Origin of the sequence: Caballeronia zhejiangensis (genome assembly GCF_022879815.1) — a bacterium.
In the GTDB taxonomy this organism is placed as follows: Bacteria; Pseudomonadota; Gammaproteobacteria; order Burkholderiales; family Burkholderiaceae; genus Caballeronia; species Caballeronia zhejiangensis.
Genome location: NZ_CP084286.1, coordinates 630924 through 687068 on the forward strand (window position 1 = coordinate 630924; position 56145 = coordinate 687068).

55 protein-coding genes (2 of these 55 running past the window's edge) are annotated in these 56145 nt (G+C 63.0%); 25 read left to right on the plus strand and 30 right to left on the minus strand.

Features of this window, described 5'->3' with window-relative positions; translation table 11 throughout:
- Both LDZ23_RS29020 and LDZ23_RS29025 read right to left on the minus strand, forming a co-directional pair.
- Positions 1–1449 carry the 5' portion of a bifunctional diguanylate cyclase/phosphodiesterase gene (locus tag LDZ23_RS29020; RefSeq protein WP_008346336.1) on the minus strand. It extends 480 nt beyond the left edge of the window, so only the first 1449 of its 1929 coding nucleotides appear in the window; it begins with the start codon at positions 1447–1449; the stop codon falls past the left edge of the window.
- Between the two features lie 147 nt (positions 1450–1596).
- Positions 1597–2439, minus strand: a complete 843-nt coding sequence (locus LDZ23_RS29025; RefSeq protein WP_008346337.1) for an EamA family transporter — start codon at positions 2437–2439, stop codon at positions 1597–1599.
- Positions 2440–2544: 105 nt separating this feature from the next.
- Here LDZ23_RS29025 and gcvA point away from each other — a divergent pair, with 105 nt between their 5' ends.
- From gcvA to LDZ23_RS29040, 3 genes are all read left to right on the plus strand, one after another.
- Positions 2545–3453, plus strand: coding sequence for a transcriptional regulator GcvA (gene gcvA, locus LDZ23_RS29030; RefSeq protein WP_033536017.1), 909 nt, complete (start codon positions 2545–2547; stop codon positions 3451–3453).
- A gap of 273 nt (positions 3454–3726) precedes the next feature.
- Entirely contained in the window at positions 3727–6159 is a 2433-nt protein-coding gene (locus tag LDZ23_RS29035) for a glucose/quinate/shikimate family membrane-bound PQQ-dependent dehydrogenase (protein ID WP_008346343.1), read from the plus strand.
- Positions 6160–6221: 62 nt separating this feature from the next.
- Positions 6222–7205: a porin gene (locus LDZ23_RS29040; RefSeq protein ID WP_235366192.1), complete on the plus strand. Its 984-nt coding sequence runs from the start codon at positions 6222–6224 to the stop codon at positions 7203–7205.
- Between the two features lie 3 nt (positions 7206–7208).
- Here the strand turns inward: LDZ23_RS29040 and LDZ23_RS29045 are convergent, their stop codons facing one another.
- Positions 7209–7565, minus strand: a complete 357-nt coding sequence (locus LDZ23_RS29045; RefSeq protein ID WP_033536044.1) for a MarR family transcriptional regulator — start codon at positions 7563–7565, stop codon at positions 7209–7211.
- Positions 7566–7780: 215 nt separating this feature from the next.
- On the opposite strand from LDZ23_RS29045, the gene LDZ23_RS29050 reads away from it, so the two are divergent.
- A complete protein-coding gene (locus LDZ23_RS29050; RefSeq protein WP_008346348.1) occupies positions 7781–8074 on the plus strand; it encodes a hypothetical protein in 294 nt (97 codons plus the stop codon).
- A 59-nt stretch (positions 8075–8133) separates the two neighbouring features.
- Positions 8134–8688 (plus strand): hypothetical protein, encoded by a 555-nt coding sequence (locus LDZ23_RS29055; RefSeq protein ID WP_008346350.1) that lies wholly within the window; start codon positions 8134–8136, stop codon positions 8686–8688.
- Positions 8689–8715: 27 nt separating this feature from the next.
- On the opposite strand, the gene LDZ23_RS29060 is transcribed toward LDZ23_RS29055, so the two are convergent.
- The 3 genes from LDZ23_RS29060 to leuC are packed head-to-tail and all read right to left on the minus strand — an operon-like array spanning position 8716 to position 12130.
- Positions 8716–10038 carry a 2-hydroxycarboxylate transporter family protein gene (locus LDZ23_RS29060; protein WP_034470131.1) on the minus strand — a complete coding sequence of 441 codons (1323 nt, stop codon included), beginning with the start codon at positions 10036–10038 and terminating at the stop codon, positions 8716–8718.
- Between the two features lie 60 nt (positions 10039–10098).
- Positions 10099–10743 carry a 3-isopropylmalate dehydratase small subunit gene (leuD, locus tag LDZ23_RS29065; RefSeq protein ID WP_008346354.1) on the minus strand — a complete coding sequence of 215 codons (645 nt, stop codon included), beginning with the start codon at positions 10741–10743 and terminating at the stop codon, positions 10099–10101.
- On the minus strand, positions 10736–12130 hold the full coding sequence (leuC, locus tag LDZ23_RS29070) for a 3-isopropylmalate dehydratase large subunit (RefSeq protein WP_008346356.1): 1395 nt from the start codon (positions 12128–12130) through the stop codon (positions 10736–10738). Before leuC ends, leuD begins: the two co-directional genes overlap by 8 nt.
- Positions 12131–12235: 105 nt before the next feature.
- Here leuC and LDZ23_RS29075 point away from each other — a divergent pair, with 105 nt between their 5' ends.
- The 3 genes from LDZ23_RS29075 to LDZ23_RS29085 all read left to right on the plus strand — a co-directional run bounded on the left by LDZ23_RS29075 (position 12236) and on the right by LDZ23_RS29085 (position 14743).
- Positions 12236–13126: a LysR family transcriptional regulator gene (locus LDZ23_RS29075; protein WP_008346358.1), complete on the plus strand. Its 891-nt coding sequence runs from the start codon at positions 12236–12238 to the stop codon at positions 13124–13126.
- A gap of 47 nt (positions 13127–13173) precedes the next feature.
- Positions 13174–13512 (plus strand): DUF3140 domain-containing protein, encoded by a 339-nt coding sequence (locus LDZ23_RS29080; protein ID WP_008346360.1) that lies wholly within the window; start codon positions 13174–13176, stop codon positions 13510–13512.
- A 67-nt stretch (positions 13513–13579) separates the two neighbouring features.
- Positions 13580–14743 (plus strand): phytanoyl-CoA dioxygenase family protein, encoded by a 1164-nt coding sequence (locus LDZ23_RS29085; protein ID WP_008346361.1) that lies wholly within the window; start codon positions 13580–13582, stop codon positions 14741–14743.
- A 4-nt stretch (positions 14744–14747) separates the two neighbouring features.
- Here LDZ23_RS29085 and LDZ23_RS29090 read toward each other — a convergent pair whose 3' ends face one another.
- The 5 genes from LDZ23_RS29090 to LDZ23_RS29110 are packed head-to-tail and all read right to left on the minus strand — an operon-like array spanning position 14748 to position 20049.
- Positions 14748–15470, minus strand: coding sequence for a FadR/GntR family transcriptional regulator (locus tag LDZ23_RS29090; protein ID WP_033536016.1), 723 nt, complete (start codon positions 15468–15470; stop codon positions 14748–14750).
- A 7-nt stretch (positions 15471–15477) separates the two neighbouring features.
- Complete coding sequence (yjfF, locus tag LDZ23_RS29095; protein ID WP_008346364.1) at positions 15478–16515, minus strand: galactofuranose ABC transporter, permease protein YjfF; 1038 nt, start codon at positions 16513–16515, stop codon at positions 15478–15480.
- A complete protein-coding gene (locus tag LDZ23_RS29100) occupies positions 16512–17570 on the minus strand; it encodes an ABC transporter permease (RefSeq protein ID WP_008346365.1) in 1059 nt (352 codons plus the stop codon). Before LDZ23_RS29100 ends, yjfF begins: the two co-directional genes overlap by 4 nt.
- Positions 17563–19083, minus strand: coding sequence for a sugar ABC transporter ATP-binding protein (locus tag LDZ23_RS29105; RefSeq protein WP_034470137.1), 1521 nt, complete (start codon positions 19081–19083; stop codon positions 17563–17565). The genes LDZ23_RS29100 and LDZ23_RS29105 overlap by 8 nt, the downstream gene beginning before the upstream one ends.
- 6 nt (positions 19084–19089) lie before the next feature.
- Complete coding sequence (locus LDZ23_RS29110; protein WP_008346369.1) at positions 19090–20049, minus strand: ABC transporter substrate-binding protein; 960 nt, start codon at positions 20047–20049, stop codon at positions 19090–19092.
- A 412-nt stretch (positions 20050–20461) separates the two neighbouring features.
- Between LDZ23_RS29110 and LDZ23_RS29115 the strand changes: the two genes are divergently transcribed.
- From LDZ23_RS29115 to LDZ23_RS29130, 4 genes are read left to right on the plus strand one after another with little or no spacing between them, the layout of a single operon-like run.
- Complete coding sequence (locus LDZ23_RS29115; RefSeq protein ID WP_160172871.1) at positions 20462–20629, plus strand: hypothetical protein; 168 nt, start codon at positions 20462–20464, stop codon at positions 20627–20629.
- A 3-nt stretch (positions 20630–20632) separates the two neighbouring features.
- Positions 20633–20815, plus strand: coding sequence for a DUF6726 family protein (locus LDZ23_RS29120; protein ID WP_033536015.1), 183 nt, complete (start codon positions 20633–20635; stop codon positions 20813–20815).
- Positions 20816–20861: 46 nt separating this feature from the next.
- Complete coding sequence (locus tag LDZ23_RS29125) at positions 20862–21437, plus strand: hypothetical protein (RefSeq protein WP_235366186.1); 576 nt, start codon at positions 20862–20864, stop codon at positions 21435–21437.
- 20 nt (positions 21438–21457) lie between these two features.
- A complete protein-coding gene (locus LDZ23_RS29130; RefSeq protein ID WP_008346373.1) occupies positions 21458–22126 on the plus strand; it encodes a flagellar basal body L-ring protein FlgH in 669 nt (222 codons plus the stop codon).
- A gap of 17 nt (positions 22127–22143) precedes the next feature.
- Here the strand turns inward: LDZ23_RS29130 and LDZ23_RS29135 are convergent, their stop codons facing one another.
- Positions 22144–22893, minus strand: a complete 750-nt coding sequence (locus LDZ23_RS29135; RefSeq protein WP_033536014.1) for a response regulator — start codon at positions 22891–22893, stop codon at positions 22144–22146.
- 244 nt (positions 22894–23137) lie between these two features.
- Between LDZ23_RS29135 and LDZ23_RS29140 the strand changes: the two genes are divergently transcribed.
- From LDZ23_RS29140 to LDZ23_RS29155, 4 genes are all read left to right on the plus strand, one after another.
- Positions 23138–23866 (plus strand): response regulator, encoded by a 729-nt coding sequence (locus tag LDZ23_RS29140; protein ID WP_008346377.1) that lies wholly within the window; start codon positions 23138–23140, stop codon positions 23864–23866.
- Between the two features lie 38 nt (positions 23867–23904).
- Positions 23905–25179, plus strand: coding sequence for an ATP-binding protein (locus LDZ23_RS29145; protein ID WP_033536043.1), 1275 nt, complete (start codon positions 23905–23907; stop codon positions 25177–25179).
- Positions 25176–26069 (plus strand): tyrosine-protein phosphatase, encoded by an 894-nt coding sequence (locus LDZ23_RS29150; RefSeq protein WP_034470139.1) that lies wholly within the window; start codon positions 25176–25178, stop codon positions 26067–26069. Before LDZ23_RS29145 ends, LDZ23_RS29150 begins: the two co-directional genes overlap by 4 nt.
- A gap of 317 nt (positions 26070–26386) precedes the next feature.
- The gene (locus tag LDZ23_RS29155) at positions 26387–27736 is read left to right on the plus strand and encodes an ATP-binding protein (protein ID WP_033536013.1); all 1350 of its coding nucleotides are present in this window, start codon (positions 26387–26389) and stop codon (positions 27734–27736) included.
- Between the two features lie 134 nt (positions 27737–27870).
- On the opposite strand, the gene LDZ23_RS29160 is transcribed toward LDZ23_RS29155, so the two are convergent.
- The 7 genes from LDZ23_RS29160 to LDZ23_RS29190 form a co-directional block, all read right to left on the minus strand.
- Entirely contained in the window at positions 27871–28428 is a 558-nt protein-coding gene (locus tag LDZ23_RS29160) for a hypothetical protein (protein ID WP_008346383.1), read from the minus strand.
- Positions 28429–28571: 143 nt separating this feature from the next.
- Positions 28572–28862: a hypothetical protein gene (locus LDZ23_RS29165; RefSeq protein WP_008346386.1), complete on the minus strand. Its 291-nt coding sequence runs from the start codon at positions 28860–28862 to the stop codon at positions 28572–28574.
- A 100-nt stretch (positions 28863–28962) separates the two neighbouring features.
- Complete coding sequence (locus LDZ23_RS29170) at positions 28963–29973, minus strand: hypothetical protein (RefSeq protein WP_008346388.1); 1011 nt, start codon at positions 29971–29973, stop codon at positions 28963–28965.
- A 134-nt stretch (positions 29974–30107) separates the two neighbouring features.
- The gene (locus tag LDZ23_RS29175) at positions 30108–30338 is read right to left on the minus strand and encodes a hypothetical protein (protein ID WP_033536011.1); all 231 of its coding nucleotides are present in this window, start codon (positions 30336–30338) and stop codon (positions 30108–30110) included.
- A gap of 404 nt (positions 30339–30742) precedes the next feature.
- Positions 30743–32488, minus strand: a complete 1746-nt coding sequence (locus tag LDZ23_RS29180) for a tannase/feruloyl esterase family alpha/beta hydrolase (RefSeq protein WP_144403633.1) — start codon at positions 32486–32488, stop codon at positions 30743–30745.
- A 102-nt stretch (positions 32489–32590) separates the two neighbouring features.
- Positions 32591–33844, minus strand: coding sequence for a porin (locus tag LDZ23_RS29185; RefSeq protein ID WP_051996387.1), 1254 nt, complete (start codon positions 33842–33844; stop codon positions 32591–32593).
- A 255-nt stretch (positions 33845–34099) separates the two neighbouring features.
- Positions 34100–35047, minus strand: a complete 948-nt coding sequence (locus LDZ23_RS29190) for a LysR family transcriptional regulator (protein ID WP_008346397.1) — start codon at positions 35045–35047, stop codon at positions 34100–34102.
- A gap of 100 nt (positions 35048–35147) precedes the next feature.
- Here LDZ23_RS29190 and LDZ23_RS29195 point away from each other — a divergent pair, with 100 nt between their 5' ends.
- Positions 35148–36605, plus strand: a complete 1458-nt coding sequence (locus LDZ23_RS29195; RefSeq protein ID WP_008346399.1) for an aldehyde dehydrogenase family protein — start codon at positions 35148–35150, stop codon at positions 36603–36605.
- Here LDZ23_RS29195 and LDZ23_RS29200 read toward each other — a convergent pair.
- Together LDZ23_RS29200 and yghU are read right to left on the minus strand one after the other, a co-directional pair.
- The gene (locus tag LDZ23_RS29200) at positions 36566–37861 is read right to left on the minus strand and encodes a glycosyltransferase family 87 protein (protein ID WP_033536010.1); all 1296 of its coding nucleotides are present in this window, start codon (positions 37859–37861) and stop codon (positions 36566–36568) included. The two genes, LDZ23_RS29195 and LDZ23_RS29200, sit on opposite strands and share 40 nt — an antisense overlap.
- 279 nt (positions 37862–38140) lie before the next feature.
- Entirely contained in the window at positions 38141–39016 is an 876-nt protein-coding gene (gene yghU / locus LDZ23_RS29205; protein WP_008346404.1) for a glutathione-dependent disulfide-bond oxidoreductase, read from the minus strand.
- Between the two features lie 108 nt (positions 39017–39124).
- Here yghU and LDZ23_RS29210 point away from each other — a divergent pair, with 108 nt between their 5' ends.
- Together LDZ23_RS29210 and LDZ23_RS29215 are read left to right on the plus strand one after the other, a co-directional pair.
- Positions 39125–39736: a TetR/AcrR family transcriptional regulator gene (locus LDZ23_RS29210; RefSeq protein ID WP_008346406.1), complete on the plus strand. Its 612-nt coding sequence runs from the start codon at positions 39125–39127 to the stop codon at positions 39734–39736.
- A gap of 141 nt (positions 39737–39877) precedes the next feature.
- A complete protein-coding gene (locus tag LDZ23_RS29215; protein ID WP_008346408.1) occupies positions 39878–40264 on the plus strand; it encodes a VOC family protein in 387 nt (128 codons plus the stop codon).
- An 18-nt stretch (positions 40265–40282) separates the two neighbouring features.
- Here LDZ23_RS29215 and LDZ23_RS29220 read toward each other — a convergent pair whose 3' ends face one another.
- Positions 40283–41086 (minus strand): family 1 encapsulin nanocompartment shell protein, encoded by an 804-nt coding sequence (locus tag LDZ23_RS29220; protein ID WP_244808285.1) that lies wholly within the window; start codon positions 41084–41086, stop codon positions 40283–40285.
- On the minus strand, positions 41079–42122 hold the full coding sequence (locus tag LDZ23_RS29225) for a Dyp-type peroxidase (RefSeq protein WP_033536009.1): 1044 nt from the start codon (positions 42120–42122) through the stop codon (positions 41079–41081). The genes LDZ23_RS29220 and LDZ23_RS29225 overlap by 8 nt, the downstream gene beginning before the upstream one ends.
- A 169-nt stretch (positions 42123–42291) precedes the next feature.
- Here LDZ23_RS29225 and LDZ23_RS29230 point away from each other — a divergent pair, with 169 nt between their 5' ends.
- Complete coding sequence (locus LDZ23_RS29230) at positions 42292–43008, plus strand: haloacid dehalogenase type II (RefSeq protein ID WP_008346414.1); 717 nt, start codon at positions 42292–42294, stop codon at positions 43006–43008.
- Here LDZ23_RS29230 and LDZ23_RS29235 read toward each other — a convergent pair.
- Positions 43005–43622 (minus strand): NUDIX hydrolase, encoded by a 618-nt coding sequence (locus LDZ23_RS29235; RefSeq protein WP_193788591.1) that lies wholly within the window; start codon positions 43620–43622, stop codon positions 43005–43007. The two genes, LDZ23_RS29230 and LDZ23_RS29235, sit on opposite strands and share 4 nt — an antisense overlap.
- Before the next feature lie 372 nt (positions 43623–43994).
- Here LDZ23_RS29235 and LDZ23_RS29240 point away from each other — a divergent pair, with 372 nt between their 5' ends.
- The 3 genes from LDZ23_RS29240 (at position 43995) to LDZ23_RS29250 (ending at position 46477) form a co-directional block, all read left to right on the plus strand.
- Positions 43995–44630 carry a TetR/AcrR family transcriptional regulator gene (locus LDZ23_RS29240; RefSeq protein ID WP_008346417.1) on the plus strand — a complete coding sequence of 212 codons (636 nt, stop codon included), beginning with the start codon at positions 43995–43997 and terminating at the stop codon, positions 44628–44630.
- 197 nt (positions 44631–44827) lie between these two features.
- Positions 44828–46246, plus strand: a complete 1419-nt coding sequence (aspA, locus tag LDZ23_RS29245) for an aspartate ammonia-lyase (protein WP_033536040.1) — start codon at positions 44828–44830, stop codon at positions 46244–46246.
- Positions 46247–46312: 66 nt separating this feature from the next.
- Positions 46313–46477, plus strand: coding sequence for a hypothetical protein (locus LDZ23_RS29250; RefSeq protein WP_008346421.1), 165 nt, complete (start codon positions 46313–46315; stop codon positions 46475–46477).
- Between the two features lie 54 nt (positions 46478–46531).
- Here LDZ23_RS29250 and LDZ23_RS29255 read toward each other — a convergent pair whose 3' ends face one another.
- The gene (locus tag LDZ23_RS29255; protein ID WP_008346423.1) at positions 46532–47728 is read right to left on the minus strand and encodes a T6SS phospholipase effector Tle1-like catalytic domain-containing protein; all 1197 of its coding nucleotides are present in this window, start codon (positions 47726–47728) and stop codon (positions 46532–46534) included.
- 195 nt (positions 47729–47923) lie between these two features.
- On the opposite strand from LDZ23_RS29255, the gene LDZ23_RS29260 reads away from it, so the two are divergent.
- Entirely contained in the window at positions 47924–48838 is a 915-nt protein-coding gene (locus LDZ23_RS29260; protein ID WP_008346425.1) for a LysR family transcriptional regulator, read from the plus strand.
- Positions 48839–48841: 3 nt separating this feature from the next.
- On the opposite strand, the gene LDZ23_RS29265 is transcribed toward LDZ23_RS29260, so the two are convergent.
- The gene (locus LDZ23_RS29265) at positions 48842–49594 is read right to left on the minus strand and encodes a hypothetical protein (RefSeq protein ID WP_008346426.1); all 753 of its coding nucleotides are present in this window, start codon (positions 49592–49594) and stop codon (positions 48842–48844) included.
- A gap of 153 nt (positions 49595–49747) precedes the next feature.
- Between LDZ23_RS29265 and LDZ23_RS29270 the strand changes: the two genes are divergently transcribed.
- Entirely contained in the window at positions 49748–51523 is a 1776-nt protein-coding gene (locus LDZ23_RS29270) for an ATP-binding response regulator (protein ID WP_034470142.1), read from the plus strand.
- A gap of 14 nt (positions 51524–51537) precedes the next feature.
- Here LDZ23_RS29270 and LDZ23_RS29275 read toward each other — a convergent pair whose 3' ends face one another.
- The 4 genes in view from LDZ23_RS29275 to tagF are tightly spaced (at most 49 nt apart) and all read right to left on the minus strand, a layout consistent with a single transcriptional unit that may run on beyond the window.
- Positions 51538–52245 carry a response regulator transcription factor gene (locus tag LDZ23_RS29275; RefSeq protein ID WP_008346429.1) on the minus strand — a complete coding sequence of 236 codons (708 nt, stop codon included), beginning with the start codon at positions 52243–52245 and terminating at the stop codon, positions 51538–51540.
- 21 nt (positions 52246–52266) lie between these two features.
- On the minus strand, positions 52267–54093 hold the full coding sequence (locus LDZ23_RS29280; RefSeq protein ID WP_008346431.1) for an MltA domain-containing protein: 1827 nt from the start codon (positions 54091–54093) through the stop codon (positions 52267–52269).
- A 49-nt stretch (positions 54094–54142) separates the two neighbouring features.
- Positions 54143–55966 carry a serine/threonine protein kinase gene (locus tag LDZ23_RS29285; RefSeq protein ID WP_008346433.1) on the minus strand — a complete coding sequence of 608 codons (1824 nt, stop codon included), beginning with the start codon at positions 55964–55966 and terminating at the stop codon, positions 54143–54145.
- On the minus strand, positions 55963–56145 hold the 3' portion of the coding sequence (gene tagF / locus LDZ23_RS29290) for a type VI secretion system-associated protein TagF (RefSeq protein WP_008346435.1). The gene runs 579 nt beyond the window's last position; only the last 183 of its 762 coding nucleotides appear in the window; its start codon lies off the right edge, out of view; the stop codon is at positions 55963–55965. The genes LDZ23_RS29285 and tagF overlap by 4 nt, the downstream gene beginning before the upstream one ends.

The following is a 56145-nucleotide window of genomic DNA, read 5'->3' on the forward strand; positions in this document are numbered from 1 at the left end:
ATCGCGGGCGGCATCGACGGAAAGCGCGAGTTGCTCGGCGAGCGCGCGCCGGTTCGGCAGGCCCGTGAGCGCGTCCAGCATGACTTCGGAGCGCATCTGATTTTCGCGCCGCTTGGTCTCGGTGATGTCCTGCGACATGATGTAGAAACCGGCAATTTCCTCGCGCTGAAACTCGGGAATATACGTCGCGTTCCAGACGCGGCTCGGCGCGCCTTCATAGACGATGTCCTCGTGCGTCACGCGTTCGCCGGCGAGCACGCGGCGAAAGTAAGGCAGACAGCGCTCGAAGGTCGACGCGCCGATCGTGTCGCGCACAGTCTTGCCACGCAACGCCGAAGGCTCGACGCCGAACACCTCGCGATACACCTGATTGTTGAAGCGATAGCGCAGGTCAGCATCGACGTGTGCGATGAGAACGGGCAGATTGTCCGTGATCGTCTGCAGCGCGGCGCGATTGCTGGTGAGCTCGCGCGTGCGTTCGAGCACGCGGCGCTCCAGTTCCTGCCGATAATCGCGCAACACCTGTTCGCTGTATTTGCGGCTCGAGATGTCGTGCGCGACGCTCACGAAATGCAGCGGCTCGCCGCGTTCGTCCCGAATCAGCGCGACGGAAAGCTCGACCCAAACCGGCTCGCCGTTACGGCGGCGATATCGTTTTTCCAGCGTATACGTCTTGCTCGTGCCGTCGAGCAGTTCCGCGACGAGTTGCAGATCGGCCGACAGATCCGCTTCGTCGGTGATCTGCTGAAAGGTCATCGTGACGAGTTCATCGGCGCTATAACCGGTGATTTCGCACAGCTTCGGATTCACTTCGACGAAGCGGCCCTCCAGATCGACGATAGCCTTGCCCGTCGGCGTCTGTTCGAAGATCGTATGAAAGCGCGTCTCGGACAGGCGCAGCTTGCGGCGGTCGGCTTCCTGAATCTCACGCGTTTCGCGCGCGGCTTCGCGCTGCACGATCTCGCGCTCGACGGTCGCCGCGAGATCGCACAGCGCGGCCTGCGAGCTTGCCGTGAGTTTGCGCGGCTTCGTGTCGATCGCGCAAAGCGTGCCGAGCACGAGACCTCTGGACGAGCGCAACGGCACGCCCGCATAGAAGCGGATGTGTGGCGCGCCCCTGACGAGCGGATTGCCGGCGAAGCGCGCATCCGCGTGAGCGTCCTCGACGAGCAGCAGACGTTCGGAGTGAAGCGCGTGCGCGCAGAACGACACGTCGCGCGCGGTTTCGCATACATCGAGTCCGACACGCGACTTGAACCATTGCCGATGTTCATCGACGAGCGATACCAGCGCGATCGGCACCTGCAACAGCTCGGCGACGACGCGCGTTACGCGGTCGAACACTTCTTCCTGTGGCGTGTCGAGCAGGTCGAGACTGTGCAGCAACTGGAGCCGCTTCGCTTCGTCGGCGGGCAGAGGCGCCGTGTGCCATTCGTGTACGGGTTGCAAGGTTCTTCTCGATTCGGTATTCGCCATCGGGCCCAATGCCACGATGAGCAATTTATCGAACCTTCCGCAATCCCGATTCGCCGATCAAAGGCCGGCTTTTCCCTCAGTTCGCGAGATGTGCCTTACGGACGAAATGACGCAGAGCGGTCAGAGCCCCAGGCAAACCGCCCCGACCGCGACCACCACGCAGGCGAGCCAGCGCCTCGCGCTGACGGCTTCCTGAAGGAACACGCGCCCGATGAGCGCCGCGAACACGACGCTCGTTTCGCGCAACGCGGAGACCGTGCCCATCGCGCCGGATTGCATCGCCCAGATCACGATGCCGTAAGCCGCGATCGACACGAGGCCGCCCGCGAGCGACGAACCCACGGCCATCGGCGCTCGCTTCACGGGCGTCCATAGCGCCGCGGGCCCGCGTTTCGCGACGAAAATCATCGGCATGAACCAATAGAACATGAACATCCACGCGGTGTAGGTGAGCGCTTCGCCATCGGACAGACGCACGCCGATGCCGTCGATCACCGTGTAGATCGCGATGGTCACGCCCGTCGTCAACGCGGCGAGCACCCCCGCGCGCGATACGCGGCCGCCCTGCAATGCAAGCGCGATGATGCCGCCCGAGATCAGCACGATCCCGAGCGCATGCAGCGGGCCGATCGCCTCGTGCGCGAAGATGGCCGCGCCGAGCGTGACGAGCATTGGCGACGATCCGCGCGCGATCGGATAAGCCTGGGCGAGATCGCCGCGCCGATACGAGCGCACGAGGCTCACGTTGTAGACGATATGCACGAGCCCCGACGCGACGATGTAGGGCCACGCGGCTTTCGCGGGCATCGGCAGATAGAAGACGACGATCGCGGACACGGCGCCGATCGCGATGCTCATCCACGTCATCGAGAGGAACCGGTCGCGGTTGCCATGGAGCATCGCGTTCCAGCTTGCGTGGAGCACGGCTGCCAAGAGAACGACACCGCCGGTGTAGGTGAACATGCTTTCTTATGTCGGTTATATGACGGATAGTTACTAGAATAACTATCTTGTGAGCCGCCCACAAACCATATAAATTGCATCGTCGCGTTAGAAAAGCTCTTGCGAATGAGACCGGCATTGCCTTCACTCAATGCGTTGCGCGCTTTCGAAGCCGCTGGGCGACTCGGTAGCTTCAAGGAAGCCGCCGCCGAGCTGCATGTCACGCACGGGGCGATCAGCCAGCAAGTGCGTTTGCTCGAAGCGTGGCTCGGCGCACCCCTGTTCGAGCGTCATAACCGGCGTGTGGTGTTGACCCCGGCGGCGCGCGTTTATCTCGCGCAAATCGGTCCGCTCTTCGATCGGCTCTCGCAGGCCACGGCGCGCTATGGCGTGTCCGAGGCCGTGTCGCGCACGCTCACCGTGAATGCGCCCGCTACCTTCACGTTGCGCTGGCTCGTGCCGAGGCTCGAACAATTTCGCGCGCGTCATCCCGATGTGGAAGTCAGGATAGAGACATCGAACGAACCGGTAGAAAGCCTGAAGGACACTTACGACATCGTGATTCGCGGCGGCCCCGACACGTTTTACGGTTACGTGATGCGGCGCTTTCTCGAAGAGGAACGTCTGCCGGTGTGCAGCCCCACGCTGTCCAAACGTCTTCCTTTGCAGACGCCTGAAGACTTGCGGCGGCACACGCTGCTGCACACGTCGAGCTTGCCGCGCGTCTGGCCGGATTGGCTCGCGCAGGCGGGCATCGCGGCGCTCACGCCAGCGGCGGTGCTCACCTTCGATCACTTCTATCTGACCTTGCAGGCCGCTGTCGATGGCATGGGCATCGCGATGGGCCCGACCGCGCTCGTCGCCGACGATCTCGCGTCAGGCCGTCTCATTGCGCCATTCGACGGGCCGCGTTTGCCGTCGCGAAGCTATTGCACGTATGTCGCCGATGAGAAAGCGGGGCACGATCTGATCGTGCTGTTTCGCGCATGGCTCGAACAAGAAGGACAAGCGTTCGCGACCGAGCACGACGTGTGAGCCTGCGCCGCGCTGCATTCGTGCGAACTATGCAGAAATTTAACTATCTGGTTAGAATGCACGGGTTTACGCTAATGCCCCGGCCGGTCTGACTGATCGCGCGGGACATGCGATCCAGCCGCGCACATCGGCGCACGCGTTCATGCGTCGCCGCTTCTCGCGTGTCGCGGTATCGACTTTACGGAACGCTTTCATCGCGCGGTGCGATACGGCCGCGGCATTCCTATCGTCGCCGAAGCCGGATCGCATGGCAGATTCCTGGAGAAGATTTCGATGTCTACGAGTAAAGCCCGTCTTTCAGCCGCGCTGAGAGCAGGGTGTGTTGTGCTGGGCCTCGCGCTGCTGGCCACTGGTCTGATTTTCGTCGTCGGCGGCGCAAAGCTCGCGCTTCTGCACGGCAGCGCGTATTTCGTGATCGCGGGAGCGGTTATCGCCGTATCCGCGGTGCAGTTCATGCGGGCGAAGTCGTCGGCTGTGCTCGCCTTCGGCGCGGTATTTATCGGCACGCTCGTGTGGGCGCCCATCGACGGCGGTTTCGATTTCTGGCCGCTCGTGTCGCGGCTGATGCTGCCGGCCGGCTTCATGATGCTCGCGCTGCTTACATGGCCATCGTTGCGCACGCATGAGACGGGCAAGCCCGCGCCGAAGCGCGCGTATGCGTTCGCTGGCGTCATCGCGCTTTGCATGCTCGTTACCTTCGTGCAGATGTTCGAGCCGCATCCGACCGTCGCATCCGATGGCAATGAAACGCCGCTCGTGCCCGTCGCGAAGGAGCACGCGCAGAAGGACTGGAGCAACTACGGCAACACGGCCGGCGGCAGCCGCTTCGTGGCGCTCGATCAGATCACGCGCGATAACGTGAAGGATCTGCGTGTCGCGTGGACCTTCCATACGGGCGATGTCCCCGAAAGCCCGACCGGCAACGGCGCGGAAGATCAGGAGACGCCACTGCAGATCGGCGACCGCATCTACCTGTGCACGCCGCACAACAACGTGATCGCCGTCGATGCCGACAGCGGCAAGCAGATCTGGAAGCGCGAGATCAACGCGCGGGCGCAGGTCTGGAACCGCTGTCGCGGCCTCGCGTATTTCGATGCGACGAAACCTGTGGCGCAACCGACCATAAACGGTTCGACGCCTGTGACCCCCGTTTCCATCGCGGCGGGCGCAAGCTGCCAGCGCCGCTTGCTGATGAACACGATCGATGCGCGTCTCGTCGCCATCGATGCCAACACCGGCGCGCTGTGCGAAGGCTTCGGCGAACACGGCTTCGTGAACCTGAAAGCGGGTCTCGGCGCGGCCGACGATCCGAAGTATCAGCTCACGTCGGCGCCGACGCTCGCGGGCACGACGGTCGTGGTGGGCGGACGCGTGGCCGACAACGTGCAGACCGACATGCCGGGCGGCGTATTGCGCGGCTTCGACGTCATTACCGGCGAGATGCGCTGGGCTTTCGATCCGGGCCACGACGACCCCAACGCGCGCCTGCAACCGGGTCAGAGTTACGCGCGCAGCACGCCGAATTCGTGGGCGCCGATGTCCTACGACGCCGCGATGAACACTGTCTTCATCCCGATGGGCAGCTCGTCGGTGGACTTGTGGGGCGGCAATCGCACGCCGCTGGATCACAAGTACGCGACGTCGATCCTCGCGCTCGATGCGACCACCGGCAAGGAAAAGTGGGTGTACCAGACGGTCCACAACGATCTGTGGGACTTCGACGTTCCGATGCAGCCGAGCCTCGTCGACTTTCCCGAGAAGGATGGATCGACGAAGCCCGCGGTCGTGTTCGGCACGAAATCCGGTCAGATCTTCGTGCTCGACCGCATGACGGGCAAGCCGCTTACGCGCGTCGAAGAACGCAAGGTGAAGACGGGCACGATCGCGCAGGAACAGTACTCGTCGACGCAGCCGTTCTCGGCCGGCATGCCGACGATCGGCGCGGACACGCTGAAGGAATCCGACATGTGGGGCGCGACGCCGTTCGATCAGTTGATGTGCCGCATCAGTTTCAAGTCGATGCGCTATGACGGCCTCTTCACCGCCCCCGACACCGATGTCTCGCTGAGCTTCCCGGGATCGCTCGGCGGCATGAACTGGGGCAGCCTGTCGACGGATCCGAATCATCACGTCGTCTTCGTGAACGACATGCGCCTCGGTCTCTGGGTGCAGATGATTCCGCAAAAGACCGACAGCGCGCCCGCGAGCAACGGCGGCGAAGCCGTGAACACGGGCATGGGCGCGGTGCCGCTGAAGGGCACGCCGTATGCCGTGAACAAGAACCGCTTCATGTCGCCGCTCGGCATTCCGTGCCAGAAGCCGCCGTTCGGCACGCTCTCGGCGGTCGATCTGAAGACGCAAAAGATCGTGTGGCAAGTGCCCGTCGGCACCGTGCAGGACACGGGTCCGTTCGGCATCAAGATGCGCGTGAAGATGCCCATCGGCATGCCGACGCTCGGCGGCACGCTCGCGACGCAAGGCGGCCTCGTGTTCATCGCGGGCACGCAGGACTATTATCTGCGTGCGTTCGACAGCGCCACCGGCAAGGAAGTGTGGAAGGCGCGCTTGCCGGTCGGAAGCCAGGGCGGTCCGATGAGCTATGTGTCGCCGAAGACGGGCAAGCAATACGTGCTGATTTCGGCGGGCGGCGCGCGGCAATCGCCGGATCGTGGCGATTACGTCATCGCGTATGCATTGAACCACTGATCGTACGAACCGAAGATTTCATGCGTCTGACCAACACTTTCATTTGCCTGCTGGCTGTATCGATGCTGTGCGGCATCGGTGCAACGTCCGCGCATGCGCAGAGCGCCGTGACCTTGTACGGCAGCATCGATACGAGCATCGAAGTGACGAACCCGGGCTCGTCGTGGACGCCGCGCATGGATTCGGGCGCGTATCGCGGCTCGCGCTTCGGCTTGCGCGGCTACGAGCAATTGAGCGGCGATACGCGTCTGCTCTTCGATCTGGAAAGCGGCTTCAGTTCCGCCGACGGCACCTTCGCGACGGCCAACACGATCTTCAATCGACAGGCGTGGATCGGGCTCGGCGCGCCGTGGGGCGAGTTGCGCTTCGGCCGGCAGTATTCGCCGATCTACATTCCGTTCAAGGGCGGACTCGATGCATTCGGTGCGGGCACGATCGCGTCGGGGCTCAACAATCTGTCGAAGATCACGCCTTACACGAATAACGGCATCACGTATCTGTCGCCCGATTTTCACGGCTTCACGACGACGCTCATGGTCGCATTGCGCGATAGCGGCAACGGCAACGGGCTATCGGGGAACTACGAGACGTTCGCGTATCACAGCGGGCCGTTTCGCATTTCGTACGCGCATCAGGACACGCAAGGCGACACCGGCTTGCGTGCGAATCTCGGCGGCGTGTCGTATCGCTTCGGCAAGACGACGGCCTTCCTCTCGCACTTCAACGGCGATGGCGGGTCGCCGCGCTATCACAACGACGGTCTTTCGGTCTCGATGCGCTACGCGGTGACGCCGCGCCTGCGCGCATCGCTCGGCTATGCGTATGCACGCGATCGCTCGGGCAGCGATAACGACGCTGACCAGTTCAGCGTTGCGTGCGAATACGATCTCTCGCCGAAGGTGCTGCTTTACGCGAGCGGCGCGATGCTGCGCAATCATGGCGACGCGACCTTCACGCTGCGCGGCGTGAACGTAGTCGGGATTCCGGCGGCTTATCCCGGCGCGCCGGTGCGCGGCGTGCAGGTTGGCATGATCGACCGGTTCTGATTCTCAGCGTCTCTTCTTCGCCTCATCGAGGCACGCCGCGAGCTTCTCGAAGTAATCCAGTGCTTTTCGCGTCGGCACGACGGTCTTGATGCGCAGATCGTCGCTGCTTTCATCGACGGATACGAGGCCTTGCTTTCTGAGGTTCGTCAGCTTGCGATGCACCGTCGCCGGCGCGCCCGCGATAGACAGCGCCATCGTCTCCGTGACCGTCAGCGCATGGCCCGCGTGCCACGACGCCGTGAGCGCTTCGAGCAAGCGTTCTTCGGCAGCATCGAGCTTCGGCACCGAAGGCAATGCCTGCACTGCCTGAGCCAGATTCAGGAAGCGGAAATAGGCATCGAACACGCTCTTTTTGGCCATGAAGAAATCGCTTTTAGGGAACGAACCGATCATAGCATTCGCGATATACGGCAAACCACAATCGACGATCTATTTATCAAGTTGATAAGTAAGTGCTAAGATAGTGCGTCGAGCAAGGGCGCAATACAAGGTCGCAATACAAGGTCGCAATACGAAGAGCGGACGAGTGAGCGCGTTTCGCTATCGCCCGAGCGATTTCCCGGGAGGGCAGGGGCGTGGTTCAGGAACGCGATAACAACTACATCACGGCGCATTTCATCGAGCAGGAGATCGAACATCTCGCGAGGATGATCCGCTCGCGCCACTGGCATCGCAGCGCGGCGTGGCCCGTTTCGTACTGGCGCGAGCGCATCGAGGAATTGCAGCATGCGCCCGCCATCGCGCCGCTTCAGCGCATGGAGCTCGAATCGCTTCTGAACGAACTGGAGCGCATCGCGGCCAAACTCGAATCGTCGGCGAATTACGGCGGAAGAGCGCAAGGCCAGACGCGCACGATGCGCGACGCATGAATTCGCGCGGTGCTGCGATAAGATGTGCGTCCTTACCGCCGCTCACTGGCACGCCGCCAATGTCTTCCCTTCAACTTCGCTTATGTTCCGTCGTCGGAACGGCGCTCGTCTTTATCACCTCGCTCTGGGCCAATCAGGAAATCTTTACTCATTCCGAGTTCGTGCGAGGCGTGAACTGGATTTATCTTCCGGCCGGCATTCGGCTGCTCAGCACGCTGTTGTTGGGCGCGGACGGCGCACTCGGGCTGCTTTTCGCAAGCTGGCTCGTCGATTTCTTTTATTTCTTTCCGAATGATCCGGTGAGATCTTTCGTCGGCGGCATCATTGCGACCGTCGCGCCTTATGCCGTGTATCGACTCGCGCGCGAGGTCTATGGACTCGACGCGTCGCTATCGAATCTGACGGCGGGCAGATTGATGATGCTCACCGTCGCTTATGCGCTTGCCGGTCCGCTGCTGCATAACATCTGGTTTTATCTTCAGGGCGATACGGAGCATATCGTCGCGCGATTCTTCGCGATGTTCATCGGCGATCTTGCCGGGACCATGATCGTCATCTATACGCTCAAGGCCTTGCTGCATTTCCTGCCCGTTCCGCGCGCGCCGAACCGCTAATCGTGCGACGCGCGCGCCGCATGCACGTCAGCCGAACCACTTCATCATCAGCGTGGCGAACACGACCATGCCCGCGCCGCCGATGCGCGTCGAAATCTGCGCGAAGGGCATGAGTCCCATGCGATTCGACGACGACAGAATCGCGACATCGCCCGTGCCGCCGAGACCGCTATGGCAAGCGGTGATGATCGCCGCTTCGACTGGATACATCTTCAGCCACGCGCCGACGAAGAATCCCGATACGACCATCGCCGCGACCGTCGACGCGCAGATCACGAAGTACGCGGGCGAGAATGCGCCGACGAGCTTGTCCCACGACACGAAGAGCGTGCCCAGTCCGACGAGGATCGCGAAGGTGAGATTCGTCGACATGAACTTGTAGATCTGATACGCGCCGATCTCCATGCGTTCGGGAATCGCGCGCACGACCTTCAGCACGGCGGCTGCGACGATCATCAGCACGGGTCCGGGAATGCCGGTGACGGGCGCGAGCAGCATGCCGAGAATGAACAGCGTGCAGCCGAGCAGCAGCCCGAAACCCATCAGGCGCAGATCGAGCGCGGCCTCGGCTTTCTGTTCCTTCAGCAGCGCCTGATCGTCGCCGCTCTTCACGAGCATGCCGTCGCCGCTATATGCGCGATGTTTCTCACCGAAGCGCTTGAGCAAGCCGCTCGCGAGAATCGCGACGACGTTGCCGATGAGCGCGGCGGGCACCATCATCGCGATCAGATGACCTTGCGCCGCGCCGGTGATTTCCGCATAACCGATCGACAAGGGCAGAATGCCTTCGCCGATGCCCCCGCCCAGAATCGGCATGACGATATAGAAGAACGTGTGCTTCGGGTCATAGCCGAACATCAGTCCGACTAGCACGCCCGCCGCGATCGCCGTCACCGTGCCGACCAGCAATGGCACGAACATCTTCAGAAAGCCTTGAATCAGGATCTTGCGATTCATGCCGAGAATGCTGCCCGCGACGAGACACGCGATATAGAGGTATTGCAGGTTCGCGGTCTTCATCGTCGTGGTGATGGCCTTGAGCGCGGCATCGTCCATCAGCTTGTAGCCGAGCAGCGCCGAAGGCACGAAGAGACAGAGAATCGCGGGCCCGCCGATATGCCTGAACACCGGAATGCGTTTGCCGACTTCGCCGAGCAACAGGCCCGATAACATCAGCACGGCGAAGCCGCCGATCATGTCGTTCGGCAATTTGCCGGTGATGGCGGCGAGTATCGTCACCAGTGCGAGCGCGACGAACATCGCGACCGGCATGCCGCCGATGGTCATCAACGAGAAGCGCGCGCGCAGTCCGAGCGGCGTCGCGCCCGTGCGCAACGAAGGGCTTTCCATATCGTGTCTCCTGATTGAGAAGTGATGCGGCGATGGACGCTCGTGCGTCTCTTTTTCGCCTTACGCTGCTTGCTTGTTGCGTAGCGCGGGCAAATCGATCTTCATCCACGGATGCAGCGCCTCGTGCTTCGCTTCGAATGCGCGGATCGCGTCGCTGTCGGCGAGCGTCATGCCGATCATGTCCAGTCCTTCGATGAACATGCGCTTCGGTCGCTGCGGAAGATCGAACGCGTAGTGCGTGCCGTCGCTCGTGCTCACGCGTTGATTCGCGACGTCGATGGTCAACTGATTCGTCTTTGCATCGCTCGCGAGCGCGCTCAATGCAGCGACGACGGCTTCATCGAGCGCGATCAGCAGCAAGCGATTGTTCTGCGCGTTGAAGTAGAAGATTTCGCCGAAGCTCGGCGCGATAACGGCATCGATTCCCGCTTGCTGCAAGCCCCATACGGCGTGCTCGCGGCTCGATCCGCAGCCGAAGTTCGCGCCCGCGATGAGAATGCGCGCGCCCGCATAGTCGGGCCTGTTCAGCACGAAGTCTTTGCGTGCGTTGCCCGATGCATCGAAGCGCAAGTCATACAGAACGCCGCGCGCGAGACCGGACTTGTCGATGCCGAACAGAAACTGCTTCGGCATGATCTGGTCGGTGTCGAGATTGTTCAGCGGCAACGGCGCGGCGATGCCGGTCAATGTTGCGTGTTCAGACATGCTCCAGCTCCTTGCGTACGTCGACGATACGGCCCGCGAGCGCGGCGGCGGCAGCCATCGCGGGACTCATCAGATGGGTGCGGGCGCCGCGTCCCTGGCGGCCCTCGAAATTGCGGTTGGTCGTGGACGCGCAGCGCTGGCCGGGTTGCAGGATGTCGTCGTTCATCGCGAGGCACATCGAGCAGCCAGGCTGACGCCATTCGAAGCCCGCCTCGATCAGCGCGCTGGCGATGCCTTCGCGTTCCGCCTGCTCGCGGACCATGCCGGAACCGGGCACGACCATCGCACGCACGGAAGGCGCGACCTTGCGGCCGCGCACGATATCGGCGACGGCGCGCAAGTCTTCGATGCGCGCGTTCGTGCATGAACCGATGAATACGTGATCGATCGCGAGGCCGTCGATCGCCTGATTGGCATCGAGTCCCATGTAGTCCAGCGCCTTCGATGCATTGCGTTGCGCGACCGGTTCATCGGCGAGGCGGGGAATGCGCGCATCGATCGCGATGGCCTGATCCGGGCTCGTGCCCCATGTGACGAACGGCGCGACATCGCGCGCGTCGAAGCGATGCGTGATGTCGAACGATGCGTCGGCGTCGGACGCGAACTGCTTCCATTGCGCGACGAATGCATCGGTTGCGATGCGCTCGGCGACATAGCGAATCGTCGTCTCGTCGGGGGCGATCAACGCACCGCGCGCACCTGCTTCGACGGTCATGTTGCACAAGGTCATGCGCGCCTCGGCGGAGAGCGCATCGATCGCGCTGCCCGCATACTCGACGACGTAACCGCGCGCGCCCTGCGCACCGATCTTCGCGATGATGTAGAGCACGAGATCCTTCGATGTCGTGCCGCGAGGCAGCGCGCCATCCACGACGATGCGCATGTCCTTCGCGACGCGATAGACGAGCGTCTGCGTCGCGAGCACATGTTCCACTTCCGATGTGCCGATGCCGAAGCCCAGCGCACCGAGTGCGCCATACGTCGTGGTGTGACTGTCGCCGCACAGCACGACCATGCCGGGGCGAATCAGGCCGATCTCCGGCGCGACCACATGCTCGATGCCTTGCGCATGGTCGCGCACATCGAACAGATGGATGCCGTGCTCCGCGCAGTTGCGCGTGAAGTTCGCGGCCTGCTGCGCGGCGGCGCCGATCATGATCGTGCGCTTGTCGACCGCGACGGGATGCGTCGGAATCACATGATCGACGACACCCATCTGCTTTTCCGGGCAACGCACCGGCAGGTTTTTTTGCGCGAGTCCCGCGAATGCTTGCGGGCTCGTGTACTCGTTCATGATGTGCAGGTCGGCGTAAAGCGCGACGTGTTCATCGTCGACGTGAAAAACCGTGTGGCTGTCCACGATCTTCCGATAAAGCGTCTGTCCCATGCTGTCTCCGTTCTTGCTTCTCCGATAAGTCGAAGCCAGTGTAATTCGATAACGGAGACCGTAAAATGCAGCTTGTCTTAACCCATTGTTAAGCTAAATTTAAAAATGGACTCGATCGCCGACCTGGAGTTTTTCGCGCGGCTCGTCACGCAAGGCAGCTTGTCGGCGCTCGCGCGCGAGCTCGGCGTGACGCCGCCCGCCGTGAGCGCGCGCCTCAGCCAGCTCGAACGGCGTCTCGGCGTGAAGCTGCTGAACCGCACGACGCGGCGGCTCGCGATGACGCAGGAAGGCGAGCTCTATTTCGGCACCGGCTCGCGCCTGCTCGAACAGGTGCAGGAACTGGAGCGCATGGTGTCGAGCAGCCGCGATCTGCCGCGCGGCCTGTTGAAAGTGAACGCGACCTTCGGCTTCGGGCGGCGTCATATCGCGCCGGCGCTGTCGGAGTTTCGTCGGCAATATCCGGATGTCGAAGTGCAGCTCGATCTCACCGATCGTCCGATGAATCTCGCCGAATTCGCGTTCGATGTCGGCATTCGCTTCGGTGAATTGCCGGACATGCGCGTGGTCGGCAGAAAGATCGCGGCGAACCGGCGCTTCGTATGCGCAGCGCCGGCGTATCTGAAAGCGCATGGCACGCCGAAGGAGCCGGACGATCTGCGCGGTCATCGCTGCATCGTGCTGCGCGAGAACGACACGGCGTACGGCACCTGGCATTTCACGAAGGGCAAGCGGCACGAAACGGTGAAAGTCCACGGCACGATGAGCAGCAACGATGGCGAAGCGACGCTGCGCTGGGCGCTCGACGGTCACGGCGTGCTGACGCGTTCCGAATGGGACGCGCAGTCGTTTATCGATTCCGGCGCGCTCGAACGCGTGCTCACCGACTGGTCGATGCCGCCCGCCGATATCTATGCGATCTATCCCGAGCGGCTGAATTTGTCGGCGAAAGTGCGCGTATTCATCGAGTTCCTTGAGCGGTATCTGAAGCGGGTGTGATGCTTGCTGAATCGCGGGCATGACATCGCCGACGACGGAGGCAACTCATGACCGCGCAGCACCACGATGACGACGCCGCGACTTACGGCACCTTCAAGGATCTCGTCAACATGACGCCCGCTCAACTCGAAAAGTGGCTCGCGACCGACGAGTCGCGCGAAGTCGGCCAGAAGAACGGCGGCGGCGAATCGGTGGGGCACAAGTCGGGTCGGCATATCATCGACATTCTCGGCAAGAAGAAGGCCGATCTCGGCGAAGACGACTACGCGCACATGCGCAAGGTCGTCGGTTACATCAAGCGGCACCTCGCGCAGCGCCCGCACGAAGTCGAGCATTCGCACTGGCGATACTCGCTGATGAACTGGGGCCACGATCCGCTGAAGTAGGCTGCCGTCATTCGTGCCGCGCATTCGGCAGCATCAGCCGCTATGCTCGTCGAAAACGGAGCGAGACATGAATCAGACGAACCGGTACACCGAAAGCGATTGCTCACTCGATGAATTCGCGAGCCTGCTCGAGCGCGACGCGCGACCGAAGCTGACATTCGCGTCGCACATTCAGCGCGGCATTCCGTTATATGACTGCGGCGCGCTCGCCCCCGCGCTGGACGATTCATCGACATGCATGGCGTTGCAGGCGGAATGGGCCACGGTCCTGCGCGATGGCGCAGGCGTGTTCGTGCTCAAGCATGCGTATGCGGATGTCGATCCTATCGACGAGGCCGCCGCGATCTTCGAATCGATCATCCGGCAAGAGCGGGAACGCGGTGCGAGTGCCGCCGATCACTTCGCGAAGGCGGGCGCGAACGATCGTATCTGGAATGCGCAGGAAAAGCTCTGTCTGCACGCGCCGCGCGTGTTCGCGCGTTACTTTGCGAACCGGTTCATCGAATGCGCGGCGCTTGCATGGCTCGGCCCCGGTTTTCAGATGACATCGCAAGTCAATGTCGTGCGTCCGGGCGGCGACGCGCAGCAGGCGCATCGCGACTATCATCTCGGTTTCCAGACTGCCGATGAAGTGCGGCGCTATCCGGCGCATGTTCACGCGATCTCGCCGTATCTCACGCTGCAAGGCGCGGTCGCACATAGCGACATGCCTGTGGAAAGCGGTCCGACGAAGCTGCTGCCGTTTTCGCAGCGCTATGCGCAAGGGTATCTCGCGTGGCGGCGCGCGGACTTCCGCGAATATTTCGAAGCGCATCACGTTCAATTGCCGCTCGAAAAGGGCGATGCACTTTTCTTCAGCCCCGCGCTCTTTCATGCCGCGGGCGCGAACCGCACGCGCGACGTGCAGCGCATGGCGAATCTGCTGCAGGTGTCATCGGCATATGGACGCGCGATGGAAACGCTCGATCGCGCGCGCATGTGCGAATCCGTCTATCCGGTACTGCTCGATTTCAAGTCGACGGAAAGCATGAGCGATGCGGAGATCGATGCGGTCATCGCTGCGTGCGCGGAAGGCTACGCGTTCCCGACGAACCTCGATCGCGATCCGCCCATCGGCGGTCTTGCGCCGAAGAGTCAGCAGGCGCTATTGCGTCAGGCGCTCGATGAAACATGGTCTGTCGATGCGCTCGCGAACGCGCTGAAGGACAACGCGTGGCGGCGCAATACTTGAAGCCTTACTCCTGATAAACCGCCGTCAACACGCTTTGGGCATCGGCGAGCGCATTGTCGAGTTGCACGAGACTCGCGTGACGCGCGCCGAGCGGATCGCGATTCGCGATCGCGGTGAGTATTGCCTTGTGGCGCGGCAAGGACAGCGCGTGCGTATCCGGATGACGGCTCGTCAGCTTGATCGACTCCGACAGCGCGAGCGATAACATGTGCCCGATATACATCAGCATGTCGTTGTGCGTCGCCGTCATGATCGCGCGATGAAACTCCAGATCGGGCGTAAGCAGTGCCTCGGGCGTCGGCGCATGCGACATGCGCTCGTACGCATCGCGGATGCGCGTGACATCTTCCTCTGTCGCATTCGATGCGGCGAGCGCGGCCGCCGCCGGTTCGACGATCCTGCGCACCACGAGCAGCGACTGAAAGAACGCGCCTTCATGCACGCTGGTGATCGTCCAGAAGAGGACATCGGGATCGAGCGTGTGCCATTCATCGCGCGGACGCACGACGCTGCCAAGACGCGGCTTCGACAGCACGAGCCCTTTCGCGACCAGCACGCGCGTCGCTTCGCGCAGCACGGGCCGGCTCACGCCGTAGGCTTCGCACAGCTTCGCTTCGGCGGGCAGGCGATCGCCGGGACTGAGCTTGCCGCTCACGATGTCGATGCCGAGCTCCTGCACGATGCGCGCGTGCATGCTCTTGCGAGGTTGTGGATGACGATAGTCCATGGCGTCGTCAGCGCTTCGCCGCGGAGCGATCGCCGAACGCGCGCTGCGACAGACAGAACACGAGCAGCAATGCGCCGACCGCGATCTTCGTCCACCATGAACTGAGCGAGCCGTCGAACGAGATCAGCGTCTGAATGATGCCGAGAAGAAGCACGCCGAACAGCGTGCCGATCACATAGCCGACGCCGCCCGTCAAGAGCGTTCCGCCGATGACGACCGAGGCGATCGCATCGAGTTCGAGACCCATCGCGTGCAGGCCGTATCCCGAGAGCATGTAGAACGTGAACAGCACGCCGCCGAGCGCGGAGCAGAAGCCCGATAGCGCGTACGCACCGATGGTCGCGGCGTTCACCGGCAAGCCCATCAGAAGCGCCGAATGCGGATTGCCGCCGACCGCATAAATGGTGCGGCCGAACGGCGTGTAATGCGCGATGAACACGGCGGCCGCGAGCACGACTAGCGCGATCACCGCACCGAGCGAGAGCGACGCGCCGCTCATGACCGGTATGCGAATCTGCGATACGGCCGCATACCACGGATCGGTGATGCTGATCGAATCGATGCTGATGAGATAGCACAGCCCGCGCGCGAGGAACATGCCCGCCAGCGTGACGATGAACGGCTGCAGGCGAAAGCGCGCGATGAGCCAGCCCATGAGCGTGCCGAATGCGGTGCCCATCGCGAGCACGAGCGGGATCACGACGAGCGGATGCCAGCCCGCTTTTTCGACGAGCGCGGCGGATACCATCGTCGTCAGCGCAATCACCGATCCCACCGAAAGGTCGATGCCGCCCGACAGAATCACAAAGGTCTCGCCTACCGCGACGACGATCAGAAACGCATTGTCGATCAGCAGATTGAGAAAGACCTGCGGCGAGAAGAAGCCGGTGTACATCACCGAGCCGAGTACCGAGATCGCGATGAACAGCGTGATTGTCGCGGCGAGCGGCAGATAGCGGCTCGTCGAGAAGCTGCGCTTCGGTGCAGCGGCGTCGCGAGGATGCGCAAGCGTGACGCCCGGCGGCTTGGGCAAGGGCGAACTCATCGGCGCACCTCGCTGCGGCCAATAGCAGGGCGGCGCGCGAACTTCACGACCGTCGCGCGGAACTCGCCCGATTGCAGCATCATCACCGCGAACACGACGATGGCTTTCACCACGAGATTCACCTCCGGAGGCACGCCGAGCGAATAGATCAGATACGTGAGCGTCTGGATGATGAGCGCGCCGATCACGCTGCCCGCGAGCGTAAAGCGACCGCCCGTGAGCGCGGTGCCGCCGAGCGTGACGGCGAGGATCGCATCGAGTTCGAGCAAGAGGCCCGCGTTGTTGCCGTCGGCGCTCTTGACGTTCGAGCTGATGAGAATGCCCGCCACGCCCGCGCACAAACCGCTGAATGCATACGCGCCGAGCGTGAGCCGTTTCGCCTGCACGCCCGCGACGCGCGCGGCGGTCGGATTGATGCCGATCGCCTGCAGGAAGAGGCCGAGCGCCGTGCGCGTGATCGCAAGATACAGCAGCACGAACACGAGCGCGACGATCCATATCGATGTCGGCAATCCGAGCAGATAGCCGCCGCCGAAGAAGAAGTAGGGCGTGTAGTAGATCGTGATGATCTGACCGTTCGTGATGAGCTGCGCGATGCCGCGTCCCGCGACCATCAGGATGAGCGTCGCGATGATCGGCTGCATGCCCGCGCGCGCGACGAGCAGGCCGTTCCACAAGCCGCACAGCAACGCGACGCCGAGCGCCGCCACGATCACGACAGGCAACGGGAAGCGCGTGACGTTGCCCGCGATCGATCCGCCGATCGCCCACGCGGCGACCGCTCCCGCGATGGCGACGACCGCGCCGACGGAGATATCGATGCCGCGCGTGGCGATCACGATAGTCATGCCGAGCGCGACGACCGCGAGCGGCGCGGCGCGATTGAGGATATCGACGAGACTGCCGTAGACGTGACCGTTGCGCCACTCGACATGCAGAAAGCCCGGATTGAACGCAGCGTTCAGCGCGAGCAGCAGCACGAGCGTGACGATCGGCCAGCCGAGCCGATGTTCCATCATCGAACGAAGCGTCATGCGGCGCGCGGTGTCATCCATGTTCGGCTCCGATCATTTCGCATACCGTATCTTCGCTGGTTCCGGCGGGCAACTCGCCGACCTTGCGCCGGTCGCGCAACACGACGATGCGATTCGCGATACGCACCACCTCCGATATCTCCGAAGAAATGAACAGCACGGCCATGCCCGTCGATGCGAGCCGGAGTATTTCGTCCATGATTTCCTGCTTCGCGGCGACGTCGATGCCGCGCGTCGGCTCGTCGAGAATCAGAAGGCGCGGCTCGGTCGCGAGCCACCGCGCGATGAGCGCCTTCTGCTGATTGCCGCCGGACAAGAGACCGATAGGCATGTCGAGCGTCGCGGCCTTGATGCCGAGCGCGCGCACGAAGCGTTCGGCGAGCGCGTTCTGTTCGGCGCGCGTGAGGCAGCGCCGCGCGCCCATGCGTGCCTGCAACGCCAGCGCGATGTTCTCGCGCAGCGACAGCTCCGCGACGATGCCGTCCGCTTTGCGCTCTTCCGGACAGAACGCGATGCCGTGACGGATCGCCTGCGCGGGCGTCGTGAAGGAGACCGGCATGCCATCGATGCGCAGTTCGCCTTCGTCGGGCTTTTCGAGGCCGAAGAGCAGCTTCGCGAGTTCGGTGCGCCCCGAACCGAGCAGGCCCGCGACGCCCACCACTTCGCCCGCGCGCACGCGCAGATCGAGCGGTTGAAGCTGGCCTTTCTGGCCGAGTCGCGTGGCATCGAGCAACGCCGTTTCCTGCGTGGCCGTTTCGATGTCGTCGGGCGGCGACTGACGCGCCTGCGCGGCGGCAAGCTCACGGCCGAGCATCGCCGCGATGAGCGCCTGCGCGCCCAGTTCGCTCGTCGGCCATTCACCGACGCGCCGGCTGTTGCGCAATACCGTGATGCGATCCGAGATCGCATAGACCTGATTCAGAAAGTGCGTGACGAAGAGAATCGCGAGCCCTTGTTCGCGCAAGCGGCGCAGTACATCGAAGAGGCGGCGCACTTCGTCGTCGTCGAGGCTGGAGGTCGGCTCGTCGAGAATCAGCACTTTGGACGATAGCTTGAGCGCGCGCGCGATCGCGACCATCTGCTGCACGGCGACCGAATAGCTCGTCAGCACACGCGTCACGTCGATATCGAGACCGATGCGCGCAAGCAGCTCACGCGCTTGCCCGTGCGTCTTATCCCAGTCGATGCGATAGCCATGCAGCGCGCCGCGCCGCGGAAAATAGCCTGCGAAGATGTTCTCCGCCACCGACAGGTTCGGGCACAGATTCACTTCCTGATAGACCGTGCTGATGCCGAGCTTCTGCGCGTCAAGCGGCGAATCGGGATGGATCGCGCGGCCCTCGAGCAGAATCTCGCCGGCGTCGAGACTCACGACGCCGGTCAGCACTTTTATGAGCGTCGACTTGCCCGCGCCGTTCTGCCCCATGAGCGCGTGAACCTCGCCCGGATAGAGCGCAAGGTTCACGTCCTGCAGCGCATGAACGCCGGCGAAGCGCTTGTCGATGCCGCGCAACTCCAGTACTGGCGATGTCATCGGCGGTCAGTATTTGCGGTTGGGGAATTCCTTCGCCGCGACCTCCATCGGGAAGATGCTTTCCTGCGTAACGATCCGCTTGGGCACCGACTTGCCCGCCTTGATGTCCTTCACCACGGACATCAGCTGCGGCCCGAGCAGCGGGCTGCATTCCACGGATACGTTGAGCTTGCCCGCCATCATCGCTTCGAACGCGCCCTTCACGCCATCGACGGAAATGATGATGATGTCCTTGCCCGGCTTCATGCCCGCTTCCTCGATCGCCTGAATCGCGCCGATCGCCATGTCGTCGTTGTGTGCGTAAAGCACGTTGATCTTCTTGCCTTCGGCCTTGAGAAATGCCTCCATCACTTCCTTGCCCTTCGCGCGCGTGAAGTCGCCGGTCTGCGAGCGAATGATCTTGAACTTCGGATCGGATTTGATGATTTCCTCGAAGCCCTTCTTGCGATCGATCGCGGGCGCGGAGCCCACCGTTCCCTGCAATTCGACGATATTGATCGGCCCCGGATTGCCTTTCTCCTTCTCGACGAGCCAGCGGCCCGCCTTGCGGCCTTCCTCGGTGAAGTCCGAGCCGATGAACGTGACATAGAGCGAGTCGTCCTTGCTGCTGATCGCGCGGTCCGTTAGCACGACGGGAATCTTCGCGTTCTTTGCTTCGACGAGCACGGTCTCCCAGCCAGTCTCCACGACGGGCGAGAACGCGATCACATCGACCTTTTGCGCGATGTACGAGCGGATTGCCTTGATCTGATTCTCCTGCTTCTGCTGCGCGTCGGAGAACTTCAGGTCGATGCCGGCTTCCTTCGCGCTCGACTTGATCGACTCGGTGTTGGCGGTGCGCCATTCGCTTTCGGCGCCCACCTGCGCGAACCCGAGGACGATGGGCTTCTGCGCGAACGCGGAAAGCGGGAGCATTGCGCCGAGTGGCGCGGCGGCCATCGCAACTAACACGGTGCGGCGTTTCATGTCAGTGGTTCCTCCATCCGTTGGCTATGTATCCGTGCTTGTTCGAATGATTATGGAATAACCTGTTAATTCGTTGTTCTATTCATCCCGATGCCATTCCGGTATTTGGGTTTTGAGACGAGCGAGGCAACGGCGCCGAGATAGATTGACTATATGAAGGTATTCGGCCAGTTTTAATTCACGTTAACCCGCTTTTACTACCGAAACAGTCATACCATCTCGCACCGCGCGCTGCGCCGCAACATGCAGATTCGCACGCGAGGAAAGAACTGGTAACGCCTGCGTAATCGCTGCTAATGGCTCGTAAGCACTCGGGGAAACGACGTTTTGCTTGTGTGATCGTGGCATCGCGCGCTCGACGAAGATTGCTCCCGTTGCAATCCGCAACGTCCCTTATCCGAAAAGGAGCAGCATGAACGTCACCAGCCCTGCCACTCAACATACGACGCAAGCGACGTCGCACACGCTGCCGATCAAGCGCGGCACCGAAACGCCGACCGTCGAAACCGGCACGCCCGCGGCGAAGACGCCCGCGAGCAATCCGGCGCATCTCGGCAATCACGTCGATACGACTGCGTAAATCATGCGGAGGTCTTTTCGTCTTGCCCTTGCGTGCGCGGCGCTTGCGGCGTGCCCGTTCGTGCTCGACGGCTGCGCGCTCGCCGCGTTGCCGTGCCGCGCGACATCGGCGTTGCTGAAGGTCGTGCCGGTCGTGGGTCATGCCGCGTCCACGCCTTTCGACGCCTGCGCTACTGCCATCGACTGATATGAAGCGAACGATTCTTCGTTGCGCGTTTTTCGTTTGCATGGCGATGCCGGCATTCGCCGCGGCGCAGAAGCCTTTCGACTTCCGCGGCCTGCAGCTCGGCATCGCGCTCGATGCATTCCGGCGCGACGAGCCCGCGCGCGCGACGCCGCCCGGCAGCGTCGCCGTATGCGACACGGATATCGACGCGGCATCGCTCGGCATGGTGCTGCGCGATACGCACAGCCTGTCGATCGCCTGCAAGTGGGCGCATCGCACGCAAGGCGGCTGGAGGGAATCGGCGGCCGTCGTCGATGGCACGCTCGCCCGCGATCACGTATTGCGCTTCCTGGCGATGCCGGGCGATCCGTCGCCGCGGCTGTATCGCATGTCGTTCGTGATCGATGCGCGCGTCGCCGACGACTTCGCCGAAGGTCTGTCGTCGAAGTTCGGCCGAAGCCGCGTCGAGCGCGCGAACGGTTATCAGACGCGCACCTGGGAGAACGCGACCAGCTCGATCACGCTGGAAGCGAACGGCGCGGCGGCCTCGGCGCGCGTGATTTATCGGCTGAAGGCGTACGAAGCGTGGCTGCGCGATACGACCGACCGGTGGCGTCTTGCCGCGGTGCACGACGCGCCCTGAATCAAAGGAGAGGATTGTTCATGAAATTCGCGACATTGCCCTGCTCGGCGTTCGCACTCGCACTGGCGGCGTGCTCGTCGTCGGGCTCGCACTCGATCGTCGAGATGCCCACTTATGCGCCGGCCGTCGCGCAACCGGTCAACGTCAACACGCTGGGCGCGATCTATCAGGCGGGATCGTCGGTGTCGCTGTACGAGACTTCGCGCGCGCAGAAGGTCGGCGACGTGCTGACGATCCGTCTTGCGGAGTCGTATCAGGGCAGCAATTCCGCCGATGCCAAGGCGAGCCGCGCGAGCAGCATCAGCGCCGAGGCCGCCGACAAGTCCAGCAGCGCGGCGGCGCGGCTTGCGCGTCTTTTCAACGTCGGTTCGGCGGATACGTCGTTCAAGGGCAATGGCAGCACGAGCAATCTGTCGGCGATGAGCGGCACGCTCGCGGTGTCGGTCATCGGCACGTTGCCGGGCGGCAATCTCGTGGTCGCGGGCGACAAGATCATCGCGATGAGCGGCAATCAGGACCGGCTGCGTTTCTCGGGCATCGTCAATCCGAAGGACATCGAGGCAGGCAATTACGTCGCGTCGAACAAGGTGGCGAATGCGCGCATCGAGCAGGCGGGCGTCGGCATGCTCGCGGATTCAACGACGATGGGCTGGCTGCAACGTCTGTTCATGAGCGTGCTGACTTTCTGACGATGAAGCCGCGCGCGCTACAGGGTCGCGCGCGCCGCGATGCGCCCGGCCGCGGTCGGATCGCCGTGCGGCACGAAGATATAGCCTTGGCCCCACACCGTCTGCACGTAACGCGGTTCGGACGGATCGATTTCGAGCAGACGGCGCAGACGCCAGATCGCGACATCGAGACTGCGATCGCGATGCGCGCCGTTGCCGCGCATTTTTTCGTTGAGCTGCGCGCGCGTGAGCACGACCATCGCGTTCTTCACGAGTGTCTTGAGCAGCGCGAATTCGCCGGAGCGCAGCGCGATGCGTTCGCCGTCGCGGCGCAACTCGCGCGCGCCGAAGTCCATTTCGAACGGGCCGAAACGATAGGCCGGGCGAATTTCGGGCGCGCTCGCCGTGTCGGACGACACGGGCTCGCGGCGTCGCAGGATCGAGCGGATGCGCGCCAGAAGCTCGCGCGGATCGAAGGGCTTGCCGAGATAATCGTCTGCGCCGAGCTCCAGCCCGATGACGCGATCGAGCACGTCGGAGCGGGCCGTCAGCAGAATCACGGGGATATCGTCGCGCGCATTGCGCAGTTCGCGCAGCGCGCTGATGCCGTCCTTGCCGGGCATCATCACGTCGAGCACGACCATCGAAGGGCGCTCGGCCTGCACGCGACGGCGCAACTCCGTCCCGTCGTCGAGAACGGAGACGTCGAAGCCGTGCTGCTCCAGATAATCGCGGACGTGATCGCGCACGACGGGGTCGTCGTCGACCATCAGTACATGTGGTGTCATGCCCAAATTCTAAGCGCGACGCCGAGGCCCCCGCGACGCTTGCGAACTTTCCATTTCTTTCCGTTACGGCCTGTTTCGGCGCGCGTTTCGACGGCGCTTTACCGACGCGCGGGGCTTGTCGCGGGAATGGAACGCGTGTGCTGCGAGGCTTCATCGCGCGAAAGACGCGTCCGGTAAGAATCCGTAACGTTGCGCGACGCGCGAGACGCGCTGTAAGGCATTTGTGTACGAATAGAATTTTGGGATGGCTACATCGGTTCTTATCGTCGACGACGATCCCGCGGTGCGCGACCTGCTGCGCCGCTTCTTTCAAGAGCAAGGCATCGACGTTTCCGTGCTGCACGATGGCGCCGGTTTGCGTCGGCGTCTGGAGCTCGAACGTCCGTCCATCGTCGTGCTCGACATCATGATGCCGGTCACGGACGGCTTGCGCGCGCTGCGCGATCTGCGCGCGGCGGGCGAAGACATTCCGGTGATCTTCGTGACCGGTTGCGACAGCGTTCCGCAAAAAATCGCCGGCCTGCAATCGGGTGCGGACGACTATCTCGCCAAGCCGTTCGATCCGCATGAATTGCTCGCGCGGATCGAAGCGGTGCTGCGGCGGCGCACGGCCGCGCCGAGCCGGCCCGAACCCGCGCCGCGCGAACGCTTCGGGCGCTTCGAAGTCGATTTCGTGTCGCGTTCGCTGTTGCGCGGCGACGAGCGCATCGCGTTGCGCGACAGCGAGTTCGCGCTGCTGAAGGTCTTCATCAAGAATCCGTACAAGGTGCTGTCGCGCGTGCTGATCCACGATCTCGTGCATCGCGACGATCTGCCTTTCCGCGATCGCGGCCTCGATGTGCCGATCTGGCGTCTGCGCCGTCTGATCGAAGACGATCCGTCGCATCCGCGTCATGTGCAGACCGTGCGCGGGCAAGGCTATGTCTTCGTTCCCGATGCGGACGATTCGGCATCCGGCTGGATCGAGGCGTAGCCGCGATGCGTTCGGGTTTCTGGCAGTCCGCGCGGACGCTGCGCGGTTTCATCGATTCGCTGTTCGGCCGCATGGCGATCGTGTCGATCGGCGTGCTGGTCACGCTGCAGGTCGGATGGTTCGCGATTCTCCACGTACAAGGGCCGCACAAGGAAGCGGATGGTTACGCGCGCGCGCTGCTGATCGTGCTGGAAGCGGCGCACAACGATGTCGCGCTCGGCGGACGGCTGATGCGCGAGACGCGCGTGCATATCGTGCCGGTGTGGAACATGCCGGAGCCGCTGACGCTGCGCGATCCCGCGAAGACGCGTCACGGGCATCTCGCGCGGCAGCTCGCCAGTCGTTTGCCGCCCGGAACGCAGATCGCGATCGATATCGACGGCCATAACAAATCGCGGCTCTGGGTGCGCTATCCGTCGAGCAATGTGTGGATCGTCGCGCCGATCGATCTGCCGCCGCCCGCGCCCTTCATGACCGAAGGCGTCGTGCTGCTCGCCGGCGCGCTCGTGCTTTCGCTGATTGCGACATGGCAGTTGCAGCGGCCGCTCGCGCGCGTCGCGCAGGCCGCGCGACGCTTCGGCGGCGGCGAGCGGCCGGTGCCCGTCGAGGAAAACGGGCCGCGCGAATTGCGCGAGCTCATCGGCGCGTTCAATCAGATGATGAAAAAGCTCACCGACGCCGACGACGATCGCGCCGTGATGCTGGCCGGCATCGCGCACGATCTGAAGGCGCCGCTCACGCGCCTGTCGCTGCGGGCGAGCGTGCTCGCGAAGGACGAACGCGAGCGCGCGAATTTTCTGCGCGACATCGATTCGATGACGCGCATCGTGCAGCAGTTTCTCGAATTCGCGGGACGGTCGTCGTCGGACGGCGCGACGACCGGCGTCGATGCGTTCATCGCCGAGCAGTTCGCGTCGCCCGAGGATGGCGACGATCCGTTGTTCGCGCTGTCGCTCGAAGCGGGCGATGCGTTTCACTTGCCGCGCACTTTCATCGACCGGCTGATGACCAATCTCGTCGACAACGCGCTCGAACATGGCGAGCCGCCCGTCGAGATTCGCACCGCGCTGCGGGATAGCGACTGGCTGATCGAAGTGCGCGATCACGGACCCGGCATTCCCGACGAGCGCCTGGACGAAGCGCTGCGTCCCTTCGTGCGGCTCGATCCCGCGCGCAGCGGCAACGGGCATTGCGGCCTCGGGCTCACCATCGTCGAACGTCTGGCGCGCGAGCAGCGCGGCCGCTGCGAGATCGCCAATGCCGAGGGCGGCGGGCTGATCGTGCGTATCGTCATTCCCTTTGATCAAACATGATGCTTGCTTCGTCCACGCGTGAGGCGCCTTTGTCGCGCCGCGCTTTCATTCGCGGCGGCGCGCGCGTCGCATTGCTTTCGACCACTTTCGGCGCGGGCGCATTGCTATCGGCGTGCGGCGGCGCGAGCGAAGAGCGCAGCGTGATGGAAACGCCGAGGCTCTCGACGGTCGAAAATTTCCGCGATGTGGCCGGCGTGGGCGACGGCTATCCGACCGTCGATGGCGGCCGCTTGCGTCGTGGCGTGTTCTATCGGTCCGGCGCACTGACACCCGGCGATGCGGACGCGGCGTTGCTTGCGCGCTTGTCGTTGCGCGCGGTGCACGATCTTCGCGTGGTGGCGGAGGCGTCGCTTGCGCCGGACCGCGTGCCGACGGACGCGGTGCGCGAGACCCACGAGATCGCGCCGATCGACGCAGCCGGCGCGACGCCCGTCGATGCGGCCGCCGCGACCGCGTGGATGAACGCGCGACAGCGTCAGCTCGTGACCGATCCGGCCGCGCGCTTGCAATTCGGCGCGCTGCTGACTCGGCTTGCGCGTGTTTCAGGCGCGCAGGTGGTCCACGGCACGGCGGGCAAGGATCGGACGGGCTGGGCGGCGGCGCTGCTGCTCGCCATCGCCGATGTGCCGCTCGATGTGATCATCCAGGACTATCTGCTGACGAACACGGCGGCAGAGACGCAGATCGATGCGCGCGTGAAAGCGCATGCGGCGCGTGCCGGGATGAATGCGCAGGCGGTCGCGCCGCTTTATCGGGCGCAAAGCGCGACGATCGAAGCCGCGTTCGAGGAGATGCACAGCGGGTTCGGGACGTTGAGTAACTATCTCGCGCAGGGGTTGGCGGTGAGTGCCGCCGATGTGGCGATATTGCGGGCGAAGTTGGTGGGGTAGGGTGGTGGAGGATTCGAGCGCGGCCTTCCGATTCGCCGCGCGCTCCGATGTCTTACCGATTCCGCAATTGAAGCAGTTGCTCAGATAAGCTCGCTCGGTTTCTCGCCGCGCCGGCGTCGCTCCAGTCCTTCGAACGAGGCTCTCTGCCTCGCTTTCCCGCACGGGCCGTCATCGTGGCGATATGCACGCTCCCGTATCGCCTGTCAAAATCAAATCTCCTTCGCGGCGGTGCTAGCATTCCCGCCACGAATCAAGCACGCCCGCCATTCTGAAAAAATAGAACCCTGCGATACATAAAAAAATAGACGAGGCCTCGAATGGAGACACACCAGATCCGCTCACCCCGCTCGATGACCTCGCGGCTCACCTGGTGGATTGCCTCCGTCGTCGCCGCGCTGAGCGTAATGGCGGGCGTCGCCTCGTTTGCCGCCGCGTCTCACGAAGCGAACAAGCTTCAGGACGGTCATCTGCGCGAGATCGGCGCGCTCATCGATGCGAAAAAGCTGGTTCTGGATACGACCGCCGTCGCGTGGCAAGGCAGTCAGGATTCGGACGTGCGGCTCGTCATCTCGCGCCTGGAGCCTGAATGGGAAGCCGCGAACGCATCGGCACCGATCATCGTTCCGGCGACGCTCAAGGACGGCCTGCATGACCTCGAAACGCATGGCAGGCGCTGGCGTGTCGATGTCCGCACGCTGCATTCCGGAGACCGGATCGCGGTCGCGGAGCTGTCCACGATCCGCGATGAAATCGCCAGCGACGGCGCAATGCGTACCCTCTTTCCGATGCTCGCCCTGACGCCCGTGATTGTCGCGCTGGTCTTCTTTCTCGTGCGGCGGATGCTCCTGCCGGTGCGCCGTCTCGCGAGTGTCGTGGACTCGCAGGACGATGCAACGCTCGACACGCTGTCCGAGGAAGACATCCCGGCAGAACTGCTGCCGTTCGTCACGTCGATCAACCGGCTCATCGGCCGCCTGAAGGATGCGATGGCCCAGCAGCGCCGTTTCATCGCCGATGCCGCGCACGAGTTGCGTTCGCCGCTTGCCGCGCTGTCGTTGCAGGCGGAGCATCTCGGCGCCGCGGACTCGGCCATCGTCGCGCGCGAGCGTCTCGTCACGTTTCACGCCGCGATACGGCGCACTGCGCGGCTCGTCGAACAGTTGCTCGCGCTCGCGCGTTCGCAGCATGGATCGTCGATGAAGCCATCGGTCGTATCGCTGCGAGAGCTCGCAACCGATATCGTGATCCAGTCGGTGAACATGGCCGAGGACAAGCATGTCGATCTCGGGCTCGAACGCGTCGACGATGTCGACGTGATCGCCGACGCGCCCGCGCTGGCCGTCGTGTTGCGCAATCTCGTCGACAATGCCGTGCGCTACACGCCGGAAGGCGGCAGAGTGGATGTATCCGTCACTGTGAGCGGACAGGACTTGCTGCTGGAGGTGCAAGACTCGGGACCAGGCATCCCCGACGACGAACTGACTCGCGTGCTCGAGCCGTTCTATCGCATCCCCGGCACGCGCACGATGGGCAGCGGCCTCGGCCTTTCGATCGTGTCCGAAACCGCGCGGCGCAGTGGCGCTCGCTTCGTGCTCCAGAACACAGAGACGGGGCTGCGCGTGTGCTATTGGCATCCGCTGCGCGAGCGGACCGCCGGGAGCATGTGATAAAAAAAAGGCGACTCGCCAGAAGAACGATGGCGAGCCGCAAGAGGGATCGGTCAACAACTACTGCGCAGGCAGATTAGCACCGGTTTCACGCGTGAAATCGCATCGGAAAGATGCCGTAAGGAAAGCGCCCTTCACTGTGTGCGCGAGACCACCATACGGTCGACCAGCGCATCGAGCTTCTGCCGCGCGCTCGCGAAACGGTCTACGTTCAGACCATTGGTGTCGTAGCGCGCCGTCACGAGAATCTGCCCTTGACGCACGATCGTGAGATCGATCGCCGACAGATACGGCACCGGCTCGCTGCCGAACGCGCGCTTGTTCCAGCTCGTCGTCGCGGCGTAGACGAACATCGCCTCGCAACCGGGCGGCGACGTGCCGGGGTTATAGACCGTCGAAATCACACCGCGCCGCTGCAACGCGACCTGCAGCGAGGGCACGAAGTCGCCTGTCGCGACGTTCTGGTTCAGTTCGATGCATACGGATTGCAACGAGGCAGGCGAGCCCGTCACCGATGTCGGCGACGAATAGTTCGACGCGACCGTCATGCCCGCCTGCACGAGCGAGCCGGCGGCATCGGCGGCCGTAATCAGCGTCCACGTACAGCCGGAAAGCGCGCTTGCCCCGAAGGCAAGGAGCGCGCGAGCGATGAGCGTGCCGAACATGCTCGGGCCGCCGAATTGAACTTGCATGGCTTGGCGTCGTATCGATGGAAAGAAGGGCGGTGTGTCTGTCGACATCACGCATCGATATCTTCCCGCGACGCGCCGTCATCCGATATGCGGAGCAAGGCGCCAATCCGGCGAGTTATTTCCAGGTATTAATCCGCGAGCGATCAGACGAACAGGGACACGATTCCGCCGATGGTCGCCGCTGCTGCAACCCATTTGCCCGCGGTGTAGAAGCCATTCGTATCGGTCGCCTGCACTTCGGGACGTTCCAGCCCGAGCGCGCCATAAGCGAACGATTTCACCGATGACGGCGTGTTGGTTTGCTGAGGCACGGCGGCATCGTCGGCCGATGCGTCCTGCTCGACGTCGGTCGTGTCATCGGCAGGCGCGTCGCGGCGGGGAAGAGGCGTATCGGCGCTCGTATAGGCGGCCGTGGTCGCACTGTTGATCTGCATCGCTGGCCTCGTCTTTATGCGCTACTGCAAAGCCGCAATAACGGCCTGTCGCGACGATGCTTGAACACGCCCGCCTTTCGGTTCCTTACCGCTGGCCCGATCACATCGGATGGTTCTGCACGAAGGTCTTGTATGCCCAGTAGGCGGCCTTCTGCGTGAGTCCGTCGCTCTGGATAAGACCGTAATCGCCTTCGCTGTCGTCGTAGAGTTCGAAGGCCTGAATCGACTGGATGTTGTACTTCGACGCGACGCTCGCGAACTGCGCCATCATCAGACTGCCTGTCATGTATGTCGCGATCTGGCTGTACGAGCCGAAGTCTGGGCGCACGCCGAACTCGTTGATCCATACCGGCTTGCCCATATCGTGCAGAAACTGGAGCACGTCATGACATCCCGTGCCGCCGCATGCGTGCGTCATGTCGCCCTGACTCGAATACCAGTGCCACGACGTGACATCCCAACTCACCGCCGGATGACCCCAGGTGCCGTCCGGTTGCGAACCGTCGGCGAGCATCTGGAAGAAAGCGGTGTGCAGCCAGGTGCCGCCGAGGACGATCTTCGCGGAGCTGTCCACGGACTTCACGCCTGCGATCATCCCGCGGATCACGCCGCGCGCGAGCATGAACGACCAGTTGTTGTACTGATACCAGACGGTGCCGTCGACATTGCCGATAAGCGCCTTCGCTTCGAGTTCGTTGCCGACCTCGTAGTACTTGTAGGGGTAGCTGTTGGCCGTCTGCTGGCCGAGCGTGTAGCCCGCCTTGTAGGCGTCGTTCTCGCTGTTGTAGTTCAGGTTCATGAGCATCACCGGATACACGGTGACGCCGCCTTCTTCCATCGTCTTCGCGATGTTCGCAACCATGTTGGCCGATGTCTGGCTGTACACGTCATTGCGATAGATCGTTGCGCCGAGATCCTGCAATTGCGACAACTGCGTCTTCGCGCCCACGACGTCGTAAGCGCCGCCGTTGCTGTTGTGGCCGTTCGCGCCGTAAAAGATCGAGCCGCTGCCGCTTGCGGCCTTCGCGGTCGACTTCAGCGATGCCGCGCTCGTGCTCGCCGCGGCGGTGTCGGCGGGGTTGTCGCTGCCACCGCAGGCGGCAAGCACCATGCTTGCGGCGAGGGTTGCCGCAATGGATCGGGGCAGGAAGGAGGCAATTCTGTTCTTCATGGCGTTTAGTATGACTAACGGAGATGCGCGCTTTCGCAACGATCAGGGCACACGTTGAGCGCCGGGTCGAGCGATCAACGAGGCGATGCGCAGAATCGGTCGCGCATCCGAAATAGTTGAAAGAGCTTGTTAGTAATCCGAATGACCGGCTCAGGGTGAACGCCATTGACGACGCGTATCGGTGCGCCGAAAAAGCCAAGCCAGTGCAGATTCGCTGAAGCAAAGCCGAGCACAAAAGCGATGTGCATGCGGAAGGGCCAGCGTTCGATGACGATGATCCGCGAAGGTGAATTCGCGTCGGTCATCGGTAACATGTGCAGCGATACGACTTCGATGACGTCAAAATTGCTGACGGCGGCGCGATGCAGTTCGCGCCCTGAGCGTGCGTTGCCGGTATTAAGTCAGCGGGGAAAGGTTACTTTGTTCCGACGTAGAAGTAAACCCGATAGCAGAAAAAATATCTTGTGTACGGCAACATTTCGACTGGTCTTTTCTGCCGTTTATCGTTTTCTGCGTAGCCGTTTCTACTGCAGCAAGGGTGCTGATAATCGTTTCGCTTGCCTTGCTTGGATTGCCATGCTTCGGCGAGAACGGCACAGGAACTTCTCGTGGCAGCAGAACTGACTCTGTGCCCGCGTGAGTCAAGGGGGAAGTGCGCGCCGCTGCATCACCGGTAATGATGGAACGACAGCGGCGCGCTCGATGCAACTTACGGTGCAGCCACGCCCTGCGTCTTCGGGCTATACGACGTATAGAAGCTCGCGCCCGCCCATGTCGGCGCAGCGTCGTTATACAGCGGCGCACCTTGGCTCCAGTTCGCACCGTCGTGCCAGTCGCCGCTGCCGCTGAACTTCGCCACGGCCGGATACGGATACACCGGACGCGATGCCGTCACCTTGCTCGTCGTCGCATCGGTCTGATAGGTCATCACCGCATTCGGCGATGTGCCTTGTTCGACCCAGCCCGTGATCTGCGATACGAGATCGATGTTCGGAAAGCCTTCGCCGCCGCCGCAGTGACCCACGCCCGGCACGACATACAAACGCGAGAACTCGTTCGCGCTCGCTTCGCCCATCGTGTCCTTCACGGCCTGGTAATAGCGGATCGTGAAAAGCGGGGAGATGTGCTGATCCGCCCAGCCGTGCCACAGGATCAGCTTGCCGCCCGCGTTCTTGAACGCCGACAGATCGGGGCTCGTTGCATCGTTGAGCGGATGGTTCGCCTGCAGATAGCTCGAATAGAAGCTCGCATCGTGATAGCCGAAGGTGTCGACATTCGGCATCGACGGCGACCCCGTGAAGATCAGGTTATATGCCCCGGTCACGATCATGTAGCTGAAGAGACTGGTGACGGGCACGGCTGCGTCCGTCGAGTTCGTCGTCGGCACTTCGACACCGATCCAGTTCGCTTCCGAGCCGAACTGCGGCGAGCCGCCCAGCATGGGCATGCCGGTATTCGTATCGGTCGGGCCGCTGTAGATCTTCGAGGCCGTTGCGACTTCGGCGGCCGTCAGACAGTTGCTCGTGCTCGATGCATTGGCCGCGCATTGAATCGATGCGGGATCGAAGTGACAGGTACGCGGATCGGCGAGGAGACCATCGGGTACGTTGGCTTGACCGCCGCATGCAGCCACGACTGCCTTGTGCAGCAGTTGAGCCTTGTCGGCATAGAGCACGGCCTTGCCTGCGCTCGTACCCGTCGTGCTGTTCGATTCGACGTTCCAGCCGTGATAGAGCGAGTTTTGAATCTGGAAATGCGCAGCCGGCGCGCCCGCGACGATGCCGTTGTAATCCGACGGATAACGTTGCGCGGCCATCAGCGCTTCACGGCCGCCATCCGAACAGCCGACGAAGTAAGCGTATTTCTGCTCCTGTCCGTAGTAAGCCTTGATCAACTTCTTCGCGGCGAGCGTCGTGATGTGCTGGCCGCGATACGCAAAGTCGGCCTGCTTTTGCGGATCGGTCGACCATGTCGAATCCTGACCCGAATGACCCATGTCGGTCGCTGCCGTGACAAAGCCGCCTTGTTGAACGAGCGGGCACGTATAGCTGAAACTGAAGGAGCTTTGCTGAGTCGGATCGCTCAGATTGCCGCACAAGCCGCCGCAGCCGAGTTCGGCGAAGCGCTGTGTCCACGAGTCGACGGGCAGTGCGACCTCGAACGTATTCGAAGGCGCGAGCGTGCCTTTGACCGTGCAGAAGTTGACGGTGGCGCCGTTGACGGTCGCGGCCGTGACCGTCGCCGATGTGATCGTGCTGCCGGTGCCGCCGATATCGCTCAAATCGACCGATGCCAGCTTCGAGCAATCGACCGTAGGTTTCACCACGGCCAACGGTGTTTGCGCGGCGTTGCCGCTACCGCTATTGTTGCCACTGCCTCCGCATGCCGTGACGACGACGGTCACGAGGCAGGCGGTTATCAGCGCCATTAATCGCTTGGGATCCAGAGCTCTCATAGTTATCTCCTAGACTTCGTTTTGATGGCGTACGGACGAACGTCGCCAGCACGCCGAAGCGTGCGGACGATATGAAACGATCGTGGTGCTACGCGCGTTCGATCAGAAGCGATGGATGATGCCGACGCCCGCCGCGAACATGCTGCGCGATGCCGACGGCGCGCTCTGGAAGCCGTCGCCGATCGTTGCGTTGGCGGCCGTCTGACGGTTCGTAGCGGTGCCCGAGGGCGCCGCCAGCGTGTTGCCGTTCGCACGCTGGAACGCTTCCAGTGCGTACAGTCCCGTGCGCTTCGACAGCGAGTAGTACTGCGAGAGATTGAACTGGTGGTACGACGCGGCGTCGTTGATGCCGTTCGCCTTGCTGGCCCATGTATAGCTGTAGCCCGCTGCGAAGTCCCATGCCGACGTCGCCTTCCAGTGCAACACCGAGCCGACCGTGTTGAACACGGCTTCGTCGGTGAATTGCGAATTCACGCCCGGGATGTATTGAACGTTCGTGTACGTGGCCGAGATGTCCCACGCGCTGTTGAACTGATAACCGCCTGCAACCGCGAAGCGCTGTTGCGCTTGTGCGCGTTGATAACCGGCCGTCACCGCCGACACGCCCGGCTGGCCCGAACCATCGGTCGCTGCCGTGCTGTTGATCGTCGTCGAGCTGCTGCTGTAGATGCCGCCGCCATTGGCCGCGTTGTTGATGCGCGAGAACGCGACCGTGCCGCCGATCGGGCCTTGCTGGTATTGCAGCGCAGCCGACCACGTCGAGCCCTGATACACGCTGTCAGGCACGCCTGCAAGCGAGTACGAGCCGCTTACGGTGAAGCCATACATCTTCGGCGACGTATAGACGATCGAATTGTTCGCGCGATAGATCGTGTCGAGGCCGTCCAGATCGCCCGGATGCGCGCCGAAGTAACCGGTCAGCCAGTTCGTCGGGCTATACGGCGAGAGCAGCGTGTAGTACGAGGTGTATTGACGACCCAACGTCAACGTACCGTACGCCGGATTCGTGAGACCGACCCATGCCTGACGGCCGAACATCGCATTGGTGAACTGTGCTTGTCCGCTATTGATGTCGAAGCCCGATTCCAACTGGAAGATGGCCTTGTTGCCGCCGCCGAGATCTTCGGCGCCCTTCAAACCGAAGCGGCTACCGGCCCAGATGCCCGATCCGGTCTTGACGTTCGAGCGGCCCGGGTTCGTCTTTGCGAGATTGGTCTGGCTGCTCTGATAGACGATCGAATCGTCGACGATACCGTACAGCGTGACGCTGCTTTGCGCTAACGCCGGCGTTGCGATCGCCGCCGCATAGAACAACACGCCCGCGCTCAATGGCTTCAGTTGATGTCTCACTCTCATACACCCTCATCGTTGTCGTTGGATTGGTGAGCGATAGCATCGCGCGTAGTGCGACGATTACCCGCCGGTGCGAACGTACGCCGATGACAGGGCATGAAAAGAAAGGGTTAACCATTGATCCGATACCGAAAGTGAAATGCAAGGTCGCGTCCGGAAATGAGGCGAGCCTTGCAGGCACAGTGTCGGAATGCCGCTTTCAAGCGACAATCGAACGCCTCACACCGAAAACCGCGATAAACAAAACTGATGGCGGCGTTAAGTCTTTGAATTGACCTTTCGACGCTTCTTTTTCGGCGCCGGGTGCTTTCGATTTGCGTCGGCATATTCGCGGATCATGTGCGTCAATGCGCGCAAGCCCGCCGGCACATGACGACGGCCGGGATAGTAGAGGCATAGTCCGTCGAGCGGCGGCGTCCAGTCTTCGAGCACGCGCACGAGGGCGCCTGCTTCGAGATCCGCGGCGACATTCCATTCGGTCAGGTAAGCGAGACCGATCCCCGCGCGCGCGGCGGTCAGCATCATGCCCGGTTCGTCGAGCGTCAGCGCGCCGTCGCCATCGATGCGTATGGATTCGCCATGCCGCTCGAATTCCCATTGATAGATCGACCCGCTCGGCATGCGGCTGCGAATGCAGCGATGCGTCGCGAGGTCGGCAGGCGCGCGTGGCGGCTTGTGCTGTTCGAAGTACGCGGGACTGCCGACGACGGCGAAGCGCTGGCGATCGCCGAACGGCACCGCGATCATGTCTTGCGGTACGGTTTCCAGCAGACGAATGCCCGCATCGAAACCTTCGACGACGATATCGATGAGCCGGCCTTCGGTGACGATATCGAGCTTCATGTCCGGATAGCGCTTCAGGAACGCGATGAAAAGCGGCATCGCCTGATGCGCCGCGCCCACCGATGTATTGATACGCAACGTACCCGATGGCGTGTCGCGAAAGCTGCCGGCCTGTTCGAGCGCGTCGCGAATCGTCGAAAGCGCGGGCGCGATGTTCTGCACGAATTGCGCGCCGGCCTCGGAAAGCGACACGCTTCGGGTCGTGCGATTGAAGAGCCGCACGCCGATGCGAGCCTCCAGCGCGGCGATCGCATGACTCAGCGCGGACGTCGATACGCTCAGTTCATTCGCCGCCGCGCGAAAGCTGCGATGCCGCGCGACGGAAAGAACCGCTTCGAGTTCGGTGAGCCCCGATGTTTTCATTATGCTAAATCGTTCAATAGGTCATGCCGGATTGTACGTCTAGTCGAATCAATGCAAACGCCTTATCTTTTGCTCAATACATCGACCGAGCGAATTCATCATGCATGACATCGACCAGATTTATATCGGCGGCGCGTTTGTCACGCCGCACGGCAACGAGCTTTTCGAACTCTTCAATCCCGCGACAGAAAAAGTTATCGGCCGCGTGCGCCTCGCAGACAAGGACGATGCGCGCAATGCAATTGCGGCGGCGAAACGCGCATTTCCCGCATTCTCGCGGACGGACAAGCGCGAACGTATCGACATGCTGAAGCGCATGCACGCCGCCGTCATCGCGAAAGAGGATGAGCTTTTCGAGGCCATCGTCGAAGAATACGGCGCACCGGTTTCGCGCGGCCGCTGGATGGCGCGACATGCGAGCAACGTGCTGCTCGAAGCGGCGAAGGTGCTCGAAGACTATGCGTTCGTGCGTGACGCGGGTACGGCAAAAGTAATGATGCAACCGCTCGGCGTTGCCGGGCTGATCACGCCGTGGAATAGCGACGCCGGCTTTATCTGCGGCAAGCTGGCGGCGGCGCTCGCGGCGGGTTGCACGGCGGTCATCAAACCGAGCGAAATGAGCGCGATGCAAACGCGCGTCGTCACCGAAGCGCTGCATGAGGCGGGACTTCCGGCAGGCGTGTTCAACATCGTCACGGGCCGAGGCGATATTGTGGGCGCGGAGATCAGCGCGCATCCCGATGTCGCGAAGCTGTCGTTCACGGGATCGACGGTCGTCGGCAAGACGATCCTGCGCACAGCCGCCGATACGCTCAAGCGCGTGACGCTCGAACTCGGCGGCAAGTCGCCGACGATCGTGCTCGACGATGCGAACTTCGACGAAGCCGTGCCGCTCGCGCTCGATGCGGGCTTCATGAACAGCGGTCAGGCATGCATCGCGGGCACGCGCATTCTGGTGCCGCGTGCGCGGCTCGCGGAGTTCGAAGAGAAAATCGTGAGCGCCATCGAGAAGACTCGCTCGGGCGATCCGCGCGATCCGCATACGAGCATCGGCCCGATGGTGAGCCGCAAGCAATGGGAGCGCGTGCAGCGTTATATCCGTATTGGCATCGATGAGGGCGCGCGACTGATCGCGGGTGGCGAGGGGCGTCCGGATCACGTCGGCGCCGGCTGGTTCGTGCGTCCGACGCTCTTCAGCGACGTGACCAACGACATGACCATTGCCCGAGAGGAAATCTTCGGGCCGGTGCTGTCGATCATCGCGTACGGCGATATCGAAGATGCCATCGCGATCGCCAACGATACGCCTTATGGTTTGCAGGCGTACATCGCTTCATCGGACGCCGCGCGCGCGAACGCGGTGGCGTCGCGCATCGACGCGGGGCGCGTGCTCGTCAACACGCTCGCGCATGAACCTGCTGCCCCGTTCGGCGGATTCAAGCAATCGGGCATCGGACGCGAATACGGCACGTTCGGCATCGAAGCGTTCCTCGAACCGAAGGCACTGCTGGGCGTCCGTCAAGCCCGCGACTCGAGGCCGCCCGATTCCGCGTGCTGATTGCGCCGCACCGCTGTGGCAGGCCCGAAATAACGCGCGATGCAGAGCGCGTAGGTGATCAGCGCCGAGATCGTGTACATCGCGGATCGCTCCATGAAGAACAGCAAGAGCACGGCAATCGCGAGAAGCAGCATCTCGATGCGAAGCGAGATCGCGGACAGTTGCAGATCGCGGCGCTCGATTGCCGTGCCGAGCAGAATCACGAGCGGAATCAGCGCGACGACCATGTGGATCGGCTCGAGGATCGGCGCGGCAAGCAGCATCGTCATGCATGCGAGCGCGTAGTCCATGCGTTTGTCGCGGCTGCGGAAGAAGACGAGGTAACACGCGAACACGCAGATGATCGCGGCGAAGATCGTCGATGTCGCGTGAAGCGTCGCTTCGGATGCGGGCGTGCCGAGCTTTTCGGATATGGTCTGCAATGCGCCGCGCACCGAACTGTTGCCGGGCAAGCCACCCGCACCGAGGATGTACGTCTGCGCTCGCCCGATCTCGACGGTCAGATATTCCCAGATCACGCGAAAGCCGAGCTTGCTCGCGGTGAAGAGCGTGATCGCGATGGCGCAGACGCCCGTCGAGATTACCGTGCGCCATTCGCGTCGCAAGAGAAGCAAGCCGACGATGGCGAGCGGTGTCACCTTGAAGACGACGGCGAACGCGAGAAAGACTCCCGCGAGCCAGCGATTGCCGCGCTCGATCAAGAAGAACGACGTCACGAGAAGAAAGAAAAGAAGCTGGTTCGATTGCGCGAGATAGGCGTCATGCAGAACCGGAAAGCTCAGCATGGTCACGCCGATGAGCAGCGCGGTCACGCGCCTGTCTTCGCCGCGATAGGCCATCTTCGCGAGAAGCACTGCGCCGATGATGGACAGCACGACCGACATCGCGACCCAGGCGAGCTTCGCGGTGAACGACGGCAATAACGCGAACGGCGCAAAGATCAGCGCGAATTGCGGCGGATAACAATAGATCAGGATATCGTCGAGATTGGCGCCGAGCGTCGTCAGATAGGCGACGAGCCGCTCGTTGTTATAGATGAGCGACGGATCGTGCGGCGAATTCAGCACGCTGCTGAAGGCGTAATAGTAGAAATTGAAATCGCTGAAGGCCTTCGGATGATCGGCCGAATAACTCAGCGTGTAGTGATAGATGATGACCATACGAATCGCGAGAAAACCCGCCGCGACCAGCATGAGCAAAGCCGCGATGATCCGGACGTTATCCGCAGATCTGGCGCCAACCCGAGCGTTCAACATGGACGTTCTCCCGTGTGCCGGCTATCACGTTGTAAGGACGCTGTAATGAATCCTTTGGGATTGATCCACTATTCGTCGCATGAAATCGGGCGAGAGAACCGTTAGCGGATCGTATGGCCTACGAATCGTGACAGCATCACAGGGGCCGCGTCAATCTGGTATTTGCGCAGTGCAATGAAGAAACTGCTTTTTGAAAAATGGATGACGCTCGTGCGTTTTTATGCATGCCGCGTGTTGAACAAAAATATCAGATTCTTATCGTCACGCGGCTCGCAGTCGTCACTTCTCCGCGGCGATCTTGTCCTGAGTGCGCGTATCGAAATCGGATCCGTCATGGCGCTCATGCAACTGGCTCGACGGCTCGCCGAAAGTACGGTTCACCATGCGGCCGCGTTTAACGGCCGGACGTACGCCGATCAATTCGGCCCAGCGGCGCACATGCTTGTATTCATGCACGGAAAGGAACTCGGCGGCGTTGTATAGCCAGCCGTTCACGAGACCGCCGTACCACGGAAAGATCGCGATATCCGCAATGGTGTATTCGTCGCCGGCGATATAAGTGCTCTGCGCGAGACGCTTGTCGAGCACGTCGAGTTGACGCTTCACTTCCATGGCGAAGCGATCGATCGGATATTCCATCTTGCTCGGCGCATAAGCATAGAAGTGCCCGAATCCACCGCCCAGATAGGGCGCGCTTCCCATCTGCCAAAAAAGCCACGACAAGCACTCGGCGCGCTTTGCCGGTTCCGTCGGCACGAACGCGCCGAATTTCTCGGCGAGATAAAGCAGGATCGCGCCGGATTCGAAAACGCGCACAGGCGTTGCGCCGCTGCGATCCACGAGCGCCGGAATCTTCGAATTCGGATTGATATCGACGAAGCCGCTGCCGAACTGATCGCCATCGCCGATGCGAATGAGCCACGCATCGTATTCCGCATCGCGATGACCAAGCGCCAGCAACTCTTCGAGCATCACGGTGACTTTCACGCCGTTGGGCGTGGCGAGCGAATAGAGCTGTAACGGATGACGGCCAACGGGCAACGCCTTTTCATGTGTCGGACCGGAGACCGGCCGATTGATATTGGCGAATTGTCCGCCGCTTTCCTTGGTCCAGGTCCATACGGCCGGCGGCACATATTCGTTCGATGCGCTCATGCTTCAAGCTCCTTTGCAATATGAATTCGGACGAGGTTATCAGGTCGTCCGAAAACATGCTTGACCGGGCTTTGTACAATCGGCTCCGCAATCCACGAGAGGAAACGAATGAGCCAGCGTCCATCGCACAAACCGTATCGCCCGCGAAAAGCGCCCGCGCAATCGCGCTCCGAAGCCACGGTGGCATCCATCGTCGAAGCAGCGGCGCAAGTGCTCGAAAGCGAGGGCTTCGAAGGATTCAACACGAACGCGGTCGCGCGTCGCGCGGGCGTCAGCATCGGTTCGCTCTATCAATACTTTCCGGGCAAGGATGCGCTCATCGTCGCGCTGATTCGTCGTGAAAGCGCGCGCTTTTATGAGGATGCATCGGTCGCGCTCACCAAACGTAGCGGCAAGGCGGCGCTCGAATATCTGATCGGCGCGTCCGTGCGTCAGCAACTACAGCGTCCGATGCTCGCGCGTCTGCTCGATATCGCGGAAGGACGGCCGGCATTGCGCGGCGAAGTGGCGAAAGGGGAAATGGACGCGCTGGTCGAGACGATCGTCGGTCGTGCCGCACCACGTCATCCGAATCCGGAAGTGGCGGCGGCCGATCTGCTCGCCATCGTCAAAGGCATGGTCGATGCCGCGGGCGAACGCGGCGAGCGCGATCTCGACGACCTCGAACGCCGCGTTCGGGCCGCTGTTTTCGGCTATCTGTCGAGAAGCGGCGGCGCGTAAATGCGAGCAATGGAAGCGACGCGACGGTGCAAGCCGCATCGCTGCGGGCTTTCGGCGGCTGTTCGCAATGCGAGTAGTCGAATGTGAGCTTTTGCTTATATTCTGAAGTCTCTATCAACCCAGTAGAGACCGAGCCAAGACATGAAGCTCAATCACCTCAGTTTCCCTTCCGCCGACACACCCGCGACCGCTCGATTCTTCGAGCAGTATCTCGGCTTCACGATATCCGGAACGTGGGACCAGTCGTACATACTCAAGCGTCCCGGTTTCGATGTCGTGATCGATCACGCGCGCGACGATGCACCGGAATGGCCGCGCGCGTTTCATGTCGGCTTCGAATTGCCGAGCCTCGATGATGTGCGCGATCTATACGAACGCTTCAAGTCGGAAGGCGTGGAGATGGAGACGGACATCTTCAACAACGGGCGCGGCTCGCGCTTCTTCTGCCGCGCCCCGGGCGGCGTGATGTTCGAAATGAATACGCGCTCCGATGCCGCGCCCGAGTATCAGGGCACATTCGACAACTGAAGCGATCGCGACGAAACGCTATTCGCCCGCCGCGATGGACACGGACGCTTCGCTCGTCAGCATCAGGAACGTGAGCGTTTCGCGCAGATAGAGCTGCACGGTCGTGTCGGTATGACTCGTATAGCCGATCGACAAGTCCTGGCCGAGATGCAGCTCGTAATCGCCGCCACGCGTCGAGAGCACACAGCCGCCCTGAAGCGCGGGCGCCCACACGAGATCGCCGCTCACGATGCGCTTGATGTGCTGAATGACCGGATAGCCCTGATCGCTCGCTTCGGCGAGCGCGGTATAAGCATCCGCGCCGAGCAGCACGGAATAGGGTCCGTCGACGCCGGCAAGGCGCAGCTTCTCGAGCGCCTGACTGATCGCGGCGGGATAATCGGCGACGTCCGCGGGGAGATACGTCGGCGCATTGGAGCTGCCCTCGCGGATGCCGGTGATGCCGGCGGCCGCGAAGCCGTCGAAGATCGCGCTGTCTTCCGCGAGCGCCAGTTCGTTCGCGGCGGTCTTCGCGGGTTGCCAGTCGCCATCGTTGGAGCCGCGTTCGACGCTGTCGATCGCTTCGCGCTGCAACGTGAACGGCACGGTGAGTTGCACGAGTTGCTTCACGTCGTATAACTTCGCCGCGACGCCTTGCTTCGGTGAAGCGATGTTCGTCTGATGCCCCGTACCGATGCCCGATAGCGCCGTGCCGCCGGGACTCTTCACGTCGACGACGCGGCGGCCCGCGAGCGCGCGCTTGAACGTGCGCGCGACGTCGGCTTCGATCTGCGACCATGCGGCGCCGGAGATCGGCGCGAGCTCTCGATGCAAGTTATTCATCTTGTGAAGTTCCTTTGAGTGAGCCGATGTTCAATGTTCCTGCGCGGCTATCTTCAGGCGCGTTATCGCTGGCGGAAGAAGTCGCGGCATCCGGGTTGCGGTCGGGAAGTTCGTCGAGCAGATCGTTGGACGGCACGAAGAACAGGCCGCCCGTCACCGCGCGGCTGTAATCGAGCAGGCGGTCGTAATTGCCCGGCGGCCTGCCGACGAACATGTTCTCGAGCATCTGTTCGATCGGCGCGGGCGTGCGCGCATAGCCGATGAAATACGTGCCGAACTCCTTCGCTCCCGGACGTCCGAACGCCATGTTATGCCGAAGGATCTTCACTTCCTTGCCGTTCTCTTCGATCGTCGTGAGCGAGCTATGCGAGCACGACGGCTTGATCGAATCGTCCAGTTCGACATCGGATAACTTTTCACGTCCGATGATCAGTTCCTGTTGCTCGACGGTGAGGCCATTCCACGCATCCAGGTTATGCAGATACTTCTGCACGATCACATAACTGCCGCCGGCGAAATCGGGATCTTCTTCATCGATGATCGTGTAATGCGCGGCGCTCTTTCCTGTCGGGTTCTCGGTACCATCGACGAAGCCCACCATGTCGCGCAGATCGAAGTAGCGAAAGCCATGCACTTCATCGACGACCGTCACTGCATCGCCGAGCTTGTTGAGCATCTGCGCGGCGAGCTCGAAACAAAGGTCCATGTGATCCGCGCGGATATGCATGAGGATGTCGCCGGGCGTCGCGATCGCGCGGCGCTCGCCCGAGCCGAACTCGCGAAACGGATGCAGCGACGCGGGGCGCGGCGCGCCGAAGAGCATGTCCCACGCATCGGCGCTGAAGCCGCATACGCAGGACAAATTCGCGGTCGGCGCGCGCGTGCCGACCGCGCGGACCAGCGCCGCGATGTCGCCGCACCATGAGCGCACGACATCGGCCTTGCCTTCGCCGCGCGCCACGGTGGCGACGATGAAGATCGCGCTTCGGGAAATAGGATCACAGACGGCTTGTGGTTCGGGTGTGTTGTTTGGCATCTGAAAATACAACCTGAAGTTTCATCGGATCATAAGCTGGCGTATCACTGCTGCGAACCGACGATACACCAAGTTCATGTGATCAATACCCGAAATCGCACGGTTATGTAACATCACGGAGCGCCAAACTTCGTGATCCAATCATCTTCATCGACCGACAGGAGCGACTGTGAAACTGACTGACTTCGATACGCTGACCTTCGACTGCTACGGCACGCTGATCGACTGGGAAACCGGTATCTTCGAAGCGCTGCGTCCGCTGCTGGATCGCGTTCAGCCCGCGCTGACTCGCGATCAGGTGCTCGAGGCCCATGCGCGTCACGAGTCGTCGCAACAGAAGTACACGCCGGGCAAGCGCTATCAGGAGTTACTGGCTATCGTGTACAAGCGGCTCGCGGAAGAGTGGGGCGTTTCTTTCACTCAGGAAGATTGCATGGTCTATGGCCGCTCGATTCGCGACTGGCCCGCATTCCCCGATTCCGCCGATGCCCTTCGATATCTGAAGCAGCATTACAAGCTCGTGATTCTGTCGAATGTCGACAATGAGAGCTTTGCCCATAGCAATGCAAGGCTACAGGTGGAGTTCGACGCAATCATTACGGCGGAAGATATCGGATCTTATAAGCCTTCGCCGCGCAATTTCGAATACATGCTGGAAAAGCTGGGCGAGCGCGGAATCCGCAAGGAAAAGATCCTGCATACGGCCGAAAGCCTTTTCCACGATCACAAGCCTGCGAATGGTTTTGGCCTTGCATCGTGCTGGATTTATCGCCGTCATTCGCAGCCCGGCTTCGGCGCGACGATGGACCCGGGCGTTCAGCCGAAGATCGACTTCCGCTTCAACAGCATGGCCGATCTGGTCGAAGCCCATCAGAATTCGCTTTAGTCGAAGTCGACTTCGCCGCCGCGTCGCAGCGCGTCCAGACGCCGGATCTGCGCGGGCATGATGCGGCCCAGCGACAGCGGCGGAAGGTCGTCGAGACTGAAGAACTCGACGGCATCGGTTTCCACGCCGATCACATTGCCGGTTCCCACGATCTCGCCGAGAAAGACGAGCTTCCAGATGTGAAAGACCGACGGCGGATGCGGGTGCTTCGCCGTATCCCACGCGGCCAGCAGCCGCACGATGTCGACCGTATAGCCGCTTTCCTCACGCACTTCCTTCGCGGCATTCTCCGCAGGCGACAGGCCGACATCCGCCCAGCCGCCGGGAAGCGACCACAATCCATCGGCTGCTTCGCGCACGAGCAGGATGTACCCGGACTCGTTGAACACGGCGCATCTGACGTCGAGCTTCGGGTTCGCATAACCCGACTCGAATGCGAAAAGCTCCGCCACTTCGCCCGCTTTCATCGATGCGATCTCGGCAAGCTGTTCATGCGCGATCGTCGCTATTTCTTCGTAGCGTTCCTTGTCGAATGCGCCGTTCGTATAGTGCAGTCCCGTTTGTGCGAGGGCCAACAGGCGTCGCGCTTGTTCGAGTCGTCGATTCGAGGACATGTTCATTCCTGCGTTTCCATGTATGACTGTGTGGTCGTGAGCAGCGGGTGCTCTAAGGTTCGAAAGAGCGGTGAGTTTTGCTTGCGCCTCGTCGCAAAATCGATGCATGCGACGCTTTACCGCAAGCATCTTGCGCCGGACCGTTTTCTGCATTGCGGCGCAGGGAGGCGGCCGCCTGCCGCGGCGAGAGTCAAGCTGGACTGACGGTTTCCTATGGTTTCTCATCGATTCGACGATATCGCTAGCGTTTCATTTTTTCGTCGTCAAGGCGGCAAGATTACTTATACTCGGATCTATGCTCTGGCCCATTACGGTCGGCATAATGTCATCTATCAAAATGACAATCGTAATTCGATCCGTAGCCGCAAAGATATGAGCGAACAACGAACAAAACGAGACCCCGAGGGGACGCGGCGGCGCATTCTGGAGGCCGCCACGGAGCAATTCACGAAGTTCGGCCTCGCGGGCGCGAGAGTCGACGCCATCGCCACGGCCGCGGGCACGAACGAGCGCATGCTCTACTACTACTTCGCGAGCAAGGAAGGGCTCTACGTCGCCGTGCTCGAAGCGATGTACATGCAGTTTTCGCAACGCGAGCAAGGCCTCAATCTGTCCGGCCTGCAACCAGCGGAAGCGGTCCGCGAACTGGCTCATTCGATCTGGACGCATCTTCGGGAAAACCCTCAGTGGCTGAGTCTCATCAACAACGAGAATCTGCACGAAGGCCGTTATCTGGAGCGTTCGAGCCATTTGCGCGAGACCATTTCGCCAGTGGTCGATCTGCTGCGCGCGACGCTCGAACGTGGCGCCGCCGCCGGACACTTTCGTCAGGGCGTCGATCCGCTCGATTTTTACGTGACGCTCGTCGGCATGGGCTATTACATCGTGTCGAACCGCTTCACCATCGACATGTTCACCGGCCGCAATTACGCCGAGCCCGAACGTCAGCACGCGATCGCGGAGATGCATCTCGACATGTTGCTCACCTACCTGCGTCCAACCAACTGACCAACGCGGGTCTGGACGTCATGCAAAAGTTGCATAGCCGTATGCGACAGTAGCATTCACGTTTTTTCTGCCTTCCCTAAGATTCCAACCTGACACAAGAAAGCGGCGCATCGACTTCGATGCGCCTGCCATTCCCGAGCGCGCGCGCCGGTTATGACCGATCGTTCGTGCGTCATCCCAAGTCAGGACGGAAATTCATGCTCGCGCCCATCGAACGTATCGAACACGATCTGCTCGGCGATCTCGCCGTGCCCGCCAACGCGTACTACGGCGTGCACACGCTGCGCGCGCTGCAGAACTTTCCGATCACCGGCATCGCCATTTCCGCTTACCCGAATCTCGTCGATGCACTGGCGAGCGTGAAGGAGGCGGCCGCGCTCGCCAACCACGAACTCGGCGTGCTGAGCGAAGTGAAAATGCAGGCCATCGTGCACGCATGCAGGCAAGTGCGCTCGGGCACGGCGCACGAGCATTTCGTCGTCGATGTGATTCAGGGCGGCGCGGGCACGTCGACGAACATGAACGCGAACGAAGTCATCGCCAATCTCGCGCTCGAACATCTCGGGCATCGACGCGGCGAATACGGCGTGTTGCACCCGAACGAGGACGTGAACCTCGGCCAGAGCACCAACGACGTCTATCCGACCGCACTGAAGATCGCCACGTACGCGGGCATCATGCAACTGATCGAAGCGATGGGCGTGCTGCGCGCATCGTTCGAACGCAAGGCGCTCGAGTTCCGCGACGATCTGAAAATGGGCCGCACGCAGCTTCAGGACGCGGTGCCGATGACGCTCGGCCAGGAGTTCAGCACCTTCGCCGTGATGCTCGGCGAGGACGAAGCGCGCTTGAAGGAAGCGGCGAAACTGATCTGCGAAATCAATCTCGGCGCCACCGCGATCGGCACGGGCATCAACACGCATCCGCGCTACGCGCAGCTCGCGTGCAGGCATTTGAGCGACGTGACCGGCATCGCGCTGACGACATCGCCGAATCTCGTCGAAGCGACGCAGGATGTCGGCGCATTCGTGCAGCTTTCCGGTGTGCTGAAGCGCGTCGCGGTCAAGCTCTCGAAGACCTGCAACGATCTTCGTCTGCTGTCGAGCGGACCGCGCGCGGGACTCGGCGAAATCAACCTGCCGCCGGTGCAGGCCGGGTCGAGCATCATGCCGGGCAAGGTGAATCCGGTGATTCCGGAAGTTGTCAATCAGATCGCGTTCGAAGTCATCGGCAACGATGTGACCGTGAGCTTCGCCGCCGAGGCGGGCCAGCTTCAGCTCAATGCGTTCGAGCCGATCATCGCGCACAGTCTCTTCAAGAGCATCGCGCATTTGCGCGCGGGATGCCTCACGCTCGCGTCGAAATGCGTCGACGGCATCAGCGCGAATCGCGACCGCTTGCGCGCGATCCTCGAAAGCTCGATGGGCATCGTGACGGCGCTCAATCCGTATATCGGCTACACGCATTCGACGGAAGTCGCGAAGGAAGCGCTCGTGTCCGGCAAGAGCGTGGCGCAGATCGTCATCGAAAAAGGGCTGTTGAGCCCGTTGCAACTCGACGAAATCCTGCAGCCCGCGATGCTGACGCAGCCGCGCGGCATCGCGTCGGCGGCTTGAGAAGCCGTTTCGCGCCAGCCGGAGTAGACTGTTTTGGCGGTGTGCCTGCCGCGAAAGGAGGTTGCGATGAGATTCGCCGATATGTTCAAGCGCCCGAAACGCGGCGCGACGGCTGCTCCCGGGGACGCGGAGCCTCACCACGAGGAACACGCGAAATCGGTGCAGAAAGAGGCGCGCAAGCTGTGGGACGTCATTGGCCGAAATCGCCATAAGAGCGCGAAGTGGCACTAGCGAAGTGGCGTAGGAAGCGGGCCCGGGAACGAAAGTCCCGGGCCCGCAACGTTTTCAGGTCGTGATCCAGTTGGTGTGCGCCGGGAAGAGCGTGCCGAGCACGGCGGGCGAGTACGTGTTGGGAACCGGCACCGGCTTGCCCGCCACCATCACGAGGCCCAAACGCTGCGCGACCGACACATGCGCGCCAATGTCCTGCGGAAACGCGAACGGGCCGCGCGGCCCGAATGGACGCAGCGAGAAGGGCGGCTCCGTCCACGGCGAATGCGACTTGCCGAGAAAATCCGGCTGCAGGGACCAGGGCGGCGTCTTCAGACGCATGCCGATGGCCGGATCGGCGAGGCGCTTCAGCATCCATTCGCAGGCGATATCCGAAAGCCCCGATTCGGCATTCGGATAACCGCCGCCGACATCCGCGTGAGCGCCCGCGAACAGCACCTGCGTGATGCCCTCGCGTGAATCCCACAGCGTCGGCGTGAAATCGCCGCGCTGCTCGTCGAGACTGATCGCGTGAATGCCGAACTTGACCTTCGGGCTGAGCGCGGTATCGGCGAAGCGGAACAGATCGACCGTCGAATCCTTGCTGTCGAGATAAATCGGAATGCCGAGCGCGCCGACCGTATCCCAGACGCCGATGGCGCGAATTTCATCGACGGGCAGCGTGTCATCCGGCTGCAGTCTCGCTAACGCGAGCTTCGGATCGAAATTGACGATCTTTTCGAGCAGCCCCCGCAGTCCGCCCGCGTTGCGCGCCGGCGGTCTCGCCTCGCGATACTTGCGCCACGCGAGTATGCCCATGCGATACGCGAGCGCCTTGTCGTTCACGTCGTAACGGCTCGTGTCGAGCACGCCGACGCTCGCGATCATTCCGCCGAGCGCGCGCGCCGTGTACGCGCCGCGGCTGAAGCCCATCAGGATGATGCGGTCGCCCGGCCGGTAGTGACGCGATATGAACGTATAGCCCCGCACGATGCGCGCGATGATGCCATCGCCGAATGCGCCGCCCACGAGTTTCGCGATGACGTTGCGCGAATCGCCGACGCCATGCAGATATTTCGCGACCTGTCCGTCCGGCCCCGGTTCGGCGATTTCCTGTTCGGAGGCGAGCAGCGTGGACGCGGGGTCCGGTTCGCCGGACAGCAGCATGAACGCCTTGAATACGTTCGTGGGATCCGGCGTGCCGTCGTTGTCGTGATCGGTGTCGGGACCGTTCCAGGTTCCATCCGCGCAGAAAATGATGTTCTTGCTCATGATGCACCTTCCTTTCCATCGTGACGCCGCAAGCACTCGCTCAGTATGTCTTAGTGTCTCGGCGATCGATCGGCAAGCCGCACGTCTTCTGCGAACGACGCTTTGGCCGAAAGAGCCTAACCGAGATCGAATGGCGGCTTTACTTTTGCAAAAGGACGGGTTTATAAAGGAGCCATCCTTGAAAAAAACTCAATTATGAAAGTCACGCTCGACGAGCTTCAGACCTTCGCGACGGTCGTCGATACAGGCTCCATCACGGCGGCTGCGGAGCAACTGGATCAGACGGTTTCGGGCGCGAGCCGCACGCTCGGCCGCCTCGAAGAGAAACTGCAGACGACGCTCCTGCGCAGGACCACGCGCCGCCTCGAACTGACGGAAGAGGGCAGGAGCTTCCTGCAGCATGCGCGCGAGATCATCGACGCGGTGGAGAGCGCCGAAGAGCAGGTCGCCGCGCGCCGCGACCGGCCGTCGGGCCTCTTGCGCGTCGATGCCGCGACGCCCTTCATGCTGCATGTCATCGTGCCGCTCGTCGCGGGTTATCGCGAGCGCTATCCGCATGTGGAGCTGGAGCTGAACAGCAACGAAGGCGTGATCGATCTGCTGGAACGCCGCACCGATGTCGCGATCCGCATCGGCAAGCTGAAGGATTCGACGCTGCATAGCCGTCCGATCGGCAGCAGCCGCATTCGCGTGCTGGCGACGCCGCATTATCTGGAAACGCACGGGCATCCGAAGCGCGTCGACGAGCTCGCCAATCACGCGCTGCTCGGCTTCACGCAGCCGGAATCGCTCAACGTCTGGCCGCTCGCGGGGCGCGATGACGAGCCGTATCGCATCAAGCCGAGCATCGCTTCGTCGAGCGGCGAGACGCTGCGGCATCTCGCGCTGGAGAGTGCGGGCATCGTGTGCCTGTCGGACTTCATGACGCTGCGCGACCGGCGCGAAGGGCGGCTCGTGCAGATTCTCGCGCGTCATACGCAGGAAGTGCGGCAGCCGATCAGCGCCGTCTACTATCGCAACACGGCGATCTCCGCGCGCATCGCTTCGTTCGTCGACTATCTCGCGCAAGCCGTGAAGACCACGGAGTTCGCGCTGACCGGCAATCGCTGACACTCAGCCCGCCGACTCGACCGCGAGCAGATTGAGCACGAGCAGAATCGCGGCCTGATTGTCGGCGCTGATCGCGATGCCGAGCGTGCCGCCGATCCATCTGCCGATCTTCGTCGCGGCGAAATCCGCGCTTTGCGCCGACTTCTTGAGCGTCACGCCGAGCCTCACGGCCCGATAGTGGTACGAAGGGATGTGATGCCGCGTCGCGAGCGCGAACAGGCCGCCTTTGTCCTCCGAGCACCATCCGAGCGTGCCCGCGAGAACCAGTTGCTCGTACCGGTCCAGGCCGTCGATGAACGCGCGCGCGAGACGCCGCACGCGCGCTTCGTCGAGGCCGTACTGCATCAGCACCGAGGCGACAGGATCGTCGGGCGCGTGCGCGTGCTCGTCTATCTGCGCGGCGACGCCGTCGAGTTCCATCGACACATCGCGCTGATTGCTCGCGCTGCGCAGACAATCGATCAGAAAGCGCCTGAAATACGTGCATACGGCGTAGCCGCTCGACGGCGCGCTGTGCTCGCTCGCGTGCGATTCGCCGTGGCCCGGTTCGAGCCGCAGCACTTTCGCGTAGATGAACTGCGCGACGAGTTCTTCCTTGTCCTCCTTGAGCGATTGCAGCTCGGGCGGATGATAGCCGCGCAACGCGCCTTTCACGAGGTTGTAGATCGAAACCATTTCGTCCTGCGACAGATGCGTGCGCCGGCGCCAAAGGTCGGTGAGCATCGAGGGCGCACCCGTCTCCTGGACGGGATTCATTGTCAAGGTCTCCACGTTGTCAATCCCCTCAAAACGGTGGCAACGTGATGAGTATGGTTTTCTCCTATTAAACGACCAATATGAAGTTAGTCATATCCGTCGACTAGAACTTTCGGGTAAACCGGGCGGATCAACGCAGCAAGGGGATGACAGATGCAAGGCGATCGTGAGCACGGCGAGACCGACGAGGACGTCGCCAGTGCGCTCTACGCGGCGGACCCCGCATCCTTCATCGCGCATTGCTGCGCGATCGCGCTCTTCTATCCGGCATTGCTGTCACGCCCGCACGCCGGATGGCTCGTCTTCGGCTGCGTGCTCTTCCACGCGGGCGCGAATGGTCTCGCGATCGGTCTTTGGGCCTGGCGGCGTCACGATCCGCTTCGTTTCGGCGCGCGTCGATGGATCGGCCTGCATGCGCTGCGAAACGTGCTGCTTCACGCGGCGCCGGGCATCGCGATCTGTTTCGCGTTCCAGAACGAATCCGCCGGATCGGTCGCCGCGCAGGCCGTTCTGCTCGTCACGCTGGCCGCGCTTGCCTACGGTTCGAACGGATTGAGCGTGCGCAACCTGTCGGGCGCGGTGCTGACGCTGCTTCTGCCCGTCACGATTGCGAGCCTGATGCAGCCCGCCGATGGCCGTTTCGGATTGGGCGTCGTGCTTGCCGTGTTCGTCGTCGCGATCCATCTTTTCGGCTCGCAGTATCGGCGTCTTTTTCGCGGCATCGTGAAGGCGCGCGTCGAGCAGGAGCGGCTCGCGCAAACCATCGCGCTGCAGAAAAGCGTGATCGAGGAAGCGAGCCTTGCGAAGACGCGTTTTTTCGCGGCCGCCAGTCACGATCTGCGCCAGCCGCTTCACGCGATCGGCCTGCTCGCGCAGGCACTCACCGACGGCCGCGCGAGCGCGCAGGAGCGCGATGACTCCGCGCAGCACATCATCGCCAACGTCGACGCGCTGAATCAGCTCTTCAATCAGGTGCTCGACCTCGCACGCATCGAAAGCGGCGTCACGCAGGTGATTCCGCAGCATTTCCTGATGTCGGAGCTGCTCGCGCGCATCGAGCGGCAGTTCCGGCCCGCCGCCGCCGCGAAGGGGCTGGCGTTGCGCATCGCGCCGACGTCGAGCGTCGCCTTCACCGATCCGGTGCTGCTCGAACGCGTGATCGGCAATCTCGTGTCGAACGCCGTGCGCTACACCGAGCGCGGCTCGATATGGATCGGCGTGCGTCACGGCGGCGATCCGGAGCAAGGTCATATCGAAGTGCGCGATTCGGGCATCGGCATCGCGCCCGACGAACACGCGCTCGTCTTCGAGGACTTCTATCAGGCGCCGCTCGCGCATCACGGCGCGCGCGAAGGACACGGCCTCGGTCTCGCGACGGTGCGCCGTCTGACGCGGCTGCTCGGCGGCGAGCCGACGCTGCGCTCGGAGCCGGGACGCGGCACGACGATCCGCGTGCCCGTGCGCTTCGGCGATGCGAATCTCGTTACGTCGAGTCTGTGCGCGCCGCTGCCGGTCATCGGATGCATCGAAGGACGCCATGTGCTGTGCGTCGACGACGATCCCGCGAATCTCGATGCGCTCAGCGCCTTGCTCACGCGCTGGGGATGCAGCGTGCGCGGCTGTCGCGACGAGCTGGCGGCGGTGCGCGCCATTTCCGAGGGCTTCGTGCCGGACGTGCTGCTGTGCGATTACCAGATCGACCGCCACGAGACCGGCGCGGAAGTGCTTCAGGCCGTGCGCGAGGCGTTGCGGCGGCGCGGCCACGGCGAGCCGGCGAGCGTGGTGATTACGGGCGACATGGCGTCGCCCGGCCTCGCGGCGCTCGTCGCCGCCGGTTTGCCGGTCCTGCACAAGCCCGTTACGCCGACGCGCCTGCGCCGCACGCTCGACATGCTGCTTCAGCCGCGCGGACAGGACGAAGCGGCCTGAGCGCGGCGCGCCGCTCAGAGCGTGCGCCCGCCTTGCAGCCAGCCGTTGATGAGCGCGATCGCCGAAGAACGGTTGTGCACGCCGAGCGCACGAAAAATCACGGAGAGATGAACCTTGACCGTGCCTTCGGCGACCTGCAATTCGCGCGCGATCATCTTGTTCGTGCAGCCGCGATGCACGAGCCGCATGATTTCGCGCTGACGCGGCGACAGGTTTTCCATCAGATGCAGATGATGCGGCGCGAGCGCGGGCGCCGCCGTGTTCGTCATCGGGCGCGGACGTTCGGCGGCGCTCTGGCGCGCGAGCCGCGACGGCGACGGATCGATCAGGCTCAGCGCCTCGATCGGCACATACGCGCCGCCGGACAGCACGAGCTCGATCGCCTTGACCATCACGTTGGCGGGCTCGCGCTTGGGCACGAAGCCGAGCGCGCCCGCGGCGAGCACCGCGCGCATCTCGTCGACGGATTCTTCCGCCGACAGCACCACGAGCGGCAGCGCCGGATTCGCCTTCAGCAGCGCCGAGAGCGACGCCGCGCTTTCCATGCCCGACATGTGCAGATCGACGATCGCGAGATCGTGATTCGCTTCCGGACGCGCGGCGGCGGCGAGCGTCTCCCAGTTGTCGGCTTCGTCGAACTGCGCGTCCGGATCGATGCCGCGCAAAAGCGCCTTGACGGCCTGGCGGATCAGTTCGTGGTCATCGGCGACGAGAAACCTCATGCGCTTCCCCGATAGGTTCCGTCATTGCGTATCGTCGACGCACAGGTCGGGATCGCTGACGACGCAATCCGCGCTCGGCATCGCGGGCCCGCCGCGCACGCGCACGCCGGTCTCCTTCGCGGAGATGCGCAAGCCCTTCGGCAGGAGCACCCACATTTGCGTCGGCTGCTTCATGCGGCTCGCCTGCTGCTGGGCCTGCGGTCCGGTGCCGAAGAAATAATCGGCGCGCACGGCCCCGCGAATCGCGCCGCCCGCGTCCTGCGCCATGAGCAGGCGCGTGATGGATGCGCCCGCCGGCCCGCCTTCGCTCGCGTTGACGAAGACGGGCGCGCCGAGCGGCGTCGTGCGCGGATCGATCGCGGCCGAGCGCCCGGCGGAAAGCGGCACGCCCAATGCGCCGATGGGTCCGGCGGGCGAATCGGGGATCGTGCGGAAAAAGACGTAGCTCGGGTCCGATGCCGCGAAGGCATAGCCGATCGGCGCGCTCTTCGCGAGCGATGGCGTCGCGGTCTTGTCCGTGGCGCGGTCGGATGGCGCGTCCGGCGCGCTCACCCGCGCCGGACGCGCGGCGGGAACGGCGGCGCTCTTCGCGAGCGTGAAGCCGCGCAGAAGCGGCGATTGCGGCGGACCGTCGGCGTCGCCATGCACGGCGGGCGATGCGCCGTCCGCGTCCGCATCCTGAGCGCCGCGCAGGAGCGAGGACTGAGGCACATCGTCGGAAGCCGCGCCGCCGACATCGTTTTTTGCGTTCTGCGTGCTCACGCTGCCTTCTTCCAGATCGATCTCCACGCCGCGCACCAGAATCTTGCGACCCTTGCTTCCCGCGCTCGCGACGGGCGGATTGAACGCGAAGCCGTTCTGTTCCGCATAGGCGAGACGGATGACGCTCTTGCCGTCGGGCAGCACGATCTTTCCCGCGCCCTGTAATTGCATAGAGTAGAGCATCGCGGGGTCTTCCACATAGGCGAGCACGGGCGCGCGGCTCATGCCGCGCTCGATATCGGCGCGTGCGTAGTAGGGCACGATATCCGCGCCTTCGCGGCGCAGCCGCAGCTTCTTGTCGCGGATGTCCGGCACGCTGTCGCCGACGCGCAGCGTGTACGTCTTGCCGCTCATCGATACGGTCGACAGCGGAACGACGTTGCGTCCTTCGATGCGTGCCGGAACCGGCGTGCCGCGCGCGCCGGGCGGCAGGCGGCGGGCGTCGAGGAACAGCATGTCGGTCGGCACGCCGTAGACCGGATAGACATACGGCGCGCGGCGCTCGCGGCTGCCCTTCAGGATCGGCTCGTAATAGCCGGTCAGGACGCCGCGCGCGCTTCTGTCGACATTGAGGATCTGATAGACCGTGAAGTTGTCCTCGAAGAAGCGGCGCACCGCGGCGGCGTTGCGCGCATCCACGCCGCGAGAGGCCGCGCAGGGCGCCGCCCACGCCGGCTTGCCGCTCAGCACGCCGCAACTGCGCCGGAACGCGTCCCAGGATTCGGCGACGTTGTCGGTCGCCCAGCCGGGCACGCTCGCGAAGGCGACGGGCGTATAGAGTGCGTTCTTCGTCGCGAAAGGCGTGGCGTTCATGCCGACCGACGCCGACGGACTCGCCGGCGACGGATTCGCGATGCCCGGCTCCGCGCCTGTCGCGCTGACCATGCGCGCGTCGTCGCCTGGCGCGGAGGGCGGCGCGGCCTCATCGACGCGCACGGCGGGCGAGGGCGGCGCGCCCGCGCATCCGGCGAGCGTGGCCGCGGTCAACGCAAGGGCGGCGAAGGCGGCGAGCGGATGCGCCGTTCCGGATGAAGCGCCCGGCGCGATGCCCGGCTGCGCGGCGACGCCGCTCGTTCGTGATGCCATGGTGCCCTCGTCTCGCGGCCGAAGCGCTTCGCTTTCGATTCGAATTTCCCTATTTAGACGAACGGACGACATCGATTTTGAAGGTCGCCGCGCCATACGCGACGGGACACGACGGCGCGTTGCCGCCGCACGCCGGCACGCCCGCGAACGGCGATGCGCTGAGCGTCCGCTGCGCAGCCGCCGCGTTCTGCGCCTCGGGCGAGAGACTGGCGAAGACGGCGTCGTGCGCGAGACCGAGCGCCGGGAACTCGCGCGGCGCGGCGGAAACGATCGCGACGAAATGATTCGCGCCGACGGGCTCGCCCGCCTGCATCGGCCAGCTCGGACGCGGCAGCACGAGACGTTTCTTCCTGCCGATGCGATTGTCGCTATCGAGCGCGTTCGGAAACAGTTGCAGATATTGATTCGCCGGATCGACGACGAAAACATACACATAGCCGTCGCGATTGCTCGTGATCGCGAAGCGCAACAAGTCGCGGTCGACGACGGCGCGCGCGACGGGCACGTCCACCTTGACATCGAACGACGGATCGGCGAGCGAAACGATGCGCGCGAATTCGCCATCGGGCGTGAAAGGCGGCAGCGCGGCGGGCGGCGGAGGCGGCGGCGCTTCGGGCGCGACCTCCGGCGCAGGCGCCGAAGCCGGGACGACCGCCGAAGCAGCGACGCGCTCGGCCGAAGGCGCATGATGCGACGTGAAGCGCGGCACGAACCATCCGAGCGTCGCCGCCGCGCCGAGCAGACACGCGGCGCCGGCCGCCCAGCCGATACGCCTGCGCGCCGCGCTTTTCGCCGTGCGCGGCGCGGGCGCGTCGTCGAGCGAAATGCCGAGCTCGGCGGCGAACTGCCGGTCGGTCTGCGGCCGATGCGCGGGCGCAACCGCGAGCGCATGATCGATCGCCTTCAGGAATCGGTCGGAGTAACGGCCCGCCGCCAGTTTCGCGAGCGGCTGATAACTGTCCTTGACCACGCGCCCGACCGAAGGCGGCGGCGTTCGCCCGGTGATCGCGAAATACACGAGCGCGGCGAGCGCGTAGTGATCGGTCCACGGTCCTTGCCGCATCGACGGCACTTCGGCGTACTGTTCGATCGGCGCGTAGCCCGGCTTGAGAATCACCGTGAGCGCCTGCGTCATGTCGCCGATCACGCGCCGCGCCGCGCCGAAATCGAGCAGCACCGGCCGATGGCTTTCCTCCAGCAGGATGATGTTGTCCGGCGCGATATCGCGATGAAAACAGTCGGACGCGTGCAGCACGGCGAGCGCGTCGATGAGCGGCGTGAGCAGCGCGCGCAGCCAGGCTTCGTCGGGCGGCTTTTTCATCGCCCGGAGCGTTTCCTTGAGCGTCACGCCCTTGTAGTAGGGCATCGCCATGTAGGCGGTGCCGTTGGCCTCCCAGAAGCGGTACACCTTCACGAGCGACTGATGATCGAAGCGCGCGAGCAGCCGCGCCTCGTCGTTGATGAAGCTCTTGAGACCGGCGCGGAACATCGGCTGGTAGCGGCCGGACTTGACCTGAACCTGCGTCACGCCGACGCGCGAGGCGAGCGCCGCCGGCATGTATTCCTTCACCGCGACGTAGCGGTCGAGCGAAGTATCGAAGGCCAGATAGACGATGCCGAAGCCGCCCTCGCCGATGAGCCGCACGATCTCGAACTCGCCGAGCCGCGTGCCGGGCGGCAGGATGCTGTGCGCGGGCGGCGCGTCGGACGTCGATGAAGGCGCGCCCGCGCCCGCCACGTCGGATCGACGCACGCGCGCGCCGCTGACGATCACCGTCTTGTCGTCGCCCGCGTCGCCCGGATTGGTTTCGGTCTTGCCGGCGTTGCCGGTCGTGCCGCCGCCTTCTTCCGGTAGCCTGCCCGTCGCATTCATGATCCGCAGTCCCGCAGCAGGGTGATGAAAAGCGCCGTGTCGGGCAGGCCGTACGCCGGCCAGATCGTGATCGGGCGCGGCGCGCGATCGTCGCGATCGTCGCGATCGTCGGGCTCGTCGGAAGCGGGCGCCGTCTGCGCGGCGGTCCACAGGCTCATCCCTTGGATCTCGGTTTGCCA

Bases quoted from the DNA above. Each gene is read 5' to 3' on its own strand.
- LDZ23_RS29025 (WP_008346337.1), bottom strand. From the start codon at position 2,439: ATGTTCACCTACACCGGCGGTGTCGTTCTCTTGGCAGCCGTGCTCCAC.
- gcvA (WP_033536017.1), top strand. From the start codon at position 2,545: ATGAGACCGGCATTGCCTTCACTCAATGCGTTGCGCGCTTTCGAAGCC.
- LDZ23_RS29035 (WP_008346343.1), top strand. From the start codon at position 3,727: ATGTCTACGAGTAAAGCCCGTCTTTCAGCCGCGCTGAGAGCAGGGTGT.
- LDZ23_RS29040 (WP_235366192.1), top strand. From the start codon at position 6,222: ATGCTGTGCGGCATCGGTGCAACGTCCGCGCATGCGCAGAGCGCCGTG.
- LDZ23_RS29045 (WP_033536044.1), bottom strand. From the start codon at position 7,565: ATGGCCAAAAAGAGCGTGTTCGATGCCTATTTCCGCTTCCTGAATCTG.
- LDZ23_RS29055 (WP_008346350.1), top strand. From the start codon at position 8,134: ATGTCTTCCCTTCAACTTCGCTTATGTTCCGTCGTCGGAACGGCGCTC.
- LDZ23_RS29060 (WP_034470131.1), bottom strand. From the start codon at position 10,038: ATGGAAAGCCCTTCGTTGCGCACGGGCGCGACGCCGCTCGGACTGCGC.
- leuD (WP_008346354.1), bottom strand. From the start codon at position 10,743: ATGTCTGAACACGCAACATTGACCGGCATCGCCGCGCCGTTGCCGCTG.
- leuC (WP_008346356.1), bottom strand. From the start codon at position 12,130: ATGGGACAGACGCTTTATCGGAAGATCGTGGACAGCCACACGGTTTTT.
- LDZ23_RS29075 (WP_008346358.1), top strand. From the start codon at position 12,236: ATGGACTCGATCGCCGACCTGGAGTTTTTCGCGCGGCTCGTCACGCAA.
- LDZ23_RS29080 (WP_008346360.1), top strand. From the start codon at position 13,174: ATGACCGCGCAGCACCACGATGACGACGCCGCGACTTACGGCACCTTC.
- LDZ23_RS29085 (WP_008346361.1), top strand. From the start codon at position 13,580: ATGAATCAGACGAACCGGTACACCGAAAGCGATTGCTCACTCGATGAA.
- LDZ23_RS29090 (WP_033536016.1), bottom strand. From the start codon at position 15,470: ATGGACTATCGTCATCCACAACCTCGCAAGAGCATGCACGCGCGCATC.
- yjfF (WP_008346364.1), bottom strand. From the start codon at position 16,515: ATGAGTTCGCCCTTGCCCAAGCCGCCGGGCGTCACGCTTGCGCATCCT.
- LDZ23_RS29100 (WP_008346365.1), bottom strand. From the start codon at position 17,570: ATGGATGACACCGCGCGCCGCATGACGCTTCGTTCGATGATGGAACAT.
- LDZ23_RS29105 (WP_034470137.1), bottom strand. From the start codon at position 19,083: ATGACATCGCCAGTACTGGAGTTGCGCGGCATCGACAAGCGCTTCGCC.
- LDZ23_RS29110 (WP_008346369.1), bottom strand. From the start codon at position 20,049: ATGAAACGCCGCACCGTGTTAGTTGCGATGGCCGCCGCGCCACTCGGC.
- LDZ23_RS29115 (WP_160172871.1), top strand. From the start codon at position 20,462: ATGAACGTCACCAGCCCTGCCACTCAACATACGACGCAAGCGACGTCG.
- LDZ23_RS29120 (WP_033536015.1), top strand. From the start codon at position 20,633: ATGCGGAGGTCTTTTCGTCTTGCCCTTGCGTGCGCGGCGCTTGCGGCG.
- LDZ23_RS29125 (WP_235366186.1), top strand. From the start codon at position 20,862: ATGCCGGCATTCGCCGCGGCGCAGAAGCCTTTCGACTTCCGCGGCCTG.
- LDZ23_RS29130 (WP_008346373.1), top strand. From the start codon at position 21,458: ATGAAATTCGCGACATTGCCCTGCTCGGCGTTCGCACTCGCACTGGCG.
- LDZ23_RS29135 (WP_033536014.1), bottom strand. From the start codon at position 22,893: ATGACACCACATGTACTGATGGTCGACGACGACCCCGTCGTGCGCGAT.
- LDZ23_RS29140 (WP_008346377.1), top strand. From the start codon at position 23,138: ATGGCTACATCGGTTCTTATCGTCGACGACGATCCCGCGGTGCGCGAC.
- LDZ23_RS29150 (WP_034470139.1), top strand. From the start codon at position 25,176: ATGATGCTTGCTTCGTCCACGCGTGAGGCGCCTTTGTCGCGCCGCGCT.
- LDZ23_RS29155 (WP_033536013.1), top strand. From the start codon at position 26,387: ATGGAGACACACCAGATCCGCTCACCCCGCTCGATGACCTCGCGGCTC.
- LDZ23_RS29160 (WP_008346383.1), bottom strand. From the start codon at position 28,428: ATGCAAGTTCAATTCGGCGGCCCGAGCATGTTCGGCACGCTCATCGCT.
- LDZ23_RS29165 (WP_008346386.1), bottom strand. From the start codon at position 28,862: ATGCAGATCAACAGTGCGACCACGGCCGCCTATACGAGCGCCGATACG.
- LDZ23_RS29170 (WP_008346388.1), bottom strand. From the start codon at position 29,973: ATGGTGCTTGCCGCCTGCGGTGGCAGCGACAACCCCGCCGACACCGCC.
- LDZ23_RS29175 (WP_033536011.1), bottom strand. From the start codon at position 30,338: ATGACCGACGCGAATTCACCTTCGCGGATCATCGTCATCGAACGCTGG.
- LDZ23_RS29180 (WP_144403633.1), bottom strand. From the start codon at position 32,488: ATGAGAGCTCTGGATCCCAAGCGATTAATGGCGCTGATAACCGCCTGC.
- LDZ23_RS29185 (WP_051996387.1), bottom strand. From the start codon at position 33,844: ATGAGAGTGAGACATCAACTGAAGCCATTGAGCGCGGGCGTGTTGTTC.
- LDZ23_RS29190 (WP_008346397.1), bottom strand. From the start codon at position 35,047: ATGAAAACATCGGGGCTCACCGAACTCGAAGCGGTTCTTTCCGTCGCG.
- LDZ23_RS29195 (WP_008346399.1), top strand. From the start codon at position 35,148: ATGCATGACATCGACCAGATTTATATCGGCGGCGCGTTTGTCACGCCG.
- LDZ23_RS29200 (WP_033536010.1), bottom strand. From the start codon at position 37,861: ATGTTGAACGCTCGGGTTGGCGCCAGATCTGCGGATAACGTCCGGATC.
- yghU (WP_008346404.1), bottom strand. From the start codon at position 39,016: ATGAGCGCATCGAACGAATATGTGCCGCCGGCCGTATGGACCTGGACC.
- LDZ23_RS29210 (WP_008346406.1), top strand. From the start codon at position 39,125: ATGAGCCAGCGTCCATCGCACAAACCGTATCGCCCGCGAAAAGCGCCC.
- LDZ23_RS29215 (WP_008346408.1), top strand. From the start codon at position 39,878: ATGAAGCTCAATCACCTCAGTTTCCCTTCCGCCGACACACCCGCGACC.
- LDZ23_RS29220 (WP_244808285.1), bottom strand. From the start codon at position 41,086: ATGAATAACTTGCATCGAGAGCTCGCGCCGATCTCCGGCGCCGCATGG.
- LDZ23_RS29225 (WP_033536009.1), bottom strand. From the start codon at position 42,122: ATGCCAAACAACACACCCGAACCACAAGCCGTCTGTGATCCTATTTCC.
- LDZ23_RS29235 (WP_193788591.1), bottom strand. From the start codon at position 43,622: ATGTCCTCGAATCGACGACTCGAACAAGCGCGACGCCTGTTGGCCCTC.
- LDZ23_RS29240 (WP_008346417.1), top strand. From the start codon at position 43,995: ATGAGCGAACAACGAACAAAACGAGACCCCGAGGGGACGCGGCGGCGC.
- aspA (WP_033536040.1), top strand. From the start codon at position 44,828: ATGCTCGCGCCCATCGAACGTATCGAACACGATCTGCTCGGCGATCTC.
- LDZ23_RS29250 (WP_008346421.1), top strand. From the start codon at position 46,313: ATGAGATTCGCCGATATGTTCAAGCGCCCGAAACGCGGCGCGACGGCT.
- LDZ23_RS29255 (WP_008346423.1), bottom strand. From the start codon at position 47,728: ATGAGCAAGAACATCATTTTCTGCGCGGATGGAACCTGGAACGGTCCC.
- LDZ23_RS29260 (WP_008346425.1), top strand. From the start codon at position 47,924: ATGAAAGTCACGCTCGACGAGCTTCAGACCTTCGCGACGGTCGTCGAT.
- LDZ23_RS29265 (WP_008346426.1), bottom strand. From the start codon at position 49,594: ATGAATCCCGTCCAGGAGACGGGTGCGCCCTCGATGCTCACCGACCTT.
- LDZ23_RS29270 (WP_034470142.1), top strand. From the start codon at position 49,748: ATGCAAGGCGATCGTGAGCACGGCGAGACCGACGAGGACGTCGCCAGT.
- LDZ23_RS29275 (WP_008346429.1), bottom strand. From the start codon at position 52,245: ATGAGGTTTCTCGTCGCCGATGACCACGAACTGATCCGCCAGGCCGTC.
- LDZ23_RS29280 (WP_008346431.1), bottom strand. From the start codon at position 54,093: ATGGCATCACGAACGAGCGGCGTCGCCGCGCAGCCGGGCATCGCGCCG.
- LDZ23_RS29285 (WP_008346433.1), bottom strand. From the start codon at position 55,966: ATGAATGCGACGGGCAGGCTACCGGAAGAAGGCGGCGGCACGACCGGC.